We start from the raw sequence: 57,671 nt of genomic DNA, 5'->3' as shown, positions 1-57,671 counted from the left end.
GATTGGTCCAGGTTACAAATATTTTGAATTCCCTGAAGGCAGCGTTGATGAAGATGGCATTCCAAATGCAGGTGAGTCTGACAGTGAAATCATTGCGTTAGGTAAACTTGATTATAATTGGCAGATTTCTGATAACGCAAAGTTTACGCAACTAGTTGCAGTTGAGTACGGTGATACTAACACTAAAACTCGCTCTGAAACGGCATTACTTGCAAAAATCAACGGCTCATTACAAATGAAAGTTGCGTACAATATTACGCATAACTCAGATGTTGCTGATGACAAAGAAAATACAGATACTGCAACGTCATTGACATTGGTTTACAGTTTTTAACATATTTAATAACTATAATGACACTTAACTGTAATAAAGGGACTTTGGTCCCTTTTTTATTGGTACTGAAATAATGTAGAATAGCCAATCTTTTGGCTGTTGAACTCGGGATGCACCTACTTGTGATGTTTTTTAAACAACTTTTAATGACTTTGTTATTTTTTAGCACTGTAACTGCTTGGGCTTTCACGCCAAGTGCGGCGCAAATTGAGCAATTTAAAAAACTACCAAAAGCCCAACAAGAAGCTTTAGCAAAGCAGTATGGTGTCGACTTATCCACAATTACCGGATCTAGCGCTCAGCAAACCAGTACCGAAGAGCAACCTACAATTCAGCCTCGCGCCAAGGGTGAAGAAGAAATACTGACCGACGAAGAGCGCTTTAAACCAAAAACTGACACCGTTGAACCTTTCGGTTATCAGCTATTCGCAGGCGAGCCAACTTCATTCATGCCAAATGAGAACGCAGCAGTGCCAGACACCTATTTAGTAGGGCGAGGTGATCAGCTAAATATTAATTTTTATGGTAAAGAAAGTGAAGAGCATGTTGTAACGGTTGACCGTGAAGGGCGCATTAGCATACCAAATTTAAGCCCAGTACAAGTTGCTGGATTAACTTTTGCTGAAGTAAAAGAACTAATAAAAGCAAAAGTAGAGCAAGAAATAATAGGCATAAAAGCATTTGTCTCTGTTGGTCAGCTGCGTAGCATTCGTATATTAGTTTTGGGTGAAGCCTACAAGCCTGGTAGCTATAGCGTTTCATCTCTTACTACCGTTTCACACGCTTTGTTTGTAAGTGGCGGTGTATCAGATATCGCATCTTTGCGAAATATACAAGTTAAGCGTGCCGGTAAGGTTGTCGCTAATTTTGACCTCTATGATCTATTGATTAAAGGCGATAGCAGCAACGATATTATTTTAAAGCCGGGCGACGTGGTATTTGTTCCGTCGGTAGGAGCTCAAGTTGCGGTAGAAGGTCTTGTTAAACGCCCTGCTATTTTTGAACTCAAAGAGGGTGAAACCGCGGAAGACCTATTGAGCATGGCTGGCGGATTAAAACCTGAAGCCTATGCTAGTAAAGCTGTAGTCGAGCGCTATAGTGATTACAATACGAAGGAAATTCTTTCATTTGATTTTACCGCTAAAAATATAAATTATGTGCCAAAAGATGGCGATCGCCTTCGTTTTAACCCAATCAGCTTACAGTATCAAAACTCAATCAGTGTAATAGGCGCTGTTGCTCGTCCGGGTCACTACCAATGGCATCAAGGTAAGCGTATTTCTGATGTGTTTAAATCGGTACGTGGAGATTTACTCCCTCAAGCTGATTTAAGCTACGGTTTACTGATCCGAGAGATCAATATTGCAGGCGATATTGAGGTATATCAATTTGATGTAGCGCAGGCCATTGTTAAAGCCGCGAAACACGATTTAGCATTACAGGCCAACGACAAACTATTAGTATTTAGCCGCTTTGAAGAAAAAGAAGCAGAAGAGCTAGCTTTAAAAAATATGGCGCTAACTGAGCAGCAGCAACAACAGCAAATTAAAGCTCAACAATGGCATGCCTATCAAAAACAAGAATTCGAAAGATACATAGGGGTGCTAGAAGATGAAGACCCGTTCATAAAAGCACAAGAAGAAGCCAATCTCACAATTGCGCAATTAGCAAAACAGCGTAAAGCAGAGGAGCAAGGTGAAGACGAGCTTGCACCTGAAGATTACGCTATCTTTAGCCGCTATAATTTATTACATCCAATCAAAGCAAAGTTAAAACAGCAAGCTTCAGTGCAAAAAGCCATGCAGCTGGTTGAAGTTAACGGTCATGTAAACTACCCCGGTGTGTATCCGCTTACTGTTGGCGCTGAAGTAAACGAACTTATAATTGCGGCAGGTGGTTTACTTGAATCAGCCTACACGGAGCAAGCTGAAATTACACGTGTAGTAGCAGGTGACTCATCAAAAGTTGAACATTTTAAGTTTAACCTACAAAAAGCAATGTTAGGCGATAGCGCTAATAATCGAGCTTTGCGTAGTAAAGACAGTTTAAATGTTTTCTCAATTCCTAATTGGCAAGAAAATGTAAAAGTTGAGCTTAAAGGGGAGGTTAAGTTTCCAGGTGTTTATACTATACGTCGCGGTGAGACATTAACTAACTTGTTAGAGCGTGCTGGCGGCTTTTCAAAGTTTGCAGAAGAAAATGCAGCAATATTTACCCGAGAGTCGATTCGGGTTCAGGAGCAAAGGCAATTAGCTAAATTATCTGAAGAGTTACGCCGTGATATCGCACAAAAAAGTTTTGAAAACTCTGTAGGTGGTACATCGCTTTCCTACGATGAAATGAACAAACTGCTTATTGACTTGGCTGATGTCGAGGCTGTAGGGCGTTTAGTAATAGACTTACCTCTTATTGTAGCAAATAAGCAAAAGCTAGTTTTACAAGATGGTGACACCCTATATGTACCAAGTAAACGCGACTCTATAAGCGTGATCGGTGAGGTTAATTACTCAACATCACATTTATTTAAATCCGGTGTTGGGGTTGATGATTACATCGCTCTAAGTGGTGGCCTAAAAGTACGTGCTGATGATGCACGAATTTATATTATTAAAGCTAATGGTTCAGTCAAAATTCCAGACTCTGGTAGCTGGTTTGCCGTTAATGACTCAGAAATGCTTGAACCGGGCGACACAATTGTAGTACCGCTTGACTCAGGTTATATGGATAACTTAACTCTGTGGAGTACTGCAACGCAGATTGTTTATCAACTTGGTGTAGCAGTTGCTGCGATTAGTAGTATATGAGTAATGGTACTTTGGATATCCTTTAATGAGTAATTAGTAAGTCATGAATGAAAATATAAATAATCAAGAAGTATCTATATATGAGTTGGTTGTAGCTGTTCTTAAGGCCAAATGGGTTGTAGCAGTGAGTGCTATACTAAGTTGTACGATCTCTATAGCACTAGCAATCAACTTACCAAACTATTACCGTTCAGAAGTTTTGCTTTCTCCTGTACAAGAAAGCGAAACACCGGGTTTAGATGGACAGCTGGGTGGTCTAGCAAGCTTAGCCGGTTTTAACTTATCGCAGGGTAATGAGCGAACTAAGCTAGCATTAGAAATACTAAAATCTAAACAGTTTATTAACAAGCTAGTAACTGAGCATAACTTATTACCTCAACTTATGGCTGTCAAAGCTTGGGTTAGAGAAAGTGATTCATTCGTTTTTGATGAAGAAAAATATAATAGCCAAACAGGCAAATGGCATAGAAAAAGCAATGAATATCTAGGCCCTGAACCTACAGTAAGTGAAATCCATGAAGCTTTTATGTCGGAGTTGAATATCGATGAAGACAGTGATTCAGGCTTTATTAAAATAAGCTTTACTCATCAATCCCCTAATATTGCAAAAGCTTGGTTAGAGCTAATTGTTGTTGAGGTAAATAACACACTTAAGAGGCGTGATATTGCTGAAGCTAATCGCAGTATAGTTTTTTTAACACAGCAAATAAATCAGGCTCAAGTTGCAGAAATAAAAAGCATGTTATTTAATCTTGTCGAAGAACAAATGAAAAAAATAATGTTAGCAGAAAGTCGTGATGAATATGTACTTAAAGTCATCGACCCTGCGCTTGTTGCTGACGTGAAATTTAAACCAAAACGTTCATTAATTGTAGTGCTAGGGACTTTCACAGGAGGATTTCTTGCTGTGATAGCCATCGTCCTTAGGCGACTTTTTAGAAATAATAATCATGTTTAGTATTGTACGAGTCTAGGAATTTTGATGGATTATCTTTTGGTACCAATTACCTCTTTTCTTTTATGTTCGATTGCTATTTTTTTGGTTAAGCCAATAGCTGTGAAAGCAGGTTTGGTCGATCTGCCTACTAAGCGTAAGCTACATAATGGAGCAGTACCGCTTGTTGGTGGTGTCGCAATTTATATTGCGGTATTACTATCATCAATAATTTTTGTTGAAAGTAGCCAAACATTTAACTTTTATTTGCTTTCGAGTGGCTTTTTGCTTGTCATGGGTGTAATGGATGATAGGTATGATTTGTCCGTAAAAGTAAGGCTTTTCATTCAAGTATCTATTGCAGGAGTAATGATTTTTGGTGCAGGCTTTTACTTAGAAAATCTTGGTAATTTATTTAGTTTTGGTGATATTAAACTAGGCATTTTTGGTACTTTTATTACAATCATAGCAATTATTGGTGCGATTAATGCGTTTAATATGATTGATGGGATAGATGGCCTAGCTGGTGTTTTAAGTTTAATCGCATTTTTTTCTTTAGCTATCTTGTTTTTCGTAGTAAATAGCAATTGGTATGTTTTACCAGTACTGTTTGTTGCCGCAACACTAGCATTTTTAATGTTTAACCTGCGTTGGCCTTTTAGGTTTATCCATAAGATATTTATGGGGGACGCAGGAAGTATGCTAATTGGCTTTACAATAGTCTGCTTGCTGGTTATTGGAACAGATAAAAATGTACAGGCAATAAGACCAGTTACTGCACTTTACCTAATAGCAATTCCTCTTATGGATATGGTAGCAATTATGTACAGAAGGATAAAAAAAGGATCTTCACCTTTTAAAGCTGACCGTGAACATTTGCATCATATTTTTGAACGAGCAGGTTATTCAAGAAAGCGCGCATTAGTTTATATCTCGATAAGCGCATTATCGATTGCATTAGCTGGGTGTGTAATGCAATTTTTAAATGTGCCTGAATGGATAATGTTTTTATTGTTTATGATCTTATTTTTCTTCTACAACTATGGACTAATGCATGTATGGAAACTACTTAGTTGGTTAAGGAAAAATAAGTAACAGATCCTTAATTTTATTACCTATGGTTTTATAATACCTAAACCTAGAGCATGTGTTTTTAAAAGTGAGAAGCTATTATAAATACGGATCCCTTTTATGGAATTTATTGAGATTTTTTGTGAGTTTACTTAAAAGTCCATTGTTAGCGAAAGTACTTACTGTGCTAGCGGGTGGTATTTTAGCGCAGCTAATAGCATTTTTAGCAATTCCATTAGTGACACGTATTTATGATCCTTATGCATTCGGTCTCTTTGCTAATGTCACTCAAACGGCTGCTTTTTTGGTTCCTGTTATTTCACTGTGCTTACCTCTTATCATAGTGCTTTTACCTTTTGAAAAAGAAGTAAAGCCATTTATAAAGTCAGCAATTAGCACTAGCATGCTGTTAACTTTAATATTATTGTTAGCTAGTACCACACTTTTGTTTTTTCAATTTTTCGATGTATTCACAACAGTAGTATTATCGATACTTTTTGCTGGCTCAATAGCGATACAAGAATTGTATATGTATCAGTATATCCGAGAAAGCCACTTTTCACTTAGAGCAAAACTGCTGGTTGTTCAGGCTTTAATGATTGCAGTTATGAAACTTGGTTTTGGCTTATCAATTTCAAATGAGTATTACTCTTTGGTTTTTGCTTCCATAGCTGGTTATACTTTAGCAAATTGTTTTTGTTACTATAATTTAAGGCTTTATCTAGTAACAACGAGGTTTAATCGCTTTAAGCATAGAATTAAATGCCATAAAGATATTGTTAAGTACAGAGTCCCCTTAAATATTATTGATAACTTAAGCTTACTGCTGCCTATTCTATTTTTAACTTATTTTTCAACTCCTGTAGCTGCAGGCTTATTTGCGTTAGCCAGAACAGTTTTGGTCATGCCGGGAAATATTATCGGGAAATCTTTAGCCGACGTTTTATTACCAAAGTTTGTATCGTTGCATAAAGAAAAGCAACCTTTGAATAATGCTCTAATTAAATACACTTTATATTTGTTATTATTCGGGTTCATACCTGTTATAGCTTTTATTAACTTTTCAGGCTCTATTTTTTCACTTATTTTTAGTGAAAAGTGGTCTGACGCCTCATTGTTTGCTAATTGGCTAGTATTTTGGGTATATATAAATGTTGTTAACAAGCCTTACTCATCGGTTATACCGATATTTAAAGTTGAGAAGCTCTATTTATTCAATGGGTTACTAAATTTTGTTCTGACAATATCAGCTCTATTTATTGCATATGCTTTTGAACTTAATGCAGTTGATTCAATCATGATTTATGCAGTTGCAACTTTTATTCCACAACTCATTGTCATAATAATAGGCTGGCTAAAAGCACGCGCATACGATGACTCAATAATAGGAAAACACCAGCATGTATGATTGCGCTGTATTAGTTGTGCTGTATAACTGCAAACCAGTAGACTCTGTTACGATACAAAGCTTACTTGATAGCAGGCCTGCAGGCAGGAAAACTAAATTTATTTTTTGGAATAATGGTCCAACTCGGCAACACTTTGATTTGAATGAGGCGAGCGGATTAGATGTGGAGCTTGAAGAAACTCTACAAAATGAATCTTTAGCAAAGATATATAACCAATTTATAAATAAAGTTCAGTCTAAACTGTATGTAATTTTAGACCATGACTCAAGTGTCAGTTCCAATTATATTGCAGCAATAAACACAGTAAGTGAAGGGCAATGTGCATTTCCGATAATTTGGAACGAGAACAAGGCTACAGGCCCCTTAGTCAATGGCTCTATTGTCAATAAACCAGGGCCTTTAGTTTTTAGCGATACTCTACTAGCCATTGGCTCGGGGGTTATAATCGGATGCGATATTATTCAAGCTATAAAAGATGCATACGGTAATGTATTTGACGAGCGATTTTACCTCTACGGTATAGACTCAACATTTTGTTATAGGTTAGAGCGCCTAAAATTAAGTACAAGCTGTAAAATTATTCCTGGGTTTCAGCATTCACTTTCGAGGCTCGAGGATGAGAATACTAAAGTTACTGATTTCAGAAGAAAAGAAAGGGGTTATAGTTTTGGATTAACTTTACGCCATTACAAAAAGTTAAGCTACCTACGAGTTTTTTTCATCCTATTGTGCAAGCGTATTTTAAATAAATCCCCACTTTCAATTACGCACATAGTTAAGGCGCTAGTTAGTGGGCGTCATTACAGAGATACTAAATGAAAAAAAATATATTACTTCTAAGTAATGCCTATTATCCATCTATTGGAGGCATTGAGAACTCACTAAGGCATTTGGCTGAAGAGGCTAAATACAATAACGATAGCGTTAAGATTATTGTTAGTGACTTAAGTGTGCCAGCAGACTACCCAAACAAAGAGGTAGATGAAGTTGATGGTGTAATAGTCCAAAGGTATAAAATTGCACCAATTGAGAATATGTTCGGTAAGTTTTTGAATTTAATTGTATCTAATTACGCATTATATAAATTACTAAAAAAAGAGTTTGAGCAAAATAGCGATACAATTGTAATTGCTCGGTTTCACTTTGCTGCGGTTATCGCTAAAAAAGCAGGATTCAAAAATGTTAATTATGTAGTGCCATCAATAGTCCGAAATCAATTAAAAGCAGAGTCAAAAGATACGCTCATTGGAAGGTTAGCTTTAAAGGCTAGGGTATTTTTACACAATATTGTGCAACGCAAGGCTTTGCGTACATGTAAAAATTATGTATTTAGTCAAAGCATGCTTTCACAATGTAAAAATTTAGCCGGTAACCTAGATGATGACTATAACATTACAAAACCAGGTATTGATGCTAGACGCTTTTTTCCAATAGATACAACTAATAAATATGAAAAAATCAGCTCTTTTGGCTTAGATCCTAATAAGCCTATATTTCTTTTTATTGGTAGGTTTGTAAAAGCCAAAGGTGCCGATTTATTAATAAAGGCATTAGCTAGTATCCCTGATTCTCAGTTGGTTATGGTAGGTGAAGGGCAAGAGAAGCAAACTTACCTTGAACTAGTCTCGACTTTAGGTTTGGAAGGTAGAGTTAAAATTTTTCCTCCGACCAAACAGGTTGAGAAGTTTTATCAAATAGCCTCTGTTTTTGCGATGACCTCAAATTATGAACCGTTAGGGCAAACAATTCTTGAAGCTTTAGCGAGTGGGCTTTGTTTGGTGGCATTTAAAAAAGGCCCAGATGTTGATACTGCGACGCAAGAGTTAAATATAGATGAGTTTGTTTGTTATGCAGATAACTTATCCGTTGAGCACCTGTCTAGTGCTATGAAAGCTTCAATTACTCTACAAGCCTCACTAAATTCTCAAGAGGTACACCAAGTTGCAACGTATAAATTTAGTTGGGCTCAATTATATTCTAAGTTAGTGTGCTGAGCTTTTATCTAATAATTTAGGAATGCTATGATTAATCGTTCTTTTACAAAACTAGTTAGGTTATTAAAAAATAAAAACTTTCAGCTAGATCCAAATGTTGACAGTTTCTATTTAATTCAGCTTTCACTTTCAAAAATTTTAGAGTTATTAAGAGGAATCATAAAGTTACGTAAGGTTGTTTTTTTAGGGAAGGCTGTCGTTGTGTACTCTAACAGACAATTAGTTGTAGGTAAAAGTGTAATGATTGGTGCCTATTCTTTAGTCAATTGCACAGGTGAAAATGGAATAAAAATTGGTAGTTCTTCTTCCATTGGCCGATTTTCATCATTGAGTGTCAGTGGTTCAATATCTGATTTAGGGAAAGGGATTATTATAGGTAATAATGTAGGTATTGGTGATTTTGCACACATTGGAGGAGCCGGTGGTGTAGAGATAGGTAGTGATACAATTGTGGGTCATAATTTTAGTGTTCATCCTGAGAACCATAACATATCGGATCTTGATAAACCTATTCGCCTTCAAGGTGTTAATCGCAAAGGAATTGTAGTAGGAAGAAATTGCTGGATAGGGGCTAAAGTTACTTTGCTTGATGGTTGTAGTATTGGTGAAGGTTGTGTTGTTGCTGCCGGATCTGTTGTTCGTGGTAATTATCCTGATAACGTAATTATTGCCGGGGTGCCTGCGAAAATTATTAAAACTAGATCTTAAGCGAAGAATATATTAACTCTTAACCTTTAAAGGTGTTAATTCACAGTGGACGTTTTTATAGTGAAATTCATGAAGCAGAAAAATAGGTATGTTTAATAATAAGCAGGGTCACTCCTTGGAAAGGGTTTTAGGTAATTTTATACTATTGATTTTGTTATTACCTCAGTTGCCAGTAATATTTCAGCGTAGTGAATTACATATTAATATTTTTGCACTGTCTCTTTCAATATTAGCTTTGTTATTATACAGAACAAAAATAGAAAAAAAATCATATATAATTCCACTTCTTTACTTTATTTCAATGCAATTATTTTTGTTCTTTAGTAGTTGGTTTGGAACTGAAGGTTTTAGTAGTTTTGGAGAGATTCCTAGCTATTTTAGGCCAACAATGCTGCTTATTATTACGTTAGGTTTTTTATCAATGATAAAAGACCTGAATAGCTTATTTGCTAATTTAGTGCGTGTTGCAAAAATAATAACTGTTGCGATTTTTATATATAGTATCTGCGAAGTTTTTTTCTTTAGTTTATTTTCGAAAGTTATGTTTGTTTTTTATCGATTGGAAGATAAATCTAACATAGACGGTGTTGCAGTTAGTTTTTTTACTTTGCCTTACTACTCTGCTTACATAATGTGCACTCTTTTTCCGTTACTTTTATCTAACTATGAAAAAAATAAAGGTTATTCGTACCTATATTGTTTAATGTTAATCGCATCTGTATTTCTAACCCAATCAAAAATGGGGGTGTTCTTATTGATTGGAATAGTGTTTTTATATTGGTTTATATCAGTTAGTTTAAAGAAAAAGATATTTGTACTTATCTTTTTTAGCGTTTTCTTAGTTGCTCTGCTTTTATCTTTAAAAGCGTTTGTAGCTTATTTAAATGAAACCGTTGGTGGCAATTTTGCACGCACGCTTCATTTAATGTTATCGAATACGGATCAAGCGCATAATTTACTAGAAAGGCTTGATGATATTGTTGAAACTTATCAGGCTATTAGCCAACACAATTACCTAGTTGGCATAGGGTTGGGTAAGGGTGAAACAATAGAGATTTGGATCGCAATGGTAATGTATCGTTATGGTCTTATAGGTCTATTGTTTTTTATAGTTTTTTTCTTAATAGTGGGTTTTAAAACTATGTTTATGGCTATGAGAAAAGGCTTTTACAGTTTTGAAGAGCGATCACTATTTAAGTTTGTATGTATTTGGGCTTTAACAATATATATATCGCAATTAAGCGGACTCATGTTAGAAATGTCTAAAGGTGGAGTATTGTCATGCTTAATGTTCGCCGTAGCGTCCAAATGTATGATTAATAATGGTCAAACAAAAGTAGAGGGTTTTAAACATGCCTAAAAATGAATTGTATTTTATTCATCTTTTTAATGATTACAGTGGCAGCCCTAGAGTGTTGAGAGATGCTATTGACTGCGAACAGGAAAATGGCAATCAAAAATACTTATTCACTAGTGAGCATAAAGGGTTTTTAACGGGTGTTATGTGCAACGTAAAAACAGTACCTTATAAGCGTTCGACGAATAAGTTTGCAGTATTATGTTATTTTATGTTTGCTCAACTCTATACTTTTTTTGTACTTTCGTATTATTTAATTAAAGCAAAGGTTAACAACAGACAGACTCAAGTTGTTATTAACACTATTTTACCGTTTGGCGCAGGTTTAGCGGGTAAGCTGTTCGCAGGCAAAGTTGTTTGGTATGTGCATGAAGTTGCTATAGATCCCAGACCGTTAGATATATTATTAAAAGCTGTTCTACGTTTTGCTGCGGATGAAGCCTTGTTTGTAACGCAATATTTGCAATCTAAATATGCATTTTTAAGCTGTAAAAAAACAGTTATCTTTAACGGCTTACGAGGAGACTTTCCTAAAAACATTAAAATAGACCCTAACCAAAAATTTGATAATAAAACAGTTTTATTTGTAGGCTCTCTAAAAAGTTATAAAGGTATCCATAGTTTTTTGAGGTTGGCAGAGACGTTACCTGAGTTAAAATTTGTGGCAGCTTTAAATTGCACAAGCGATGAATTAACCCTATTAAAAGTAATACCAAAAAACTTAGAAATTCATATTAGGCCAAGTAATTTAGAAAAGCTTTATATGGATGCAATGTTACTTGTAAACCTATCTATACCCACACAGTGGGTTGAAACTTTCGGCTTAACAATAATTGAAGGTTTCAGCTTTGGCTGCCCTGCTATTATACCGCCGGTGGGCGGACCAACAGAATTCACAGATGAAAGTAATGCAGTACAAATCGATAGTCGTAGTTTTGAGCAGCTAGTAACCTGTGTTGAAAATATCAGTACTGATTACAATATATGGTTCAATATGTTTAAAAGTGCAAATAGTGTGGCTCAGGGGTTTACGACAGAGCAATTTCAACGTAGAGTTTCGCCCTATTTTTCTATCGAGAAACTAAGGACGTCTTCATGATCTCAGTTATTGGTACAGTTGGAGTGCCAGCATGCTATGGTGGCTTTGAGTCCTTAGTAGAGAACTTACTTCCTTCTAAAAAGATTGATTTAATTTATTGTACTCGCAAAGTCTATAAACATGAGCAAAAGGAATACAAAGGTAGTTGCCTAAAATATTGGTCGCTAGATGCGAATGGTGTGCAAAGTATTCCTTATGATGTGCTGTCTGTATTTCATTCACTTTTTTTTACAAAAAATGATTTATTGGTTCTTGGAGTATCAGGTGCAATCGCAATCCCATTTTTTAAGCTCTTTTCAAAAAGAAAAGTAGTCACAAATATAGATGGACTTGAGTGGAAGCGAGCAAAATGGGGCAAGGTTGCTAAATGGTTTCTAAAGTTTTCAGAAAAAATTGCTGTAAAATTTTCTGATACGGTGATAGCTGATAACGCTGCTATTGCAGAACATGTGTTAACTGCATATAACACTCAGGCTGAAGTTATTGCTTATGGAGGAGATCATGCGGTGAGAGGGGGGTTACCCTCAAGTAAAGAAAATTATTCATTAGCACTTTGTAGAATAGAGCCAGAAAATAATATAAAAATGATATTAGATGCATACAGCAATGCACCTGATCAGCATTTAAAATTTATTGGTAACTGGAATAACAGTGAGTTTGGTAAGGTGCTTAAAAGTGAGTATGGGTCTTACAATAATATAGAGTTAATTGACCCTATTTATGATTTAGATGAATTATTTAAACTACGCAGCAAAGCTGCTAGATATATCCATGGTCATTCTGCCGGAGGAACAAACCCATCACTGGTTGAAATGATGTTTTTTGACTTGCCTATCTATTGTTTTGACTGTAATTACAACCGTGCTTCTACGCAAAACTCAGCAATATACTTTGCTAGCAGTGAGCATTTAATACAACATTTAAGTGCTGCTAATAATGAAGATTTTACAATCGCTAAAAGCATGAAAAATATAGCTACCAAACGTTATACATGGTCGATAGTTAAGCAGCAATATGAGAGTTTATTCGATGACTAAAGGAATTATCCTCGCCGGAGGAAGTGGCACACGCTTATACCCACTGACAAAAGTAGTAAGTAAACAGTTGATGCCTGTGTATGACAAGCCAATGATTTACTACCCGATAGCCACATTAATGAATGCGGGTATTAAAGATATTTTAGTTATAACCACACCGGTAGAGCAAAGCAAGTTTCAAGAGCTGCTAGGCGATGGTAAAGACTGGGGTATCAACATTGAATACGTTGCTCAACCGTCACCTGATGGCTTGGCGCAAGCTTTTTTACTAGGTGAAGAGTTTATTGGTGGTGATAATGTGGCGCTAGTGCTTGGCGACAATTTGTTTTATGGCCACGATTTAGTTAAGTCGCTAAAAAGTGCTGCGGCACGTGAGCAAGGCGGCACTGTTTTTGGTTACCATGTTGCAAATCCAACGGCCTATGGTGTTGTTGAGTTTGATGTAAATGGTAAAGCCATTTCAGTTGAAGAAAAACCAACTCAGCCTAAATCTAATTATGCGGTACCTGGCCTATACTTTTTTGATAATAAAGTGGTTGAATACGCCAAAGCTGTTAAGCCTTCACCGCGTGGTGAACTTGAAATTACCGATGTGATAGAGCGATACCTAGAAGCTGGCACATTGAATGTTGAAATAATGGGACGAGGCACAGCTTGGTTGGACACTGGTACGCACGATAGTCTATTACAAGCTGCGCAGTTTATCGAAACCATTGAAAAGCGCCAAGGGCTTAAAGTTAATTGCCCAGAAGAAGTAGCGTACCGCATGGGGTATATCAACGAGCAACAACTGCGCGATTTAGCTCAGCCACTGCGTAAAAGTGGTTATGGCGAGTACTTGTTAAGTTTGCTTACTCATAAGGTGTTTTCATGAAGGTAATTGATACAACCATTGCAGATGTGAAAATTATTGAGCCTGCGGTGTTTGGTGATGAGCGTGGTTTTTTTATGGAAACCTTTCGTGATGATTGGTTTCGTGAACACGTTGCTGATGTGACCTTTGTGCAAGATAACCACAGTAAATCTGGCCAGGGTATATTACGCGGACTGCATTATCAAACCCAGCAAACACAAGGCAAGCTTGTACGTGTTACAGCCGGCGAAGTTTACGATGTTGCGGTTGATATGCGTAAAGATAGCGTAACCTTTGGTCAGCACGTAGGTGTGTTACTCAGTGGCGACAATAAACGTCAATTATGGGTGCCAGCAGGGTTTGCTCATGGTTTTTATGTAACCAGCGAAAGCGCAGAGTTTGTATATAAGTGTACAGATTATTATGCGCCGCAGTTTGAGCAAAGCGTATTGTGGAATGACCCAACATTGAATATTCAATGGCCGCTTGTTGATGGGAAAGCACCGTTATTATCAGCGAAAGATGAAGCTGGTTTACTACAGATCGATGCCCCCGCTTTTTAAGAGAATAAGATAATGACTAAAACAATATTTGTAACCGGCGGCGCGGGCTTTATTGGCTCAGCCTTAGTGCGTTTTTTAATTAATGAAACAGCGCATACCGTGGTTAACTTTGATAAGTTAACTTACGCAGGCAACCTTGAGTCTTTGCGCTCGGTTGAAGATTCAGACCGTTATCATTTTGTGCAAGGTGATATTTGCGACCGCGATACAGTATCAGCAGTATTTGCAAAGTATCAACCAGATTTTGTTATGCACTTAGCCGCAGAAAGTCATGTTGACCGTTCGATTGATGGCCCAGGTGAGTTTATTCAAACAAATATTGTAGGTACATACGAGCTGTTAGAGGCAGCGCGTAGCTACTATGTAACGCTTGCTGATGATAAAAAAGCCGGATTTCGTTTTCATCATATTTCGACTGATGAAGTATATGGTGACTTGGGCGAAACAGGTTTGTTCACTGAGGAAACCTCCTACGAGCCAAGCTCGCCTTACTCAGCGTCAAAAGCAGCATCAGACCACCTAGTACGTGCATGGCATCGTACCTATCAGTTACCTGTTGTGTTAACTAACTGCTCGAACAATTATGGCCCTTATCATTTCCCAGAAAAGTTAATCCCACTTATTATTTTAAATGCGCTGGAAGGTAAGCAACTTCCTGTGTATGGCGATGGTAAACAAGTTCGCGACTGGTTATTTGTAGAAGACCACGCACGTGCGCTTTATAAAGTGGTGAGTGAAGGCAAGCTTGGTGATACTTACAATATTGGTGGCTTTAACGAAAAACAAAATATTGAAGTTGTTACCACCATTTGTAATCACTTAAATGACTTAATTAAAGATAAGCCAGCTAACTTAACCGACTTTAACGAGCTGATTACATTTGTGGCAGACCGCCCAGGGCACGATGTACGTTATGCAATAGATGCCAGTAAAATCAATAAAGAATTAGGCTGGCACCCAGAAGAGACCTTTGAGTCAGGGATTTTAAAAACCATTCAATGGTATTTAGATAACCAAGCATGGTGTAAAAACGTGCAAGATGGCAGCTACCAACGTGAACGCTTAGGCAGTCATTAATATGAATGTATTAATCATTGGTAAAAATGGTCAGGTAGCGTGGGAATTACAGCAAACCTGCCCAAACCATATTACAGCACATGCTTACGGACGTAATGAAATAAACATTACGGACCCACAAAGTATTGAACACGTTATTGCACAGTTGAACCCTGCTGTGATTATTAACGCTTCAGCCTATACGGCAGTAGATAAAGCAGAGTCTGAGCAAGACGAAGCGTATTTAATTAATGCAACCGCGGTAGAGTATTTAGCTAAAGCGGCTACAAAGCACGGTATACGCTTATTGCATATATCAACAGACTTTGTGTTTGACGGTACAAACAACACCCCCTATAAAGTTGATGACCAAACTAACCCAATCAATGTGTACGGGGCGTCTAAATTAGCGGGTGAGTTGGCAATTAAAGCACATTGTGCAACTAACTCAGCGATAGTTAGAACGTCGTGGGTGTACTCTAGCCATGGTAATAACTTTGTTAAAACCATGCTGCGCTTAATGGCTGAAAAAGACGAGCTTAACGTAGTCAGTGACCAAATAGGTTGCCCAACCAATGCAAATGGGCTTGCAAAGTATTTATGGCAGTTAGCTGAGCAAGAGACACTTGAGCCAATCTATCACTACAGTGATTTAGGGGTGGCAAGTTGGTATGACTTTGCAGTGGGTATTCAGGATAGTGCATTAGAGCAAGGGTTGCTTGATAAGAAAATCCCAATCAAACCAATAGCAAGTTCAGCTTACCCTACGCCTGCTATTCGTCCTGTATATAGCTTGATGCAGCAAAGTGCGTGTGAATTAAAGTTTCATTGGCGGGCTGGGTTAAAAAAGCTATTCAGCAGCTCTCTTACATAAATATTTAGTTTAATAAACTCCATTAACCATTAAAACTTTTAATGGGGTTTTATATAGACAGTGACCTAATTAAATGCGTATAATCTCGACTCTCAAATTGCAGGTGTAAGCAATCGAAGTTAGAGAAGTCAGTATTTTAGGGATTGATATGGATAGTTGGTACTTATTATTTTGTAAACCTCGTCAGGAAGCACGAGCGAAAATTAATTTACAAAACCAAGGGATTGAGGCTTTTTTTCCTCTATTAAAAACCGAAAAACTCGTTAAAGGTCGTCGTACCGTTAAGGAGTCTGCGTTATTCCCAAACTATTTATTCGTTCGTTTAAATTCACAAAACTGTAACTTTTCTGCGGTAAAAAATACCCGTGGCATCAGTGGTTTTGTGTCGTATGGTGCGTCATATCAAATAGTACCTGAGCAGTTGATCAGCGAATTACAAAACTTTGAACCAAATTTAAATACCAACGACCTGCCAAATGCGGGTGATTTGGTGTACCTAAATAACGGTTCATTCAAAGATGTACAAGCAATATTTAAAGAGCCAGACGGCGACATGCGCAGTATATTACTAATTAATCTACTAAACCAAAAAACAGAAATAACAGTAGATAATAAAGATATAAGAAAGGTAGGTTAAAGGCGAAAGTGATATATTCACAAAGAGGTTAAGAGGCGCTGCGCTTAAGAGGTCAAGGTAAGGAACTAGGTTCTAGAAAAGAGACTAGGAGCTAGGGAAGTAAAATATATTTTTTCTTCTCATTTACCCTTATTGTTTACTCTTTGTGCAAAGGTAATTTTCGTAGGAGCAGGCTTTAGCCGCTAAAGTGTTAAGTGATATATTCAGAAAGAGGTTAAGAGACGCTGCGTTTAAGAGGTCAAGGTAAGGAACTAGGTTCTAGAAAAGAGACTAGGAGCTAGGGAAGTAAAATATATTTTTTCTTCTCATCTACCCTCATTGTTTACTCTTTGTGCACAGGTGATTTTCGTAGGAGCAGGCTTTAGCCACTAAAGTGTTAAGTGATATATTTACAAAGAGATTAAGAGACGCTGCGCTTCAGAGATGCACAGGAAGGCGTTAGAGAAGTAACATATTTATTTGTCTTCTCATTTTCTCTCATTCACTTCTCTTTGTGCAAAATTGGTGTTTTGTAAGGTATGGATTTTGGCCTTTAATCTTGCACCTTAAAACTTAAAGTTAATCAGTACGTAGGAACTGCAACCTAGGGGCGGAAGCGTGCCCGAAGAAGGGCTAGGCAAGCAAATAGTTTTGCTTTCAAATGATGGCTACGGGCTACGGGCTACGGGCTACGTTAGGATAGCTCAATAGCATAAACATCATAATCATCCGAAGGATTGGCAATGAGATATGAAAATTTAGAAGTATGGAAAAGGTCATTTAAACTAAGTTTATCAATATATAAAACATTTGAGTCTTTACGCGATTACGGTTTAAGAGATCAAATGCGACGATGTGCCGTCTCAGTCCCAAGTAATATCGCAGAGGGGATGGAAAGAGACTTTGAAAAAGAAAAAGCCCGCTTTTTAGGTATTGCTAAAGGCTCGATTGGTGAATTAAAAACACAGGTCATGATTTCATTTGAATTAGGTTATATACGTTATGAGCAATCTAAATTTATACTTGAAGAGTGTGAAATAATTGGAAATATGCTTGGCAAGTTAATAAAAACCATTAAAAATGCTTGATAAGCACGAAGCACGAAGCACGAAGCACGAAGCACGAAGCACGAAGCACGAAGCACGAAGCACGAAGCACGAAGCACGAAGCACGAAGCACGAAGCACGAAGCACGAAGCACGAAGCACGAAGCACGAACCTTTTAACTAAATTTACAAAAAGATTACTCGCTTGCCTGTTTACTGAGCAACCAACCTTGCAGAGTTAACAGAGCCATGCTTTAATTAGCCAGCGAAAATATAACAGCACATATCAATAACTAAGCTGAAAGTTTTAGAATTTTATAATATTTGGGAATATACAATGGCGCTAAGCTGTAAAACACTTGTGGCATCACTTACCTTGCTCACAATGACAGGTTGTACAATCATCCCCGGTAGCCATTTCGAAGGAATCGAATCGGGTGAACAAACAAAAAACCTTGAGCAAGACCTTGAAAAGGTCAATATCCAAATAATTGACTCCTCGTTGATTTATCAACAAAAACAAACCGCTAAAAAAGCTAAGCCACCTTCAAGCCTTGACGGCATTGATACCAGCGATTATCAATACAAACTAGGTGTGGGCGACGTACTTACCATTGGTGTATGGGATCACCCAGAGCTAACTATACCCGCTGCTGTACAACGAACTGCTGAGTTTGATGGTTTTCGCGTGCAAGCCGACGGCACTATTACTTATGCCTATGCACCCAAAATTCAAGCTGCTGGTAAAACCGTACAAGAGGTTCATACAGAACTTGTAAAACGCCTAAGCCGAGTGATAGAAGACCCACAAGTTGATGTTAAAATTGTGGGCTTTAGAAGCCAAAAAGCCTATGTAACGGGCGAAGTAACAAAACCAGGTGTTTACCCTGTTACTGAAATACCACTTACTTTAATTGATGCATTAAACCAAGCTGGCGGTTTAACTGAAGCAGCCGATTGGCGCACGGTTACCTTTACCCGTGGCGATAAAACAGAAGTCATCAAGCTTGATGATTTTTATGCACACGGTGATATCTCACAAAACCGTTTATTACAACATGGCGACATAGTGCACGTTAGCCGTAATGACCTACAAAACGTATTTGTATTAGGTGATGTAAAACGTGCAGGTTCTGTTGGTATTAACCGTTACGGTTTAAACCTCGCTGAAGCATTAAGTAACTCAGGTGGCTTAAATGAAAACACCGCCGATGCTAATGGAGTGTTTGTATTACGTAAACGCGACTTACAGCGCGATGGCGTAATAGCTGATGTATATCAATTGCACGCTAAAAATGTTGCAGCACTTGTACTAGCCGAGCAGTTTGAATTACAACCGCATGATATTGTGTATGTAACCACTGCACCGCTAGCGCGTTGGAACCGTGTGATAAGTTTATTACTACCGTCTATCGCAACAGTTGACTCTATCGACGACCTAGCAGCAACTAACTAAGGGAATAAGATGTTTGATTCTATCTTAGTGGTGTGTGCGGGTAATATTTGCCGCAGCCCAACCGCAGAGTATGTACTGAAAAGTAAGCTTGAAGGTAAAAATATTGTAGTTTCATCGGCAGGGTTAACCGCACTTGAAGGCAAATCAGCCGATGCTACCGCAAAACAAATAGCTGCCCCTTATGGTATAAATATGGATGCGCACCAAGGTAGGCAATTAAGCTCAAGCTTGGTAGCGAAAAATAGCGTAATACTAGTGATGGAACAACGCCATTTAACTGATTTGTGCAGCCGCTACCCTGAAGCCCGTGGCAAAACTTTTTTACTTGGCAAATGGTTAGGTGATAAAGAAATCCCCGATCCATACAAGCAAAGCCTTGAAGCATTTGAACACGTATATGAATTAATCGACAGCGCGTGTAGCGCTTGGCAAAAGTATTTATAAGGATAGGCTAGTTAATGAATGCTCAGCCCACTGCAATAGCAGCAAATAAGCAAAATCGCACAAACGAACAAAACCCAAGCCAAGAAATTGACTTAATGGCGCTATTAGGCGCATTACTTGATCGTAAGTTTTTTATCATTGCAATAACTGCTGTGTTTATGTTTGTCGGTGTAGTATATGCCGTATTCTCTACCCCAATATACCAAGCTACAGCGATGATCCAAGTTGAAGATAGTAGCGGCTCAGTCCCAGGGTTTGATGACATGGCTGGCATGTTTGAAAGCACCTCTGCCGCGGTGACCGAAATCGAACTACTAAAATCACGCTCTATCATAGGTGAAGCAGTTGATACCCTAAAGCTTGATATAATTGCCGAGCCTAAATTATTCCCATTTATAGGCGGCCGTGCATTTCGTAAATTTACCCCTATGAGTGAGGGCGAACTAGCTGAACCTAGCTTTGGTGCAACCTCCTATGCTTGGGGCGGTGAAAGCATTGATGTATTTAGGTTTGATGTACCAAAATCTGCGGTTGGTGCTGGTTTTACTCTACAAACGCAAGAGAATAATAGCCTTGTGTTATTAAATGATGAAGGTGAACAAATTTTAGCAGGTAAAATAGGGCAAGAGCTTACTAATGGTAAGTTTAACCTAACTGTACGTAGTTTAAATGCCCGCGCTGGCACTGAGTTTACACTTACTCGTAAAGATCGTTTAAATACCATTTTAGATTTACAAAAAGATATAGGCGCAAGTGAAAAAGGTAAAGACTCCGGCATAATTAATTTAAGCTTACAAAGTGCACAACCCAATTATGCTCAAAAAGTACTTGATAAAGTGGCAAGTATTTACGTGCGCCGTAATGTTGAGCGTAATAGCGCGGAAGCACAAAAATCTCTAGAGTTTTTAGAGGTACAATTACCTGAAATTAAAAAACAACTTGAGTACGCAGAAGAGCGCTTTAACGATTACCAAATAAAACGCCAGTCAATCAATATTACTCTTGAAACCCAAGGTGTATTAGAGCAAGTTGTAAAACTTGAAACTAAATTACAAGAGCTTGAGCTTAAGCGCCTTGAACTAAGCCGTAAATTTAAAAAAGACCACCCAACCTACCAGGGTTTGGTTGAACAAATTCGCGCTGTTAATGCACAAAAAGATGAGCTAGTTGGTGAGGTCGGTAACCTACCAGAAACCCAACAAGAGCTACTGCGTTTAAGGCGTGACGTTGAGGTTAGTAACCAAATTTACACATTGCTGCTGAGTAAAACTCAAGAGTTGGATATTGTACGTGCTGGCACGGTAGGTAACGTGCGTATAATTGATTACGCTGAGGTCAATACCTCAAAGCCAGTTAAGCCTAAAAAAGCCTTAATTGTTGTTATGGCAACCATGCTAGGGGGCATGTTGGCGGTAGCAATAGTGCTAGTACAAAAAGCTATGCATAAAGGGGTTGAAGACCCTAATGAAATTGAGGCTATCGGCTTACCTGTATACGCCAGTGTACCCTACTCAGATTACCAAGATAAACTCACAGGTTTTAGTAAAGCCCGTAAAAATAAAAATAAACCAAAATCAATTTTAGCGCTTGATAACCCAGCGGACCTTTCAATCGAGGCACTGCGTAGCCTACGTACCAGTTTACACTTTGCGATGATGGAGGCTAAAAATAATCTTATTGCGATATCTGGCCCAAGCCCAGGTGTGGGTAAGTCATTTATATCGGTGAATTTAGCTTCAGTACTCGCGCAAAGCGGTAAAAAAGTATTAATTATCGATGCCGATATGCGTAAAGGTTATTTGCAAACTCAATTCGGTATAGAATGGGATGACGGCTTAAGTGATTACTTATCAGGGCGTTTAAACCTTGCACAAGTGACTAAACCAACTCAAGTTGATGGTTTAAGTGTAATTACTCGTGGCCAAATACCGCCAAACCCATCTGAGTTACTAATGCACTCAAACTTTAGTAAATTAGTTGAAGAGGTAAGTGCAGAGTATGATTTAGTAATAATCGATACACCACCTATTTTGGCAGTAACGGACCCAGCAATTGTTAGTGCTCATGCTGGTACTACATTATTAGTTACTCGCTTTGGCCAAAACCATATTAAAGAAATAGAGCTAACTCGTAACCGTTTTGAACAAAACGGCATTGACGTTAAAGGCATTGTATTTAACGGTGTAGTTAAAAAAGCGAGTAATGTATATGGTTATTATGGCTATTATAGCTATGAGTATCAAAGTGATAAGAATTAAAGAAGCCCCAATTGGGCTCTGTAAATAAAAGCTTGTCATTTACGTGTTAAATGAGCATATTAGAAAATTTATGAAAATGGTATTATATTTTTTAGATTATCCAGCACGTAGTCTGAAGAGATTCACTCATTTTTAATTTTATAGGTGTGGGCAAACGTGTTTTCTTCTCAGTTGAATAGTATCTTTGGCACTATTTTAAAAAATAGTTCATTAGCACTTTTAGTTAAAGTTATCGGCTCGGCTATATCAATATCTTTAGCCGCTATAATTGCTAGGTATTACGGCCCAGATATAGCAGGTCAATACTTTTTATTGATGTCGATAGTTACTTATTTTGTAGTTGTTGGTAGTTTTGGTCAACAGAATGCTATGTTGCAAAAAGTATCAAGCACAGGCTCAGAAGAAAAGAAGTTTACCTTGTTAAATTCATCTATTTTTATTGTAATGATCTTCTCTATCATCCTGTCGTGTTTAATGTACTTTACATCTGGGTTTATATCATCTAACATTTTTAATAAACCAGAATTAAAAGAAACGCTAGAGAATATTGTATTCCTTATCCCTTTATTGTCTCTGTTAAATGTTTTTTCTGCTTATTATCAAGCAAATAATAGAATAATAGTTTCTATGAGTATTTTGGGCCCCATACCTAATACCATTGTATTGGCTTTATTAATACTTGTTAGTTTTAGTGGATTAGAATTGCAATTTAATAATTTTATTTTGTTTGTTATTATTTGCACATTTTTATCTTTGCTTTATTCTTCTTTTATGGTTCGGGGTTATGAGTTTGACTCCCTAGATCTCGGGGCTATAAAAAAAATGCTATTAATCGGATCTCCGATGCTAGTAGTTCAAGCATGTATGCAACTTAATTCACTAATAGGGCAATTTAGTTTAGGTGTTTGGGGTACTACCACTGATATAGCTTTTTTCGCAATTGCAAATAAGATTGCGATTCTCATAAGCTTAATTTTAACATCGGTAAATAAGATAGCGGCGCCTAAATTCAGTGAGCTTTACTCAACGGGAAATTATGAAGAACTAAAGGTTGTTGTTAAAAATTCTAGCAGATTGATGCTTTTATTTTCTTTTCCTTTTTTACTAATTTTGTTGATGTGCCCTAAGTGGGTATTGAGCTTTTTTGGTGAAGAGTTTGAAGCTGCAAGCCAAATTCTCAGAATACTTGCTGTAGCTCAGTTTATTAATGTTTCTACAGGATCTGTGGGATTTATTCTTTTAATGACAGGAAGGCAAAAGGTTGCTCGAAATAATATGCTTTTATCTCTTTTTATTGCTATATCTTTATCAATAATCATTGTTCCCGTATACGGGGCGATTGGCGCTGCAATAGTTACCCTCCTATCACTGAGTACGTCTAATTTGTTGTCGTGGTATACAGTGAAGAAAGAGCTAAAAATTAATACATTTAAGATACTTTGAAGTTAATATGATATATTTGAAATCTAAAAAAATTATTTTTATACATATTCCAAAAACAGGTGGAACAAGTATAAATCAATTGCTTACAGATACTGTTAAAAACTGCGATATTGTAACTTCGGAACAGTCTCGATTTCGGAAAGCTCTCAATAAAATTACCGGAAATAAGAATTTTAAGAAACATGAAAGTGCCCTGGAATTACTTAATAAATTGGGCGAAGACAATTTCAATAGTCTTTTTTCATTTGCTGTAGTGAGAAACCCATATGATTGGTTAGTTTCATATTACTTTTTCATTACAGAAACGAAAATAAGCCCTGATACGAATAAGCGTTGGAGTCATCATCTATACCCTCTTGTAAAAGATATGACTTTTAAAGATTTTGTATCGTGGGTTTGTGACCAGAATGGATTGTCTAATTTAGCATCTCGTAAATCTTTAGTATTTGACAATAGTAAAAAAGTTTTACAAAAAGACTGGGTTAGTAATTTAGATGGAAGCTTACTTGTTAAAAGGATTTTAAACGTTGAAGAGTTACAAACCCAAGTACCTTTATTATTAAATGAGTTAGGTCTCAATAATAGCAAATTGCCTCATATCAACTCATCTAAAAGAGGTATATATGTAGACTATTATGATGAAGTAACTAAAAATAAAGTTTACGAGTATTTTAAGGAGGATTTTGATGCTTTTGGATACGCAAGGGACTAAGGGTTATATGAAAAAAATTTTTATTGTCGGTCGGCATCGTTCAGGAACTACTTGGCTGGCAAATATATTAGCTAGTCATAAAGATGTTTACACGCCAGTACATCTTGAACATAAAGGGCAACATGAAAGCGCCTTTTTTTGTAATGTTGTACCGTATTGTACCGAAGGTAACGAGGTAAATATAAATAAGTTAATAGATGTGTTTACTAAATCAGATTTTTATAATTTGTTGTTGGAAACAGGTCAAATTAAAACGGATAAAATAATAAAAACTGAATATGATTATTTTTCGGGAGTAATGGATTGCGCCGCATCTAATGCTGAGTGTGGGGCTTGGGTTGAAAAGTCACCATCACATACATTAATTCTTAATGACCTAATTGATAATTACCCAGAAGCAGTGTTTGTTGCAATAAAGCGTAATTTTCTTGATACTGTAACTTCTAATATCTATGGCTTCAGTAACCCGCATAGTTTATTAGCGTGGATTAAGGTATCAATTTGGACTTGTATATTTGAAAAAATAATCGAAGCAAATAGAAAAAAAATTTTATTAATAACATACGAAGAGCTAGTAGAGGGTATTAGTCTTAAAAAAGTGCTAGATTATGCAGGCTTAGAGTCAACGGAAGATGTTTCTAGTAAGTGGACTCCCTCTTCTTCTTATAAGGGAACTTCAAAACCTAAAATCAAATTACGAGCGAAAGTACTAGCATACTCTGTAAAAGCTATATTTAAGCTGGTTCCTTCAGTATTATGTGTACACTATGGCAAATATTGGGTTTCTCATAATAAAAAATTACCATTGTGGTTTTATAAGGTGGGTGGGCTTGAATAATTTAATCATAGCATTTGTCATAAATTTACTAAACTCTCTACCTCGAGGGAGTTATTTTAATCTTCTTAGGCGTCATATATTAAATCTGTTTTTCTTTAAAAGAAATAGCCGGTTTAGTATATCTAATGGACTAATCGTTAGACCTTACACTGGAGTGAAAAATCTACAAATTGGTGATGGGGTATTTATTAATCATGGCTTTAGTTTTGGATGTCCTGAGGCAAAGATAGTAATAGGGAATTATTCTAAAATAGGGCCAAATTGTTTGATTGAAACAGTAAATCATCCTTATTTACAAGAAAAAAATAAGCATGTAGCAACAAGTGAAGATGTAACCATTGGTGCTGAAGTTTGGGTTGGTGCTCGCGTAACTATCTTGCCCGGTGTATCAATTGGAAATAATTCAGTAATTGCAGCGGGATCTGTTGTTACAAAGAATATACCTAGTAATGTATTAGCTGGGGGCGTCCCAGCAAGAGTAATAAAGAAATATGAAAAAAATATTGATTTTCTCTGATGAGTATTTAGGCAAAGGTGGTGGTGCAGGGGTCGTAGCAGATCAACTTTTTAATGATTTTAAGCGCCAAGGTGATGAGTGCTATTTATTGACATATAAAAGTATACCTTCTTGGATTCCGAGTTTCTTTTGGATTATATATTACCCTGTCTTATTAGTTATACAGTATTTTAAGGCTAGATATGATTTAATAGTCTGTAATGACCCTAAAGCTATTTACACATTAGGGCTTCTTAGTCGGTTAGGTTTTAAATTTAATTATAAGTGTATTATGCATGGCTCTGAATACCGAATATTTTCAGAGTCTATAAGTTTTATCAATAGGATTGCCTTATTTAAATATTTTTTTCAAATTTCAATAAACAAAGCAATGGAAGTTATATTTGTAAGTGAATGTGTTAAGAAAGAGTCGCAAAACTCATTTGATATAACTAACAAAAATTTGAAGGTGGTTTATGCTGGGATTGAATTGGCTATATTCATACCGCCTGAAAAGATTAACACACCAGAATCAAAAAATAAGATTATCTTAACAGTTGCTAGAGTTATTAAAGGGAAAGGGCATTTTGAGTTATTAGATGAGTTTAAAAAAGTACTTTCTAACGACTCTGCATTTCGATGGCATGTAGTTGGGGATGGTAAGGATCTAGATTTGTTAAAAAGTGCTGTTAAAACTGCTGGTCTTGAAGAGTTTGTAATTTTTCATGGCAAAATAAATAGAGTAGATATTATAAAATTATACCGAAACTCTTACGTTTTTGTACTGTTAACTAAGTTAAAAGAAGCTTTTGGATTGGTTTTTATTGAAGCAAACTCACAAGGCTGTGCTGTTATCGGTCCTAACAAGCATGGCGTCAAAGAAGCTATTGAAAATGGAGTAAATGGTTATCTAGTTGATAATTTTAGTTGTGTTTCTGGTTTAATACTTGATAAAAATAAAATTTCATCCATAACACCTGAGGCTTGCATAGAACACTCTCAAAGATTTTGCTCCTCTAAATTTGCTTTAGAAGTGAAAAAACTTTGATTTTTTTAGCTTCTGTTGTCTTTATATTTACGTTTCTACTTTGTTTATTACTAACTAAAAGTTATTATATTTCATTTATTGTTAGTGTGCTTAAAACTGTTTTTTTCTCCTTGTTTTTTTTACTTTATTTTCAGCACCACTTAACAGATGACTTGAAGTATTATGAAGAAGCGCTCTCATTAATCAATTCATATAACAACTACAATGATTTTTTTTCATTTTACTCTGATCTTAATGAGTTGCTAAAAACTAACCACACTCTTTTCTTTTTATATAGTGCTGCTTCTATTGCAATAATTAATGAAGGGTACTACTCAATCGTTATAATGAATATATTCCTATCATGTGTTTCAACTTATTTATATGCTAAGGTGTTTACTCACTTGTTTGAGACAGGAGATAAGGGATTTAAATTTTTCTTTTGTCTATTAGCTTTACACCCTACTTTAATAACCTGGTCTTCTGTTATTGCATTAAAGGAAGTTTTAGTTTTGCTTCTCTCAGGTGGATATTTTTATTTAACTATTATACTAATTAGATCTAAAGCTACTTGGGCACGATTGTTTTATCTTATTGTTATATTTTTTATACTTTATTTAATGCTAGATTTGAGGTTTTATCTTGTTTTTATATTTTTAGCTGCTACTTATTTTGGGTTTTCTAAATATAAACTAAGGGGATGGAATTCACTTTATTTACTATTAATAGCTGGAGTTGCTATTTTCATAAGCCTTTCATTTATACCTAGAGCAGAGTATGCTTTTTCAGTTTTTTTAAAAAATTTTTCAAATCCTATATTAGGTATTCCTAGATTTTTATTAACACCACTCCCATTTAGTATAGAGTTTGATTATTCTTTCATCTTATTTGATAGCATACTACATTGGTTAAGCTTCCCTTTTATATTAGTTGGGTTTACCCTTTTTCTATTAGATGCAAAGAGTAAGGAGGTACTCTTTTTTACAAGCTTCTTTTTTGCCCTCATATTGGTTTATAGTATGTTTGAAACGTTACAAGGTCCTAGACATAGAGTTCAAATTTATCCTCTTTTTTTATTTTTTCAGATTAAAGGGGTTGTTTGGATTACTAAAAGTTTAGGATTTGTCCGTGCTTTCAAATAAAAGGGTGTTTTATATTTTATTATATATTGGGTTTTTATGAGTAAAGTAATGCTAATAAATAGTTTAGGTTATGGGGGAGCTGAAAGAGTTTTTTCAAACCTTACTAATTATTTTAATGAAAATAATGTTGATTTTAATGTTGTCTCATTATTAAATGTAAATGATTATTATAATTGTAGTGATAATAAACCAACCTATTTAACAGAGTGTAAAGCTTTATCTTTCATAACACTTTTAAAGTGTTTGATAGTTTTTTTTATTTATTGTGTTAAAAATAAAGTAACTTTGGTTCAAAGTCATCTTTTTTGGTCAAATTATATAAATGTTATCACCTCTAAGATATTAAGTTATGATTGCCAGCTTGTGCACTGTGTAGCCTTTAATTCTAAATTTAAAAAAGGTAAAAAAAGATCTTTTCACTTTTTTGCCTGTAACTTTTTACTCAAATATGCATCTTTGAATGTTTTTAAAAGTTATGAAATGAGGGATGAATACATAGAGTTATTTAAACTTGATAAAAATAAAACAAAGGTAATATATAATCCAATAGACCTTGAAGTTTCCGCTGTTAAGTCTTATATACATAATAAGAATCCAAAAATTAATTCTAAACCTTTTTCTATAGGGTTAGTTGGTAGATTCCATCTTAGCAAAAGATATTTTGATGTCCTTAAGTTAGCAAATATAGTTTCAAATGACTTTGTTTTTTATTGCATAGGGACTGGGGATGAGCTAAGTGAGATAAATGAAAAACTTATCAATTTTAATTTGACGGATAAAGTACACTTACTTGGTTGGCAGAGTGAACCATTAAAGTTGCTTGCGAATATGGATGCTTACTTATGTTGTTCTGAGGCCGAGGGTTTTCCTAATTCATTAATAGAAGCAATGTCTGTTGGCCTTCCTTGTATACATTCAAATTGTATGACAGGACCAAAAGAAATTTTGGGTCATGTAGAATCATATGAGGGAGGGTTATCATATAGGAAGTTTGGCCTAACTTTTGAAATTGGTGATATAGAAGCTATTAAAAATGGTTTAAATAACCTCGTTAAGAATCCAGTTTTATATAGTAAATATAGTGAAGCAAGCTTAAATCGTGTTAAAGAGTTAAAAGAAACAGATTGTTTTAAAGAATATTTAACTGTATTTGATGAGGCAAGCAAATGAAAAATTTGCTAATTATTGTTAATGTTGATTGGTTTTTTATCTCGCATCGCTTACAGATTGCTAAAAGAGCACTTGAAAGTGGTTATGAAGTCACGGTTGCGTGTAGGTTTACTGAACATAAAGAAAAGTTAGTATCTATGGGCTTTAATGTTATAGATATTCCATTTAACCGTAGTGGTGGGGGGGTACTTTCTGAGCTAAATACTATAAAAATCATTAGAACAGTTATTGAAAATGTTAAACCTCGCATTATACATGCTATTACTATAAAACCAGTGCTATACACAGGTTTAGCTTTAAAAACGGTTACGAAAAATATTCCTTTCGTTGCCGCAATCTCTGGGCTAGGTTATGTATTTACTGCTAAAACTGCCAGAGCAAAGTTAACTAAGTTTATTGCGTCAGTTTTTTATAAAATAGCTCTGTCGCAAAAGTATAAAACAGTTATTTTTCAAAACACATCAGATGAAGAAATTTTGACTTTGATTACTAAGTTAAAAGCAACAGATAAAACATTGATAAAGGGTTCCGGCGCTGATCTGTCTGTTTATACCTATCAACCTGAAAGTACGAATACACCTGTTAAAATAGTTATGGCTTGTCGTCTGCTTAAAGAGAAAGGGGTATATCAGTATATTGATGCGGCAAAAATCATTAAAGAAAAGTACCCTAATACAGAGTTTTTGCTTGTTGGTACACCTGATTTAGAGAACCCTAATACTATAAGGCAATCAGAAATTAATAGGTGGGCAGAGAAGAGGGTTATTACTTATTTAGGTCATAGAAACGATATACCAGCAGTATTTGCAGATTCAAACATTGTTTGTCTACCCTCTTTTTATGGTGAGGGCGTTCCAAAAGTACTAATTGAAGCTGCTGCATGTGGTCGGTCTATTGTTACTACAGATAACCCTGGTTGTAGAGATGCAGTTATTGAAGGTGAAACCGGGTTTACAGTACCTATTCGTGATGCTATAGCGCTTGCTACAGCTATACTTAAACTTATAGAGAAGCCTGAGTTAAGAGTTACAATGGGCGCTAAAGCGAGAGTTTTTGCTGAAAAAGAATTTGATGTTAATAGTGTGGTCAATAAGCATTTTGAAATTTATAATAATTTATTAGGTCGTGTAAAAAAGTGATTGCTATAACAGGTTATACAGGGTTTGTCGGACAACATTTATTAGAGCTGCTAAATACCACAGATTGTTTGTTACTAGGGCGTAACCCCTTAGCTAATTACTCTCATTTTTACGAGTTTGATCTATCAAAAACCAACGATTTAGATTTAGTCAGTAAATTAAGTAACGTTGATGTTTTAGTGCATGTAGCCGCACGTGTTCATATTATGAACGATGACGCAACAGACCCTTTAGCTGAATTTAGAGCTGTTAATACTAAAGGTACACTTAACTTAGCTAAGCAAGCTGCGCAGGCCGGAGTTAAGCGCTTTATATTTATAAGCTCTATAAAGGTTAATGGTGAGAGTACAACTAATCAAACGCCCTTTACTGCAATCGATACACCTCATCCAGATGACCCATATGGGATATCTAAAGCGGAAGCTGAGCTGCAGTTATTAGCGTTGGGTAAAGATACAGGGATCGAAATTGTAATAATCCGCCCACCACTTGTTTACGGTGAAGGTGTAAAAGCAAACTTTGCTTCACTGATGCGGTTTGTGAGTAAAGGCTTACCATTGCCATTTAGAGCAATAAAAAATAATAAGCGCAGCTTAGTGTCTGTTTATAACTTAGTTGATTTAATCAAGGTATGTATAGAACACCCAAAAGCCGCTAATCAAGTGTTTTTAGCTTCTGACGACTATGATTTATCAACAGCTGAAATGGTGGCATTAATGGCTAAAGTACAGGGTAAAAAAAACTTGGCATTACCAGTGCCTGTTTGGTGCTTTAAATTAGCTGGTAAATTACTTAATAAAAATGATGTTATTGATAGGCTAACCGGTTCTCTCCAATTAGACATTACTCATACAAAAAATACCCTTGATTGGGCTCCGCCTTATTCAGTTGAACACGGTTTCAAACTAGCTGCTAAAACTTCAACAAAATAATTAATGGATTTATAAATGATACGTTTACTCGACCTTTTGTTTTCACTTTTTGGTTTGTTGTTTGCCTCACCATTTTTAGTGATTTTATACATTATTGGTTTGTTTGATACAGGCTCACCTATCTTTACTCAAGAGCGTGTTGGCCGTAATAAAAAACCATTTACTCTAGTAAAATTTAGAACAATGACAGTTGATACTGCATCGGTTGCGAGCCATTTAGCGAGTACTGCATCAATAACGTCTTTTGGTGGCTTTTTGCGTAAAACAAAGCTTGATGAACTCCCGCAACTTTGGAATGTACTAAAAGGTGAAATGAGCTTAGTTGGTCCTCGCCCTGGTTTATTTAACCAAGATGAATTAACTAAAGCACGTGAAGCTAAAAATGTATTTAACGTACGCCCTGGTATCACCGGACTTGCTCAAGTTAACGAAATTGATATGTCTACTCCTGAGTTACTTGCAAAAACGGATCGCGAGATGATAGATACCTTAACTATCGGAAACTACTTTAAATATATACTAATGACAGTAACTGGCAGCGGTAGTGGGGATAGGGTTAAGTAGATACGAGGTAAAAGTTTAAAGGTACAAGGTGAAAGGCAAAAGATTAAAGATAGAAGTGATCTAACCCCGATAAAGTAGACACGGGGCTCAGATTCTCAATGGAAAAGCTATAAGCAAAAATACAAGCTTTAAAGTTAAAGGACTTAAGTTAGGTATAAGGGATTTTATGCAATTTGAAGATTTAGATGTATGGCAGCGCTCTGCTGACTTGGCTTGTGGGATCTATATACATTTCAAATCAAGTAAAGAGTTTGGGCTAAAAGATCAAATTACTCGCTCAGCTTTATCTATTTCTTCCAATATTGCGGACAAAATTGCAGGAGCAAATTTTGAACGCGCTTGCGCGGCCTCGAAGAGGTGAGATAAACGGACTTATCGAATAACGTTATGAGAGGAAGACTCCCAAAGATTATGCGCGCTTTCTTTCATACTCCAAAGGTAGTTGTGGTGAATTACGCTCTCAAATTTATATTGCAGTTAAAATTGGCGAAATTGACATAAAAACATCTGAACTTTGAGTCGAAGAGACAAAGCAGCTCTCCAAAATGTTATCAGGTTTAATGAAATCGATTGAATCATGGGATTAGGTCGGTAAGCTACGTTTGACGTTTGACGTTTGACGTTTGACGTTTGACGTTTGACCTTGAATTTTCTATTCAAATCAACAACTAATGATTATGTGTTGGTTTGTGGTGATTTTGTTCATTTAGCGTTATAATTCAGTAAATATACATATTGTTAGAGCTAGTGTTTGCTCTTTAATTATCGAACCAACGGTACAAAAAAAGGAACTTGTTGTGGATAGTTTTATCCAGTCTATTTTAAATGCGCCGCGAGCTAAAAAGCGCGCTATTACCTTATTTATTGACTCCCTGTTTATTGCTGCAGCTTTTTGGTTGGCTCTAATTGTGCGCTTAGATAGCCTAGAGCCACTTAAAGAGTTAGATAACTGGCTGTTATTAGCAATTCTTATACCGACAGGTTTATACTCATTTATTAACTTAGGTTTGTACAGGGCGGTACTTAGGTATATGAACTCACAAGCTTTGTGGGCCATTGTACTGGGTACGTTTATTACCACAGTTGCTTTAGTATTGCTTTCGTTTTTTGTTGGTATAACGATTCCTCGAACAATGCCATTTATATTTGCTTGGTTATGTTTATTAACTGTGGGTGGCTCACGTATTTTAGTGCGTGCCATGATCGGTAGAATGGCTACGGTTAATAAAGAGTCGGTTATTATTTATGGTGCAGGCTCTGCAGGTCGCCAACTTGCTACAGCTTTAGGTGCAGGACCTGAGTATTATGTACGCGCATTTATAGATGATGACGAAACAAAGCAAGGCTCAATAGTACAAGGTGTACCAGTAATTAGTTTTAAAGGCATTTACGAGCTCATAAATAAAGGTAAAGCCACTAAGGTGCTGTTGGCATTACCTAGTGCCAGTCGCTCCCGTCGTAAAGAGGTGTTAGCCCAACTTGAACCGCTCAGCATTAAAGTACTCTCAATCCCCGGTATGGCAGATGTGGTTGAGGGTAAAGCCAAGCTATCTGAATTTAGAGATGTCGAAATTGAAGATTTACTAGGCCGTGACCCTGTTACGCCAAAGCCCGAGCTAATGAAAGCGAATATTGCTGATAAAATAGTAATGGTAACTGGCGCTGGCGGGTCTATAGGCTCAGAGCTTTGTAGGCAAATAGTTAAACAAAAGCCAAGTAAACTAGTGTTGTTTGAAATCTCAGAGTTTGGTTTATACTCAATCGAAAAAGAGCTCAACGAGTTTATTGTTAGTAATCAGCTTGATATAGAGTTGGTTCCTGTTATGGGGTCGGTTCAGCGTATAAACCGGATTGAAACTGTAATGATTGCCTTTGGTGTGCAAACCGTTTATCACGCCGCAGCATATAAACATGTGCCATTAGTTGAGCATAATGTGGTAGAGGGCGTGCGTAATAATGTGTTTGGTACATACTATGCTGCAAAAGCGGCGGTTAATGCCGGGGTTGAAACCTTTGTATTAATATCTACCGACAAAGCAGTTCGCCCAACTAATGTAATGGGGGCTACTAAGCGTATGGCTGAGCTTGTATTGCAAGGCCTTGCTCAAAATAAAGGTATTAAGCATCGAACCCGCTTCTGTATGGTACGTTTTGGTAATGTATTAGGCTCTTCAGGTTCGGTTGTGCCATTATTCAGAAGGCAAATACAAGAAGGCGGGCCAATAACGCTAACTCACCCAGACATCACCCGTTTTTTTATGACCATACCTGAAGCGGCACAGCTTGTTATTCAAGCTGGCTCAATGGGTAAAGGTGGCGATGTATTTGTGCTCGATATGGGTGAGTCGGTAAAAATAAAAGATTTAGCATCAAAAATGGTTCGCCTATCAGGTTTAGAGGTTAAGAGTGATACAAATCCTCATGGTGATATTGAAATCAAATGTACTGGCCTTCGCCCTGGAGAGAAGCTATTTGAAGAGCTATTAATTGGCGATAACGTTGGCGAAACTACTCATGAGCGTATAATGACTGCAAGCGAAGTAATGTTACCATTTGCCGAGCTGAATGTATTTTTAGAAGCATTGGATATTGCTTGCCATAATTTTGATCATGAAACAATTCGCCAGTTATTACTTGATGCACCAACAGGTTTTAACCCAACCGATGGTATTTGTGATTTAGTATGGAATGCTAAAAAACACCTTTCAACCCACAATACAAAAAAAGTAATTTATATCCGTAAATAAATATTTTGCTAAATCAGGCATTTTTATGTTTTTAATGAGTTATATAAGGTGTTTTCACTAAAGTATAGCTTAAAGAACAATTAATTTTGCTGAATCTAATTCGATTAAGTTTGATAGACTAACTCAAAGCCAATTATTAGTAATAACTGTTGTATATTTTTAGATAGGCTGGAACTTTGGTTACTCGAAATGTTACTTTGTAATTATATATTTAAATTTTAAATCATTAATATAAGTTGATACTATGACTGTAAAATTAACCCATCTCAAAGCCCTTGAGGCAGAGTCCATTCAAATTATGCGTGAAGTTGCTGCTGAGTTTGATAATCCAGTAATGCTTTATTCTGTAGGTAAAGACTCATCAGTATTATTGCACTTAGCACGTAAAGCTTTTTACCCAGGAAAAATACCTTTCCCGCTTATGCATGTTGATACTAACTGGAAATTTAAAGAAATGATCCAGTTTAGAGATGATATGGCCAAAAAATATGAGTTTGATTTAATTGTTCACCAAAACCCTGAAGGTATTGCAATGGGATGTAGCCCATTTGTTCATGGCAGCGCAAAACATACCGATATTATGAAAACTCAAGGTTTAAAGCAAGCGCTTGATATGCATGGGTTTGATGCTGCGTTTGGTGGTGCTCGTCGTGATGAAGAAAAGTCACGAGCTAAAGAACGTGTTTATTCATTTAGAGATAAAAATCATCGTTGGGATCCTAAAAGTCAACGCCCAGAACTCTGGAATGTTTATAACAGCAAAGTAGATAAAGGTGAAAGCATTCGTGTATTTCCACTTAGTAACTGGACAGAGCTTGATATTTGGCAGTATATCTACCTTGAAGGTATTGAAATTCCATCATTATATTTTGCAAAAGAGCGTCCTGTTGTTGAGCGTGATGGAACGTTGATCATGGTGGATGATGAGCGTATGGAACTTGAAGAAAATGAACAAGTTCAAAATAAAATGGTTCGTTTTAGAACGCTAGGTTGCTACCCACTAACAGGAGCTGTTGATTCTGTAGCGCAAACATTACCAGAAATTATTCAAGAAATGTTATTATGTACTACCTCTGAACGTCAGGGACGAGTGATTGATAATGACTCTGCGGGTTCAATGGAGAAAAAGAAAATGGAAGGTTATTTTTAGCCATATTATAAGTCTTAAAAATTTTTATAAAGTGCACAACATGCTTACTTTATATGTTGAATACACTTAATAACCATTAACTTATTGAACCAAATTGTAGAGAAAATTATGTCACAAGAAACGAACTTACTTGCTACTGATATAGAAGCATATTTAAAAGTGCATGAAAATAAAGACATGCTGCGCATATTAACCTGCGGTAGCGTCGATGATGGTAAATCAACTTTAATAGGTCGTTTGCTTTACGATAGCAAGATGATCTTTGAAGATCAGATGGCGGCAATAGAAAAAGACTCTAAACGTTTTAATACCACAGATAATGATTTTGATTTATCGCTGCTTGTTGATGGCTTGCAGTCTGAGCGCGAACAAGGCATTACTATTGATGTTGCATATCGTTACTTTGCAACCGAACAACGTAAATTTATAATTGCCGACACCCCAGGACATGAACAGTATACGCGGAATATGGCTACAGGAGCTTCTACGTGTGATTTAGCTATTATTTTGATTGATGCTCGTCATGGTGTTCAAGTACAAACACGCCGTCATAGTTATATATGTTCATTGCTTGGTATTAAAAATGTCGTAGTTGCGATTAATAAAATGGATGCTGTCGGTTATGAGCAATCTGTTTACCAAGATATCAAAAAAGATTACCGTGAATTTTCAAAAGACCTTTCATTTGATGACGTAAGATTTGTGCCTATCTCGGCATTGCGTGGTGATAATGTGGTTAATGAAAGTGAAGCTATGAGCTGGTATCCTGGCTCTACATTAATGAAGTTACTTAATACTGTGCAAGTTAAACGTGCACAAAATGATGCATTTAGGCTACAAGTACAATATGTAAACCGTCCTAATCTTGACTTTAGAGGCTTTAGCGGCACGATTGCTGCGGGTGATATTAGAGTGGGTGACACAATCTGTGCTTTGCCATCAGGAAAAGAAAGTAAAGTAAAAGAAATTGTTACTTTTGATGGTAATTTAGAAAAAGCATCGGCAGGAATGGCTATAACGCTTACGCTTGAAGATGAAATCGATATAAGTCGTGGCGATATGTTAGTACGCCCACACGAAAAGCCATTTTCAACTAGTAGCTTTGAAGCTGACATGGTGTGGATGACAGAAGAACCATTACATGTAGATCGTGAATACGAAATTAAAGTGGGTAGTAAATCGGTATTTGGTTATGCTGAAGCGATAAATTATAAAGTCGATGTCAATACGTTAGAACATCAACAGGCGACCCAGCTTAACTTAAATGAAATAGGCCGCTGCCAGCTTGCCCTAACTGCACCTGTTCAATTTGATGCCTATGATGTAAATAAGCATACAGGGGCATTTATTGTTATTGATCGTTTATCAAATGTGACTGTTGGAGCGGGTATGATTCGCAAACCTATTGAGTCACAACCAAAGCAACAGTCAAGCGATCACTCTGCATTTGAGGTTGAGTTTAATGCCTTGGTTCGTAAACACTTCCCGCATTGGGGAGCAAAAGTAATTAGATAAATTACTTTTATGGAATGCGGGCTTATTGGCCCGCACATTTTACTTTTACTAAGGATGGCTGGTGTATTTATGCCATTAGATGCTTTTTTAACGCTTGCTATTTTTGCCTGCACCATATTAGGTTTAGTGGTTTTACAAACTAAACCGGTTATTATTTTTGGTGGTACACTCCTGTCTTTAATTGCCTTTAGCTTGGTTTCTAAAGAGCAATTTCTTGGAAGTATTTCTAACCCTGGACTAGTAACGCTCATTTTGTTGGTTATTTGTTCTTTGGGAATAGAAAAAACACGATTATTAAGGTTATTAGCAGCTAAAATCATTGTTAGAAGCTATCGTTCTACGTGGTTTCGACTGTTTAGTGTAACGACCTTTTTTTCCTCTATTTTGAATAATACTGCCGTTGTTGCGACGTTACTTTCACCTATTAGAAATAACCCTCATCACTATGCTAGTAAGCTATTATTGCCATTATCATACGCCTCTATTTTTGGTGGTACTTTAACGTTAATAGGTACGTCTACAAACTTAATCGTAAACTCTATGTTTATGGAGTCAACAGGGGAGTCTTTATCTTTTTTCTCGTTTACTGCCATTGGCATGATCTTGGTTGTTTGTTGCGGCACCGTGTTATTTTTTTGTCAGCGATTTTTACCCGATATTGAACAAAGTAAAGCATCTTCAGAAGGGTATTTTATAGATGCAAAAGTAGCTCAAGGTTCAGAGCTTGTAGGTAAAACCGTTGAAGGGAATGGTTTAAGGCATTTAGAGTCGCTGTTTCTTGTTGAAATTGTGCGTAATAAACATTTAATTAGCCCTGTTTCACCGTCCGAAGTTATCCAACCGGGAGACCGGCTTATATTCTGTGGCGATATTAATAAAGTTCTTCAACTGAGTCAGTTCTCTGGATTGGAGATTTTTGCTGAAAAAAACGGTTCTCTACACAGTAATTTAACAGAAGTTGTTGTTAGGCAAGAAAGTATTATTGTAGGGAAAACATTAAAAACAACGGGATTTAGGGCTTTATTTGATGCCGCAGTTGTTGCTATTAGGCGTGATGGCGAGCAAGTTTCAGGAAAACTTGGAGATGTTGAGATCCGTTCTGGTGATTTTTTAGTTTTAGCGGTGGGTGATGACTATAAAACCAGAACGAATATTAATAAAAACTTTTTAGTTGTGTCAGGAGTTGAACCCGAAAGCCGAATAAATGGATGGCGTGCATGGCTGGCTGTAGGTGGGTTTATCACGACGATTGCATGCGCTGCTTTAGGCGTTGTGGATTTATTAGAAGGCTTGGTGTTATTGTTAGGCGGTTTGCTATTCGCTGGGTGTTTAACAACCAATGAAATTATTCGCCGATTTCCGATAGATATTTGGCTTATTGTTTCTTCAGCGATTCTGCTTTCAGCTGCATTGGTTAACTCCGGAGTCGTAATGATGTTGGGTAACTTTTTTAATCAGTTTAACGATCCAAGCTACATTTATTTATCGCTTATTTTGGTGTACGTGGCCACTTGGTTAATGACTGAGTTTGTTACTAATAATGCCGCCGCTGCACTGATGTTTCCGATAAGCTATACCATCGCGACGGGGTTTGGTGTTGATGTGCTTCCTTTTGTCATGGTTGTTGCTTTTGCAGCCAGTGGTAGCTTTATAAGTCCTTATGGTTATCAAACAAATTTAATGGTATTTAACGCGGGTAACTATAAAGTGAATGACTTTATTAAAGTGGGGCTTCCTGTGAGTATTGTTTATGCCGTCATCGTGCTGAGCTTTGTGCCGGTATTTTTTCCGTTTTAAAAACGTAACTTAATTATCTAACTTATTGAAAAGCGAATTTAACTTATCGCTAAATATCATATTTGGAACAATAATGACTGAAAACATAGTATGGCACGCACAAACTGTATCGCGTGAACAAAAAGAAAAGCACAAAGGGCATAAGCCCGTTTTACTTTGGTATACAGGTTTAAGTGGTTCTGGTAAATCAACAATTGCAAATGCCGTTGAAGCAAAGTTATTTGAGTTGGGTTGTCATACCTATTTGCTTGATGGCGACAATGTCAGAATGGGTTTAAATAAAGGGCTAACTTTTAGTGATGAAGACCGCGTTGAAAATATTAGGCGTATCAGCGAGGTTGCCAAACTATTTGTTGATGCAGGGCTAATTGTGTCTACAGCTTTTATATCCCCTTTCGCAAATGATCGTCAGTTAGCACGAAGCATTATGACACAAGGTGAGTTTATTGAAGTGTTTATCGATACACCTATCGCAATATGTGAAAGCCGCGATCCTAAAGGATTATATAAAAAAGCAAGGGCCGGAGAGATTCCTAATTTTACAGGAGTTAGCTCAGCGTTTGATATTCCTGAGTCTGCAGAAATACATGTGCAAACGGCTGATCAAAGCATTGAGCAAAGTGCAGAGCAAATAGTTAAATATTTACTAGACAAAAACATAGTGAAGTTATAGTTATTAGATATAATAACCTTTAGCTGTAAATAAAATGATATGTTTGAGAGATTATGAAATACGATATTTTTAATGGTGATGCAGATGGCATAATTGCGTTGCTTCAACTTCAATTAGCCAACCCTACTGATACAGTAAAAATAACGGGTGTCAAAAGAGATATTAATCTTTTACAAAAGATAACTCCAAAACAAGGTGATTGCATTCGTGTACTTGATATCTCAATGGAAAAAAACATGGCTGCGTTGCACGATGCACTAGGTGTCGGGGCACGAGTCATGTATGTAGATCACCATAAAGCAGGTACAATTCCTAATCATACAAATTTATTTGCACATATCGATCTTGATCCAGATATGTGTACTAGTTTAATTGTGAGTAATTTAATAGATAAAAAGTATCATTTATGGGCAATTACAGCGGCTTATGGTGATAACTTATTTGCAAAAGCGGATCGTGAAGCCGACGTATTAGGGCTCTCTGAAACTGAAAAATCGCAACTTAAAGCGTTTGGTACATATATTAATTATAATGGTTATGGTAGTGAAATTGCCGACCTTCACTTTGCTCCAGAAGCACTCTATGAAAAGCTACTAAGCTATCAATCGCCATTAGATGCAATTGCTGATAAAGGGTCTCCTTTTTATACTCTACAAAGTGCGTATTTAGCGGATATGGATCAAGCCGCTAATGCACAAGTGCTACATGATTGTGACGTTGCGAAAGTAATTCTACTTGAAGATGCAGCATGGGCACGCAGAGTCAGCGGAGTACTAGGAAATGACCTCGCAAATCAATCACCCAATAAGGCCCATGCAGTTGTCACCTATAATAATAAAGGCAGTTACACGATCAGTGTGAGAGCGCCTTTAAATAACAAATTTGGAGCCGTAGATGTATGTAGTCAATTTCCAACTGGTGGTGGTAGAGCAGCAGCTGCTGGCATTAATGAGTTACCTAAATTATCATTAGCGAGCTTGATTTTAGCACTTATCACTTATTATCGATGAGTTTTATGGAATTGCATATGTCAGGTTTAAATGGAGATAAGTCCAAACGTATGTAGATTTGAAATTTATAATCACTTATCTATATGCTCGTTAATATTCTTTGAACTTGAAGGAATTACTAACTTTTCAAACATGAAATAAACTTTTACATTAACAATTAAATAACATTAAAGGATTTACATGAAAATAGCAGTGGTTGGTACTGGCTATGTAGGCCTATCTAACGCTATGTTACTTGCGCAACATAATAAAGTTGTTGCGCTTGATATAGATGAGCAAAAAGTTACTCTTTTAAAAAGTAAGCAGTCTCCTATTGTAGATGTTGAAATTAGTGATTTTTTACAAAATAAACAGCTTAATTTTACCGCTACAACTAACAAAGAGTCAGCATTAGTTGGCGCTGATTTTGTAATTATAGCAACTCCTACAGATTACGACCCAGAAACAAACTATTTTAATACCAATAGTGTTGAGTCGGTTATTAAAGATGTAATAAAAATAAACCCTACGGCCACTATGGTGATTAAATCGACAGTGCCAGTAGGTTACACTCAATCGGTTAAAGAAAAGTTTGGCACTGACAATATCATATTTTCGCCAGAGTTTTTACGTGAAGGTAAAGCGTTGCATGATAATTTGTATCCATCTCGTATTATTGTAGGTGAGCAAAGTGAGCGTGCGCAAACGTTTGCCAATTTGCTTGCTCAAGGTGCAATAAAGCAAGATATTGAGATTTTGTTTACTGACTCAACCGAAGCTGAGGCCATTAAGTTATTCTCTAATACTTACTTGGCGATGCGCGTAGCCTATTTTAATGAGCTTGATAGCTACGCTGAAAGCCATGGCTTAAATGCAAAGCAAATAATACAAGGTGTTAGTTTAGACCCACGTATTGGCAATCATTATAATAATCCATCATTTGGTTATGGAGGTTATTGCTTACCTAAAGATACCAAGCAATTATTAGCTAACTATAAAGATGTACCTAATAATATGATTGGCGCAATAGTTGATGCTAATACTACTCGTAAAGACTTTATTGCTGATTCAATTATTAATCGCAACCCTAAAGTAGTGGGTGTATACCGTTTAGTGATGAAAACAGGATCTGATAATTTTAGAGCGTCGGCTATTCAGGGGATTATGAAGCGCATAAAAGCGAAAGGCATTGAAGTGGTTATTTATGAACCTGCGTTACAAGACGATGCATTTTTTAACTCTCGCGTAATGAAAGATCTTAATGAATTTAAACAGCTTGCTGATGTGATTGTATCAAACCGTATGGCTGAAGAGCTTAATGATGTTGCTGATAAAGTATATACACGCGATTTATTTGGTAGCGATTAGAGGCAAAGGTATTAGGTTCTAGGGAAGTGACTAGGTGCTAGGTGTCTAGTTTTTGTGGGAACAGGCTTCAGCCGTGATTGTTTTTTAGTTATGTGCTCCAAACCAATCGGCGCTAAAGCGCTCTCCTACGATAGTAAAGGTGCTAGGATTTAGATGTATTTTTAGCCTCGTGGCCCGTAGCTGTCATTGTGTCATATTTTATAATTTGTAGAACCTAGAACCTAGAACCTAGAACCTAGAACCTAGAACCTAGAACCTAGAACCTAGAACCTAAAATTTAAAAGGATTAACATGAAGTACTTAGTAACCGGTGCCGCTGGTTTTATTGGCGCAGCAACTTGCTTAAAACTATTAGCAGCAAACCATACTGTTGTGGGTATCGACAACCTAAATGACTATTATGATGTAAATTTAAAATTGGCTCGCTTAAATCAGTTTAAAGACCATCCTGAATTTACCTTTATTAAAATGGATATCGCTGAACGTCCAGCAATGACTGAGCTTTTTGCAAGTGAGCAATTTGATCGTGTTATCCATTTGGCTGCACAAGCGGGCGTACGTTACTCAATTGAGAACCCTGATGCTTACGCTGATTCTAATCTTGTAGGTCATTTAAATGTACTAGAGGGCTGCCGCCATAATAAAGTACAGCATTTAGTGTATGCCTCTTCAAGTTCTGTGTATGGTTTAAATGAAAAAACACCATTTGAAACAACGGATAGTGTTGATCACCCAGTATCATTTTATGCGGCAACTAAAAAAGCGAATGAATTAATGGCGCACAGCTATTCTCATTTATATAACTTACCAACAACTGGCTTACGCTTTTTTACTGTTTATGGCCCGTGGGGTCGCCCAGATATGGCACCGTATATTTTCACTAAAAAAATACTGGCTGGGGATACAATTGATATAAATAATAATGGCGATATGTGGCGTGATTTTACTTACATAGACGATATAGTTGAAGGTGTAGTACGTGCTGCTGAAGTAGTGCCTGAGCGTAATGATTCATGGAAAGTTGAAACAGGCTCACCAGCATCAAGCTCAGCGCCATTTAAAGTTTATAATATTGGCCATGGTAGCCCGATTAATTTAATGGAATTTATTTCGTCGATTGAGTCTGCTTTGAGCATAGAGGCTAAAAAGAACTTCCGTGAAATGCAAGCTGGTGATGTGTACAAAACCTATGCTGATACCCAAGATTTATTTAAAGCGACTGGATATACACCCGAAGTAGGGGTTGAACAGGGCGTGAAAGCACTAATTGAGTGGTATAAAGAGTTTTATAATAAATAAAAGCGCTTAGTAAAAAATATAAGTTGAATGGTTATAGGTTTAAGTATTATTAGGCCTGAGATGATAGTAAATTGTTTTTATTTACTTTTATTGGGTAAATAGTTTTCTAATTTGATTAGAACCTAGAACCTAGAACCTAGAACCTAGAACCTAGAACCTAGAACCTAGAACTCATTCACTTTCTATAAATCTTCATACTGATAATTTAAACTTAAATTGAATTAATAAAAACTTGAATAAAGGACTAATAATGAAAGCAGTAATCCCTGTAGCAGGACTTGGTACGCGCATGCTACCAATGACCAAAGCAATTCCAAAAGAAATGCTTCCACTGGTGGATAAACCACTTATTCAATATATCGTTAATGAATGTGTTGCTGCAGGCATTAAAGAAATCGTATTAGTGACGCACAACTCAAAAAATGCTATTGAAAACCATTTTGATACTAGTTACGAGCTAGAAGCAACACTTGAAAAGCGTGTTAAACGCACCTTACTTGAGGAAGTGCGCTCAATTTGCCCGGTTGATGTAACTATTATGAGCGTTCGCCAAGGCGAAGCTAAAGGGTTAGGCCATGCGATATTATGTGCTAAACCAATCGTTGGTGATGACGACTTTGTGGTTGTATTGCCTGATGTAATTTTAGATGCATACACAGCTGACCAAAAAACTGAAAATTTAGCGGCAATGATCAAACGTTTTAACGACGTTAAAGCAAGCCAAATTATGCTTGAGCCGGTTGCACAGCAAGATGTGAGCAAATATGGTATTGCTGATATTGATGGTGCTGTAATTGGTGCGGGCGAAAGTGCAAAAATCAAAACCATGGTTGAAAAGCCAAACACTGAAGATGCACCTTCAAACTTAGCGGTTGTTGGTCGCTATGTGCTATCTAAAGCTATTTGGCAATTACTGGCTAAAACCCCTGTGGGTGCAGGTGGTGAGGTTCAACTTACCGATGCTATTGATATGCTAATGGAAAAAGAAACGGTTGAGGCGTTTCACATGAGCGGGAGCTCTCACGATTGTGGTGATAAGCTAGGTTATTTAAAAGCGATTGTTGAATACAGCATGCGTGATGAAAACTTAGGAACTGACTTTACAAATTTTGTGTCTGAGTTGGTTAAGCCAAAAGAAAAGAGTCACTTAAAAGCGGTGTAAGTTTAGCTTTGACGCGGCTGTATGCCGCGTTGATTTTAAGTGATTTATTCACAAAGAGGTTAAGAGACGCTGCGCTGATGAGGTTAAAGGTTTTAGGGAAGCGAACGTTGCTAGGTTCTAGGTGTATTCATAGCCCGTGGCTTACCTCCCTTTGTGCAAGTAGATCTTTTAAAGTGATATATTCACAAAGAGGTAAAGAGACGCTGCGCTTATGAGGGATAGAAAAGGTTCTAGGGAAGTGACTAGGAGCTAGGTGTATCGGAGTTTTTCAAGTTAGTTGTCGCATCAAGTTAAATTTTATGCCGCCCGCACTTCTTCTTTTTTCTCTGGATTCAAATTTACTTCATTGATCATTGTCCAATTTCGAGACTTTCCTGACCAACGACTTGGATTCTGTAATTTCGCTATTTCATTAACCCGATGACGTTCCGCTAGGATCGCTTTATCTAAACCTAAATGACGCTGATTTGGCGTGACAAACTTAATACCGCTATGTAAATGTTCATCGTTGTACCAATCTACAAATCCGTTAACCCATTTCCTTGCGCTCGCGATATCTTCGAAGGCTTTTTCAGGGTATTCTGGGCGATACTTTAATGTTTTAAATAATGACTCAGAATACGGATTATCGTTACTCACAGAGGGTCGGCTAAATGAAGGCACAATCCCTAACTCCTGCAATGTCGCTAATAACGTTGCTCCTTTCATCGGACTGCCATTATCAGAGTGCAACGTGACTTGCTCAGGTTTTACCTGCTCTCGCCTGCAAATATCTACCATTAAATCAGCCGCCAGTGTGCTTAGTTGTGTGTCATGAACCTGCCAACCAACTATTTTTCGGCTATAAATATCCATCACTAAATATAAGTATAAAAACTGACCTTTAACTGCTGTCGGCAAATACGTGATATCCCATGTATAAATTTCGTTTGCACGTGTTGCCTTGAGCGCTTTTGGCTTTTTTATCTTTTTATTTGGTTTTACTTTTTCTCTGTGTGTTAGTAAGTTATGTGATTTCATAACGCGATAAAACGAACTTTCTGATGCTATCCACACACCTTTATCCAATAGTTTAGGGACTATCTTGCAGGGTGGTAAATGCCCGTACTCTATTGAATTAACCGTCTTAATTATACGCTGTTGCTCTAATTCAGTTAACTTATTAGGTGGTCGTTTTATCGTACTTGTCCGCTTATCTATCATATCTTCAGCTTCAATCCAGCGTTGGATTGTTCTTGTCGTTAAACCAAGTAACTCACATGCTTTTGCTTGCCTTGCTCCTGATTTCTGCGCGTCTGTAATGAGCTTTATCAATTCATGACGTTCAGCTGAGCTGGTTAATCGTCCTCGTTGAAACCCCAAAGCGCATCTGCTTTTTTTTTGAGTACAAGTAAAGCGGCTGTTTCTGCTAATGCTTTATCTTTACGATTAAGCTCTTTTTGAAGCTGCTTAATTTCTTGTTTGAGCTGCTTGCTGTCTGATTTTACAGGCTTCGTTGCTGGCCCTTTAGCAAAATCTTGCTTCCACTGTTGAATATGATGCGGGTAAAGTCCTTTGGCACGACAATATTCATTAAGAGCTGCTTCATCTAAACTCGCACATTCAATAATGGCGTTGAGCCTGTCTTCTAAGCTCCAGTCATGAGGGCGTTTTTCTGTTGTCATGTGACTACCGTTATTTTTAGTTTCAAGTTCATGGTTTTTAGCAAATGCTATCCATCGCTGTAGCGTTGAATAGCCGACGCCTAAATCATCAGCAATATCTTCTAGACGAACATCATCACATTGAGATAATGCTTTTTCAACAGCTTGAACTTTAAATTCTTGAGTAAATCGACGTCTCATTTTATCTGCCTCTATTAAAAGTTAGAGGCGACAACTATCCTGACACAGGGGGGAAGTGACTAGGAGCTAGGTGTATTCATAGCCCATGGCTTTCCTCATTTTGTTCTCATTCACTTCTCTTGTGCAAATTTTATTTATACTTTGTTGAAGCCCTAAGCCTTTTAACGAATCGTTGATATTTTAAATATCGGCACTTAAGCGTGCAGAACGGCTTCCATACATCTAATTGTTCAAAGTTCATAGCAGTTCCTCTTCTGCAATCTAATATCTAAAGCCTATTCCCCAATTTCAACTTCAACCTCTTTCCCTAAAACCTCACGATACTTTTGAGCTAATACCTGCTTTGCATTATCATCACCATGTACAAGTTTTATATGCCTTGGTTTTTTACGCATGCCGGTTACAAATTTTACTAATCCATTTTGGTCAGCATGGGCGCTATAGCCGCTGATGGTGTGAATTTGCGCCTTGATATGTACCTTTTCATTATTTATAAATACATAGCCGCCGCGAGGACCGTATTTTTGAATATCTCGTCCTAATGTACCTCTGCCTTGATAGCCAACAAAAATAACATCGGTGGTTTTATCTGGTAAAAAATTTTCAAGATAATTAACGATTCTACCACCTTGGCACATGCCGCTTGCTGCAAGTATGATTGCGGGTTTTTTTCGTTGGCTTAAATAATTGATCACTGCCATATGTTCTTTATGGCTGTTGATCGTGTGTAAGCTTTCAAAGTTAAGTGGATGGCGGCCTTTTGCTAAACGTTTTTTGGCCTCGGAATCCCACAGGTTTTTAAATTGACGGTATTGAACGGTAAAATTTGCAGCCATAGGAGAGTCAACAATGACTTCTATGGTTCGCCAAGGTGATTGCTTACTTGAGTTATGAATTAGCTGCTCGAGCTCATACAATAACTCTTGTGTTCTGCCAATGCTAAATGCAGGGATAAGCACGATACCGTTGTCAGCGACTGCTGTTTCAATTACTTTTTTGAGTGTTTTTGTGCGCTGTTTACGGCCTTGATGATTTTTATCGCCATAGGTTGATTCGATCACTAAAGTATCAGCTTTGTAGGGCGGTTTTGGAGCTGGTAATAATGGTGTGTATGGGGCGCCTAAATCACCAGAAAATACCACTCGGTGTTTATCGGCTGTGTCAATTTCCACATAGGCAGAGCCTAAAATGTGCCCAGCTCGTTGTAGGCGGGCTTTGAGCGGGGCTTGATCATTAGTAGGTAATTCAAACCAGCTATTAAACTCTACGGCAACTATCCGCTTATTAAGTAGATTTAAGCATGTGTTAATAATATTTTCGTCGCGGGTTACGCCCACTTTTAGTGCATCTTCAATAACTAAGGGTAACAAACTTGCAGATGCGATAGAGGTATAAATAGGCCCAGTAAAACCAGCCGCGAATAAGTATGGAATACGGCCAACATGGTCAATATGGCAGTGGGTCACAATGAGTGCCGTTATATTTGATACGTCAAACTGTATAGATAAATCAATACCTGCATCTTCCCCTTGAAATAGTCCACAATCGATTAATATTGAAGTATTTTTAGATGCCATAAGCTCGTGGCAAGAACCTGTTACGCCGTTTACTGCTCCGTGGTGCTTTATTTGCATAGTTAACTCCTTTTAGCTGCAAATGAAAAGTGTAGCAGTAAAAGGGAACTATTAAATTATGAATTGCCTTTCTGACCAATAAAGCTACTTTGCGCTTACTATTTAAGCAGTTAGCTTGTTGATTGTTAAAATAAAGCTTTTTGCTAGTGACAAGCCAGTAAAAACTTTTTATACTGCAATCCGCTTTAATCGCTTAGGTGGTTAAACGCTTCAAAAAATTTAGTTATGTATAATCATACTAATATATAGAATGGCCCCTTAGCTCAGTTGGTTAGAGCACACGACTCATAATCGTTAGGTCCGCAGTTCAAGTCTGCGAGGGGCCACCATTTTAAAGTTTTCGACTTCCAAATAAATCACCGTACCCAAGTCTCTGCGTTACTTCTGAAGTACTCAATTAATTTAACCTTTATCCTATGAAATTCGTAATCACCCCTTTGTGTGTTGTAATTTATCTTGTAGGAACAGGCTTCAGCCGTGATTGTGTTTGAGGTTCGGGGGGGCAAACCTCATCGGCGCTAAAGCGCTTTTCTACAGGTTTGGAGTGTGATTTTTGGGTGTTTATTTAAAGAAATCGTCGTCGTTTTTGGCGAGCATTTCTTCAATATCTTCAATCATATCTTGGCTTAGGTCTTCGGCAGATGTAATTGGTGCTGAGATCTTGTTATTCTCAAATGACCATTCACCTAAATCAATTAATTGACAGCGTTTTGAACAAAATGGGCGGTGAGGGCTTTGCTCAGACCATTCAACTTTGGTTTTACAAGTAGGGCAGTTTACAACTGTTGGCATAATATATTCTCATGAATAAAGCATTGAGGCTTATTTTACAAAGAGAAGTGGATGAGTGTAAATGATAAGAGATAAATAAAAGTAAATGTTTTGAATTGCGGGCTACGGAGGTAAATACTTATTTGCACAAAGAGAAGTGAATGAGGGTAAATGAGAAAACAAAAATATATATTTTACCCCTAACTCCTAGTGTCTTCTTTGTACCTACACTCTTAAGCGCAGCGTCTCATAACCTCTTTGTGAATAAATAACTTAAAACCTATTTGCACAAAGAGAAGTGAATGAGAGAAAATGAGAATACATAGTTACTCAATTTGTTTCAAACACTTAAATTAAGCCGCTTTACTCCATCAATAAGCTTTGTTGTATTAAAGTTAATCAATAGGCCAGCATCGATTTTTGACAACTTCATATACGTCAAAATTTGCGCTGAATGAACTGGTAATAACTTATCAACTGACTTTAACTCGATTATTAATTTGCCGGGTATTAACAAATCCAATCTATAACCTGCTTCGATCTCAAGCCCTTTATAGTGAATTGGTAGTGAAACTTGTGCTTCAACAATAAGGCCACTTTGTTCCAGCTCATACAAAAGGCAAGACTCATAACTAGACTCTAATAAGCCCGGGCCTAATTGTTTATGCACTTCAATTGCGCATCCAATAACTTTTTGCGTGAGGTGATCAGTATCCATACTTATCCTAAAACAATAAATGCTCTCTTCAGCGCAGCGCCTCATAACCTCTTTGTGAATATATCACTTTAATAGATTTACATGCTTAAAGGTAAGTGAGTTGCGGGCTATGAAACACCTTTCGCCTAGTACCTTTACTATCGTAGGAGGGTGCTTTAGCGCCGATTAGCTTTAAAAAATACCCCAAACCACAAACAATCACGGCTAAATCCTGTTCCCACAAGAGCCAAACACCTAGCACCTTTAACCTATCCCTTAAAAGCTTGTCACTCGGTTTATTTCAGCAAGTGATGTTACTCCATCAGCTGCTTTTTTGAGGCCGGATAAACGTAAATTATTAAACCCTGATTTTAACGACACTTCTGCAATTTCTAGGGAGTTACCGCCACGCATAATGATTTGTGCGATTTCAGGCGTGATTTGCATGACTTCGTATATACCAACGCGCCCTTTATAGCCTTCGGTGCAGCTATCACACCCTTTAGGTGCAAATAAAGTTAACTCAATTATTTGCTGCTCGCTAAACCCTTGGCGCTTAAGCTCTTCAGCTGGGAGTGTTTCGAGGGTTTTACATTTAGGGCATAAACGACGGGCTAGGCGCTGTGCGATAATTAACGTTATTGAGCTTGCTACGTTATACGCAGGTACACCCATATTTAATAAGCGGGTTAGGGTTTCTGGTGCTGAGTTGGTATGTAATGTAGACATAACCAAGTGACCTGTTTGCGCCGCTTTAATTGATATCTCGGCGGTTTCTAAGTCACGGATCTCACCGACCATGACTACATCGGGATCTTGACGTAAGAATGCCTTAAGTGCATTGGCAAAGGTCATATCTGCTTTTGGGTTTATTTGTACTTGGTTAATCCCTTCAAGGTTGATCTCAACCGGATCCTCGGCGGTACTAATATTACGTTCAGGCTGATTAAGAATATTTAAGCCCGTATAAAGTGATACTGTTTTACCAGAGCCGGTAGGCCCGGTAACTAAAATCATCCCCTGTGGTTGCTCTAGGGCATCCATATAGAGCTTTTTCTGCTCGGGTTCGTAACCTAGTACATCAATGCCGAGCATGGCACTTGATGAATCTAGGATACGCATTACGATTTTCTCTCCCCATAAAGTCGGCAGGGTGCTTACACGAAAATCGATGCTTTTACGCTCGGTAATTTTTAGTTTTATGCGGCCATCTTGTGGTTTACGTTTTTCAGCGATATCTAAGCGCGCCATTACTTTAATACGTGCTGACAACCGCGTAGCTAAGCTATTAGGTGGGCTTGCCATTTCGTGCAAAATACCATCAATACGAAAACGTACACGGTATTTATGTTCATACGGTTCAAAGTGTAAATCTGATGCGCCTTTTTTTATGGCGTCCATTAAAATTTTATTAATGTAGACAATGATCGGTGCGTCGTCTTTTTCGTCTTCGCTTGTGTTTTTTTGATCTTTAGAGCTGTCAGTATCTAAATCGGCAAACTCTTTGAACTCGTCATCACTTAAGTTCAAACTGCCAGACGCATCGAGTAATTGCTCAATTTTATTATCTAGTTGTTGATAATCAGCAACAACGACTTCGCAAGAAAGCCCTGTACTAAACTCAAAGTTTTCAAAGGCACCATAGTCTGTAGGATCAGAGGCGGCGATATAAAGTTTTCGGCCTTTTTTAACTAAAGGTAGAATATGGTGTTGCCTGATGAGTTTTTCTTTAACTAGTTCTTTAGGGATTAACTCAACATTAAAATCACGTAAGTCAAAATAAGGCACACGAAATAAATCAATACATTGCTCAGCTAGCTCGTGACCGTTAATTCCACTGCACTTAGCGATAAGCTCAGCGGTAGAGCTAAATTCACGTTGTTTTAATTTAACTGTTTCGGCGTCAACACGACCAAGAGTGATAAATTTTCGTAATAATGGTGAATTAATGTTCATTGCGCACCCGGTAAGATCCTTTCATGTTAGCAATTTATCAGAAAAAAGAATGGTATAACATTAGTCTTGTTGATTTAGCTTAATTTGCAAATAAAAAGATGAAAAGTTTTTGATTTTCTCATCATTTAGCGTTTACTTTTGCTTGTTTAGCTAAGGCTAAATAACGATAGTGCAATTGTTGTAGCTCAGTTTCTACAAGGGTCAAACAGCGGTTATTATCAATAATATCATCTGCTTTTTTTAGCTTATCTTGACGCGACATTTGTGCTGCAATAATACTTTTAGTTTGCTGCTCTGTTACACCGTCGCGCTTTGTAGTGCGGGCAAGCTGCACTTCTTCTGGTACATCTACTACAAGTGTACGCTGACAGTATTGATCTAGCTTGTTTTCAAACAATAATGGGGCAACTAATATAACGTATTCGCTGGTGGCATTAGCTAAATCGGTGAGTAGTTTTTCTCGAATCAAAGGATGGAGTAAATTATTCAGCCAGGTTTTTTGTTCGTTATGTGCAAAAATAATTTCGCGTAGGTGACTGCGATTTAAAGAGCCATCAGGGTTTAAAACATCAGTACCAAAGTGTGCTGTTATAGCATTTAAACCTTCACTTTGTGGCGCTACGACTTGGCGAGCAACTATATCGGCATCAACAACCGTTATATTGAGCTTTTCAAACATTTCACTTACGGCGCTTTTGCCTGAACCAATACCGCCCGTTAATCCTAACACCCAGTTATTAATTTTGTTTTTTTGGGCCATATTAGTAACCTAAAGAATTAAAATATAGGCTTTGAATTTGCTCACCCCAAAGTAAGGTAGCCCATCCGGCGATGGCTAAGTAGGGGCCAAAAGGTATAGGTGTCGCTTTATCTTTGCCTTGAATGCTCAATAGCGCGATGCCAATCACTGCACCTACTACGCTTGAAAGCAAAACAATAGTTAACAGCGCCTGCCAACCAAGTAGGGCACCAAATACGGCGAGTAATTTAAAATCGCCATAACCCATACCTTCTTTACCGGTTACCAGTTTAAACAACCAAAATATGCTCCATAAGCTTAAATAACCACATGCGGCACCGATTATTGCATCAGTAGGTGTGATCTCCGTTACTCCAAATACAGAGGCAATTAAAGCAAGCCAAACTAGAGGTAGAGTGAGTTGATCTGGTAGTAGCATGTGATCAATATCTATAAAAGTCAGAGCAATCAACGCCCAGGTTACAAAGACGTAAAGCAAGGCGATATCTGTTGCGCCAAAAGTGGCGGCGACAATTAGACTCAATATAGCTGTGAGCATTTCAACAATGGGGTAACGAATTGATATCGGGGTGTTACAACTTGCGCAGCGGCCTTTTAATAAGAGCCAACTAATAACAGGGATATTCTGCCAAGGCTTGATGGCTGTTTTACACTTAGGGCAAGTGGAGTTGGGTTTAATAAGGTTAAAAACCTCAGCTTTTGACTTTGCTTGCTCAGTTGGTTTTAGCTCATCAGCAAGCAATAATCGGCACTCACTATGCCATTCACGTTTCATCATTTCAGGTATGCGATAAATCACCACATTTAAAAAACTACCTACACATAGGCTAACAAGGCCTATGGTTAATAAGTAAAACCATAGTTGGTTTTGCATTACTGTAATTATATCAAGAAAAAAATCGTGCATTACATACCTAAAAAATGAAGTTAAAAAGCATTTTCACAAAGATAACTGAAAGAGGAAAGCTTCGGGTAAAGAGCTATGAATACAAGCTATTTATCATCGTAGGAGAGTGCTTTAGCGCCGATTGGTTTAATACATATCTCAACCCCAAACAATCACGGCTAAAGCCTGTTCCTACAAAGCCAAGGCACCTAGCACCTTCCAACTCTTTGTGAATAAATATATTACAGCGATTATATGACCGAGCCAAGTTGGAATATTGGTAAATACATGGCGATAATCAAACCACCAACGAGTACACCAAGTACCGCCATAATCAGAGGTTCTAACAGGCTTGATAAACCGTCTACTGCATCATCCACTTCTTGCTCATAAATAGTGGCTACTTTTGCAAGCATTCCATCAAGTGAGCCAGACTCTTCACCTATAGCGACCATTTGTACTACCATATCGGGGAATATTTTTGAATTACGCATCGCCCAGTTCATTTGGTTACCAGAGCTAACCTCTGCTTTAATATCTAATATCGCATAGCGGTAAACCGCATTACCTGAGGCACCAGCCGCAGAATCAAGCGCGTCAACTAGTGGTACACCGGCAGCAAACGTGGTCGATAAAGTTCGGGCATAACGTGCAACCGCAGCTTTGTTTAAAATCATGCCAATTACCGGTAGTTTTAATATCGCTCTATCGTTTGCGTCCCGTAGTTTTTTACTTTTAAGCAGAGCCTCTTTATAGGCATAACCAAAGCCGACAATTGCAATCAGCATCATCCACCAATATTCTTGCATAAATTCTGATATAGCGATAACCATTAGAGTGAATGCGGGTAGCTCTGCGCCAAAGCCAGCAAAAATATCTTGGAATTGCGGTACTACAAAAATCAGTAGGATAGAGGTAACGATTAAGGCGACTACTAAAACTGCGATAGGATAAAACATGGCCTTTTTAATTTTTGACTTTAATGCTTCTGACTTTTCTTTATAAAGCGCAACACGGTCAAATATTTTATCCAGCGCACCTGATTGCTCGCCAGAGGCAACTAAATCACAATATAAATCATCAAAATAACGAGGGTGCTTACGAAGAGCGTTTGATAACGTACCACCAGCTTTTACTTCATCACCAATGGTTTCCATAAGCTTAGCTACGCTTTTATTAGTCGAGCCGGTACCTATCATCTCAATCGCTTGGATGAGTGGCACACCTGCCATCAACATGGTGGCAATTTGCCGAGTAACGAGCGCTATGTCTTTGGGCGTAATTTTTTGCATTCGCGTGCCAAACAAAGGTTTGGCTTTGCGTTTAACTTTTGAAGGGGTAATACCTTGCTTTCGGAGCTGGGCCTTTACTAACGCAATACTAGCACCAGTCATTTCGCCTTCAAGACGTTTACCTCGAGCACTTACGCCGATCCACTCGAAGGTATCAAGTCCTTTTTTATCTGGTTGTTTTGCCATTACCTTTCCAAGTTTTGTTCAGAAATCAATTTATATTTATACTCTATATTAGCTAGGTTTAGCCTCTTAAACAATTGATTGGTTGAACTTTAGCTGATTTAATAGCAACTAAATTAATAACTAATATTTAATTAGGTAACGTGGAAAATGAGCGACGTATATATTAGAAAAATTAAATGGTCAGGTTTGCATTTTTTACTTGGATTATGTTTTTTATCTGTTGTTGGTTTTTATGTTTATTCTCAATGGTTTTATGCAGGCAGGCACTATTTAAATGACTTAATTGGGCTTGCAGGGATTATTTTATCAATTGATTTAATCCTAGGGCCAATGCTTTGTTTTTGGTTATTATCGCCACAAAAAACAAGAAAAGAAAATATCATTAATTTATTGCTGATTGTTTTTTTGCAATTAAGCTCTTTGGGTTATGGAGTTAAGCAAATTGATAGTCAGCGCTTAGCTTATATTGTGAAATGGCAAGCATCTTATTTTGCAATATCAAAAAGTGATGCGAGAGGTGAATATATACCTGAAGGTTTCTATTTATTTAACGAGCCAGCTGTTGGCGCTAAAAAACGGCCATTGTACGACAGGTTGATTAATCAATCGATTCCACCAATAGAAATGACTGAGTTTTTTGAATTAACAGATTTTGAAACGGAGTGCAAAACTATGTGCGGGGTAATTACAAAAAAAGGAGTTGTAAATGTAACTAAAGAAGGCGATTCGCTAGTGTTTAACAAGTCCCTTCACTAATGCATGTACTTGCGGAAGATAGTTCCCATTGGATTTGATTTGCATTTATACTCGCAACCATAATGTAAGTATCGCCAGCGCCTGATAATGAAGCCTCACTGCTTGCCGTTGAGGTTAATTTATAACTACCCGCTGTGTTAGAAATATCAATGTTAGCAATACGCTTTGGGGCGAGCAAATCCGATTTGCTAGCACCGATCTTACTGAATGTGTCACAATTATTAAGCGTTTCTTTAGTATAAAAACAAACTTCAACAGCGCGCTGCAGGGCATTAGTTGCAAGGATTACTTCGGTGAATTTAGCGCGTTTATAGTGATTGTTATAGGCAGGAAGAGCTAATGATAACAAAACCCCCATTATGGCGATGGTAATCATTAGCTCGATTAATGAGAATCCAAATGTTTTTCTCATTACTTCAACAATCTATTAGCAAAGACCTGCAGCAATACATGTGCTAGTACTGTCTTCAGCCCAAGTCAAAGTACCTAAAGTTGTAGCTGCGCCACCACCCGTTCCAGCAACACTAGCAACTGTTGGTGTTAGAATGTATGTTGCGCCGTCTACTGTCGTAGCGCCAGTACCAGTGATTTTTGCTGATGTAGTTGCAACTGCTACGCTTGCAACGTGAGTACCTGCAGCTGCGCCAGCTTCATTTAAACCAATTTCAGCAGCAGAGTCACAATTAGTTAAAACACCAGCTCCACGAGTTTGGAAGCATACGTCTACTAAACCTTTAGCTGAAGATGCCGCAAGTACAACTTCAGAAAAACGTGCTTTTTTAGTGTAAGTTTGGTACTGCGGTAATGCGATAGCAGCAAGAATACCGATGATTGCGATAACAATCATTAATTCGATTAGGGTAAAACCCTTTTGACTTTGTTGTGTCATTTTTTCCATGTTCCTCTCCTAAAGGATAGTATTGTTTGTAAGCTAACCAGTTTATTAGTGATGGTTTGTGCCTTAGCTAATATAACTTGCTTATCTTACGGTTTTTTTAAAATCGTTCTATCTAATCTAAGTGTACCTAACCTTTGTGAAGGAAAAAGTAGGCTATTAGAATTACTTTAGCACTAAAATTACGTTTTGAAAGCTAATTTAACAGCATTTAGCGCCATTTTATGAACTTTCCTAGCGTAAAAAACACAATTTAAGTTGTCGCTACTTTTAACCTAATTGAAAGCAAACAAATGTAAAAAACAAAAAATAATTATTTAGGATTAGTGCTTTTAGGCTTTTTTAGTTCTCTTGGCTTATCTTAACATCATTTTTTATTAAATGGGGCTCTAAAATTAACACCTTGTAACAAAATAAGCCTTTTGGCTTATTTAATGCTTTTTTGTACAAATTGTCAACGGATTAGGTAAATATTAAATTTGGAACTTTAAGAATAATTACTCAAATCGCATTGATAAGTCGATTGATTGTAAATTTTTTGTAAGTGCCCCGCTTGAAATAAAGTCTACCCCAGCTTGTGAGTAGGTTTTAAGGGTTTCTATGGTCATATTGCCCGACACCTCTAGTTTTGCCCGCTTATCGGTTAATTCGACTGCCTGTTTTATCTGCTCTGGAGTAAAGTTGTCTAGCATTATAATATCCGCACCGGCAACGATGGCTTGATCTAGCTCATTAAGTGATTCAACTTCTACTTCAACCGGTTTACTTGGGTGATTAAGCTTGGCTTGCGCAACCGCTTTATCAATACCACCACAGGCTGCTATGTGGTTTTCTTTTATTAAAAACGCATCAAACAACCCAATACGATGATTTGCCCCGCCACCACATTTTACTGCGTATTTTTGTAATGCACGTAAACCAGGAATTGTTTTACGGGTATCGAGTAATTGCGTTGTTGTGCCTGCAAGCTCTTTTACATAATGCGCAGTGGTTGTTGCTGTGCCTGATAGAGTTTGCACAAAGTTAAGTGCTGTACGCTCTGCTGTTAAAATAGCCCGTGCAGAACCCGTTGCAGTAAATAATGTATCGTTTGCTTTAACGCTATCACCATCATTTACTAGCACATTAACTAAAACGCTAGGATCTACTTGGTTGAATACTTCTAAAATAATGTCTTTGCCACAAAATACACAGTCTTCACGGGTAATTACTTTTGCGTTGGCTTGTTGTGTTTGCGGAATTAAGGCTGCGGTTATATCGCCTTGTTCTGCATTTTGGTGATCAAGGTCTTCATCAAGGGCGAGTTTAACTAGCTGGCTTAAAAGGCTGTGCGGAATTGACATTATAAAAGCTCATTATAATTAGGAAATTGGTAAAATTTTACTATGTTTGAAACTGAAAGTGAATGAGAACAAATAAATGCTTAGGGTGGGAGCTACGGGGTTAGGGTAAGGGAGTTAAATACTTATTTGCACAAAGAGAAGTGAATGAGGGTAAATGAGAATACATAACCCATATATATTTTCCTCTTAAGCGCAGCGCCTCATGTTGTGATTCAATGAAACCGGACACTAATTTAGGTGGTATTATTACCACTCAAACAGAGGTGTTCTATGACAAAACAACGTCGCTCTTTTTCTCAAGAGTTTAAATTTAATTCAGCAAAATTAGTTCTTGATGATGGATACTCATTTCCAGAAGCTGCTCGCTCACTAGAAGTCGGTGAAACAGCTCTTCGTCGTTGGGTTAAGCAATTGCAAGAAGAGCGTGGTGGCACAACACCAAACTCTAAAGCACTTACTCCTGAGCAGCTTAGAATTCAGGAGCTTGAAGCTAAAGTTAATCGGCTTGAAAGAGAAAAAACAATTTTAAAAAAGGCTACCGCTCTCTTAATGTCAGACGAGATGAACAATATTCGT

The 57,671-nt window shown here is 37.2% G+C and carries 53 protein-coding genes, 1 tRNA gene and 1 pseudogene (1 of these 55 running past the window's edge); 44 read left to right on the top strand and 11 right to left on the bottom strand.

Going from position 1 to position 57,671, the window contains the following annotated elements; all coding sequences use genetic code 11:
• The 41 genes and pseudogenes from AAEU30_RS10460 to galU form a co-directional block, all read left to right on the top strand.
• Nucleotides 1-334 carry the end of a DUF481 domain-containing protein gene (locus AAEU30_RS10460; RefSeq protein ID WP_421960461.1) on the top strand. It extends 437 nt beyond the left edge of the window, so 334 of the gene's 771 nt are visible here — the last part of the coding sequence; its start codon lies off the left edge, out of view; it ends in the stop codon at nt 332-334.
• A 146-nt stretch (nt 335-480) separates the two neighbouring features.
• On the top strand, nt 481-3,138 hold the full coding sequence (locus tag AAEU30_RS10455) for an SLBB domain-containing protein (RefSeq protein WP_421960460.1): 2,658 nt from the start codon (nt 481-483) through the stop codon (nt 3,136-3,138).
• A 43-nt stretch (nt 3,139-3,181) separates the two neighbouring features.
• Complete coding sequence (locus tag AAEU30_RS10450) at nt 3,182-4,096, top strand: Wzz/FepE/Etk N-terminal domain-containing protein (RefSeq protein ID WP_421960459.1); 915 nt, start codon at nt 3,182-3,184, stop codon at nt 4,094-4,096.
• Nucleotides 4,097-4,120: 24 nt separating this feature from the next.
• Nucleotides 4,121-5,167 (top strand): UDP-N-acetylglucosamine--undecaprenyl-phosphate N-acetylglucosaminephosphotransferase, encoded by a 1,047-nt coding sequence (gene wecA / locus AAEU30_RS10445; RefSeq protein WP_421960458.1) that lies wholly within the window; start codon nt 4,121-4,123, stop codon nt 5,165-5,167.
• A gap of 118 nt (nt 5,168-5,285) precedes the next feature.
• Nucleotides 5,286-6,551, top strand: a complete 1,266-nt coding sequence (locus AAEU30_RS10440) for an oligosaccharide flippase family protein (RefSeq protein WP_421960457.1) — start codon at nt 5,286-5,288, stop codon at nt 6,549-6,551.
• Nucleotides 6,544-7,371 carry a glycosyltransferase family protein gene (locus AAEU30_RS10435; RefSeq protein ID WP_421960456.1) on the top strand — a complete coding sequence of 276 codons (828 nt, stop codon included), beginning with the start codon at nt 6,544-6,546 and terminating at the stop codon, nt 7,369-7,371. Before AAEU30_RS10440 ends, AAEU30_RS10435 begins: the two co-directional genes overlap by 8 nt.
• Nucleotides 7,368-8,546: a glycosyltransferase family 4 protein gene (locus tag AAEU30_RS10430; protein WP_421960455.1), complete on the top strand. Its 1,179-nt coding sequence runs from the start codon at nt 7,368-7,370 to the stop codon at nt 8,544-8,546. Before AAEU30_RS10435 ends, AAEU30_RS10430 begins: the two co-directional genes overlap by 4 nt.
• 27 nt (nt 8,547-8,573) lie before the next feature.
• The gene (locus AAEU30_RS10425) at nt 8,574-9,254 is read left to right on the top strand and encodes an acyltransferase (protein WP_421960454.1); all 681 of its coding nucleotides are present in this window, start codon (nt 8,574-8,576) and stop codon (nt 9,252-9,254) included.
• An 88-nt stretch (nt 9,255-9,342) separates the two neighbouring features.
• A complete protein-coding gene (locus AAEU30_RS10420) occupies nt 9,343-10,614 on the top strand; it encodes a hypothetical protein (RefSeq protein WP_421960453.1) in 1,272 nt (423 codons plus the stop codon).
• Nucleotides 10,607-11,710 (top strand): glycosyltransferase, encoded by a 1,104-nt coding sequence (locus tag AAEU30_RS10415; protein WP_421960452.1) that lies wholly within the window; start codon nt 10,607-10,609, stop codon nt 11,708-11,710. Before AAEU30_RS10420 ends, AAEU30_RS10415 begins: the two co-directional genes overlap by 8 nt.
• On the top strand, nt 11,707-12,747 hold the full coding sequence (locus AAEU30_RS10410; protein WP_421960451.1) for a DUF1972 domain-containing protein: 1,041 nt from the start codon (nt 11,707-11,709) through the stop codon (nt 12,745-12,747). Before AAEU30_RS10415 ends, AAEU30_RS10410 begins: the two co-directional genes overlap by 4 nt.
• The gene (gene rfbA / locus AAEU30_RS10405) at nt 12,740-13,621 is read left to right on the top strand and encodes a glucose-1-phosphate thymidylyltransferase RfbA (RefSeq protein WP_421960450.1); all 882 of its coding nucleotides are present in this window, start codon (nt 12,740-12,742) and stop codon (nt 13,619-13,621) included. Before AAEU30_RS10410 ends, rfbA begins: the two co-directional genes overlap by 8 nt.
• Nucleotides 13,618-14,163: a dTDP-4-dehydrorhamnose 3,5-epimerase gene (rfbC, locus tag AAEU30_RS10400; protein WP_421960449.1), complete on the top strand. Its 546-nt coding sequence runs from the start codon at nt 13,618-13,620 to the stop codon at nt 14,161-14,163. The genes rfbA and rfbC overlap by 4 nt, the downstream gene beginning before the upstream one ends.
• A 12-nt stretch (nt 14,164-14,175) precedes the next feature.
• Complete coding sequence (rfbB, locus tag AAEU30_RS10395) at nt 14,176-15,240, top strand: dTDP-glucose 4,6-dehydratase (RefSeq protein WP_421960448.1); 1,065 nt, start codon at nt 14,176-14,178, stop codon at nt 15,238-15,240.
• A gap of 1 nt (nt 15,241) precedes the next feature.
• Nucleotides 15,242-16,093, top strand: a complete 852-nt coding sequence (gene rfbD, locus AAEU30_RS10390) for a dTDP-4-dehydrorhamnose reductase (RefSeq protein ID WP_421960447.1) — start codon at nt 15,242-15,244, stop codon at nt 16,091-16,093.
• A gap of 148 nt (nt 16,094-16,241) precedes the next feature.
• Nucleotides 16,242-16,730 carry a transcription/translation regulatory transformer protein RfaH gene (rfaH, locus tag AAEU30_RS10385; RefSeq protein WP_421960446.1) on the top strand — a complete coding sequence of 163 codons (489 nt, stop codon included), beginning with the start codon at nt 16,242-16,244 and terminating at the stop codon, nt 16,728-16,730.
• 722 nt (nt 16,731-17,452) lie between these two features.
• The gene (locus tag AAEU30_RS10380; RefSeq protein ID WP_290211342.1) at nt 17,453-17,797 is read left to right on the top strand and encodes a four helix bundle protein; all 345 of its coding nucleotides are present in this window, start codon (nt 17,453-17,455) and stop codon (nt 17,795-17,797) included.
• 294 nt (nt 17,798-18,091) lie between these two features.
• Complete coding sequence (locus AAEU30_RS10375) at nt 18,092-19,210, top strand: polysaccharide export protein (RefSeq protein ID WP_421960445.1); 1,119 nt, start codon at nt 18,092-18,094, stop codon at nt 19,208-19,210.
• A 9-nt stretch (nt 19,211-19,219) separates the two neighbouring features.
• Nucleotides 19,220-19,654, top strand: coding sequence for a low molecular weight protein-tyrosine-phosphatase (locus tag AAEU30_RS10370; RefSeq protein WP_421960444.1), 435 nt, complete (start codon nt 19,220-19,222; stop codon nt 19,652-19,654).
• Between the two features lie 14 nt (nt 19,655-19,668).
• Nucleotides 19,669-21,912: a polysaccharide biosynthesis tyrosine autokinase gene (locus tag AAEU30_RS10365; protein WP_421960443.1), complete on the top strand. Its 2,244-nt coding sequence runs from the start codon at nt 19,669-19,671 to the stop codon at nt 21,910-21,912.
• Between the two features lie 156 nt (nt 21,913-22,068).
• Nucleotides 22,069-23,355 (top strand): oligosaccharide flippase family protein, encoded by a 1,287-nt coding sequence (locus AAEU30_RS10360; protein WP_421960442.1) that lies wholly within the window; start codon nt 22,069-22,071, stop codon nt 23,353-23,355.
• Nucleotides 23,356-23,371: 16 nt separating this feature from the next.
• A complete protein-coding gene (locus AAEU30_RS10355) occupies nt 23,372-24,067 on the top strand; it encodes a sulfotransferase family 2 domain-containing protein (RefSeq protein WP_421960441.1) in 696 nt (231 codons plus the stop codon).
• A gap of 7 nt (nt 24,068-24,074) precedes the next feature.
• Nucleotides 24,075-24,905: a sulfotransferase family protein gene (locus tag AAEU30_RS10350; RefSeq protein WP_421960440.1), complete on the top strand. Its 831-nt coding sequence runs from the start codon at nt 24,075-24,077 to the stop codon at nt 24,903-24,905.
• Nucleotides 24,898-25,422, top strand: a complete 525-nt coding sequence (locus tag AAEU30_RS10345; RefSeq protein WP_421960439.1) for an acyltransferase — start codon at nt 24,898-24,900, stop codon at nt 25,420-25,422. The genes AAEU30_RS10350 and AAEU30_RS10345 overlap by 8 nt, the downstream gene beginning before the upstream one ends.
• Nucleotides 25,397-26,449: a glycosyltransferase family 4 protein gene (locus AAEU30_RS10340; protein ID WP_421960438.1), complete on the top strand. Its 1,053-nt coding sequence runs from the start codon at nt 25,397-25,399 to the stop codon at nt 26,447-26,449. The genes AAEU30_RS10345 and AAEU30_RS10340 overlap by 26 nt, the downstream gene beginning before the upstream one ends.
• A 383-nt stretch (nt 26,450-26,832) precedes the next feature.
• Nucleotides 26,833-27,570 (top strand): hypothetical protein, encoded by a 738-nt coding sequence (locus AAEU30_RS10335; protein WP_421960437.1) that lies wholly within the window; start codon nt 26,833-26,835, stop codon nt 27,568-27,570.
• Nucleotides 27,571-27,606: 36 nt separating this feature from the next.
• Entirely contained in the window at nt 27,607-28,740 is a 1,134-nt protein-coding gene (locus tag AAEU30_RS10330; protein WP_421960436.1) for a glycosyltransferase, read from the top strand.
• A complete protein-coding gene (locus AAEU30_RS10325; RefSeq protein ID WP_421960435.1) occupies nt 28,737-29,879 on the top strand; it encodes a glycosyltransferase family 4 protein in 1,143 nt (380 codons plus the stop codon). The genes AAEU30_RS10330 and AAEU30_RS10325 overlap by 4 nt, the downstream gene beginning before the upstream one ends.
• A complete protein-coding gene (locus AAEU30_RS10320; protein WP_421960434.1) occupies nt 29,876-30,811 on the top strand; it encodes a UDP-glucose 4-epimerase family protein in 936 nt (311 codons plus the stop codon). Before AAEU30_RS10325 ends, AAEU30_RS10320 begins: the two co-directional genes overlap by 4 nt.
• 15 nt (nt 30,812-30,826) lie before the next feature.
• Nucleotides 30,827-31,375 carry a sugar transferase gene (locus AAEU30_RS10315; RefSeq protein WP_421960433.1) on the top strand — a complete coding sequence of 183 codons (549 nt, stop codon included), beginning with the start codon at nt 30,827-30,829 and terminating at the stop codon, nt 31,373-31,375.
• 166 nt (nt 31,376-31,541) lie between these two features.
• Nucleotides 31,542-31,736, top strand: a complete 195-nt coding sequence (locus tag AAEU30_RS10310) for a four helix bundle protein (protein ID WP_421960432.1) — start codon at nt 31,542-31,544, stop codon at nt 31,734-31,736.
• Between the two features lie 37 nt (nt 31,737-31,773).
• Nucleotides 31,774-31,893, top strand: a pseudogene (locus AAEU30_RS10305) (four helix bundle protein); the annotation flags it as partial.
• 279 nt (nt 31,894-32,172) lie between these two features.
• Nucleotides 32,173-34,122 carry a polysaccharide biosynthesis protein gene (locus tag AAEU30_RS10300; RefSeq protein WP_421960431.1) on the top strand — a complete coding sequence of 650 codons (1,950 nt, stop codon included), beginning with the start codon at nt 32,173-32,175 and terminating at the stop codon, nt 34,120-34,122.
• Between the two features lie 244 nt (nt 34,123-34,366).
• Nucleotides 34,367-35,272 carry a sulfate adenylyltransferase subunit CysD gene (cysD, locus tag AAEU30_RS10295; protein WP_421960430.1) on the top strand — a complete coding sequence of 302 codons (906 nt, stop codon included), beginning with the start codon at nt 34,367-34,369 and terminating at the stop codon, nt 35,270-35,272.
• A gap of 108 nt (nt 35,273-35,380) precedes the next feature.
• On the top strand, nt 35,381-36,787 hold the full coding sequence (gene cysN / locus AAEU30_RS10290) for a sulfate adenylyltransferase subunit CysN (RefSeq protein ID WP_421960429.1): 1,407 nt from the start codon (nt 35,381-35,383) through the stop codon (nt 36,785-36,787).
• 69 nt (nt 36,788-36,856) lie between these two features.
• The gene (locus tag AAEU30_RS10285; protein ID WP_421960428.1) at nt 36,857-38,584 is read left to right on the top strand and encodes an SLC13 family permease; all 1,728 of its coding nucleotides are present in this window, start codon (nt 36,857-36,859) and stop codon (nt 38,582-38,584) included.
• A gap of 73 nt (nt 38,585-38,657) precedes the next feature.
• Nucleotides 38,658-39,257: an adenylyl-sulfate kinase gene (cysC, locus tag AAEU30_RS10280; RefSeq protein WP_421960427.1), complete on the top strand. Its 600-nt coding sequence runs from the start codon at nt 38,658-38,660 to the stop codon at nt 39,255-39,257.
• Between the two features lie 53 nt (nt 39,258-39,310).
• The gene (locus AAEU30_RS10275; RefSeq protein ID WP_421960426.1) at nt 39,311-40,267 is read left to right on the top strand and encodes a DHH family phosphoesterase; all 957 of its coding nucleotides are present in this window, start codon (nt 39,311-39,313) and stop codon (nt 40,265-40,267) included.
• Nucleotides 40,268-40,447: 180 nt separating this feature from the next.
• Complete coding sequence (locus AAEU30_RS10270; protein ID WP_421960425.1) at nt 40,448-41,614, top strand: nucleotide sugar dehydrogenase; 1,167 nt, start codon at nt 40,448-40,450, stop codon at nt 41,612-41,614.
• A gap of 291 nt (nt 41,615-41,905) precedes the next feature.
• The gene (locus AAEU30_RS10265) at nt 41,906-42,913 is read left to right on the top strand and encodes an NAD-dependent epimerase (protein ID WP_421960424.1); all 1,008 of its coding nucleotides are present in this window, start codon (nt 41,906-41,908) and stop codon (nt 42,911-42,913) included.
• 250 nt (nt 42,914-43,163) lie between these two features.
• Nucleotides 43,164-44,075 carry a UTP--glucose-1-phosphate uridylyltransferase GalU gene (gene galU, locus AAEU30_RS10260; protein ID WP_421960423.1) on the top strand — a complete coding sequence of 304 codons (912 nt, stop codon included), beginning with the start codon at nt 43,164-43,166 and terminating at the stop codon, nt 44,073-44,075.
• 297 nt (nt 44,076-44,372) lie between these two features.
• Here the strand turns inward: galU and AAEU30_RS10255 are convergent.
• Nucleotides 44,373-45,919 (bottom strand): IS3 family transposase gene (locus AAEU30_RS10255; protein WP_421960421.1). Its coding sequence is split into 2 segments (ribosomal slippage): nt 44,373-45,460 and nt 45,460-45,919, totalling 1,548 coding nucleotides; the frame shifts between segments, so codons are not numbered across the junction.
• A gap of 275 nt (nt 45,920-46,194) precedes the next feature.
• Nucleotides 46,195-47,553 (bottom strand): MBL fold metallo-hydrolase RNA specificity domain-containing protein, encoded by a 1,359-nt coding sequence (locus AAEU30_RS10250; RefSeq protein ID WP_421960420.1) that lies wholly within the window; start codon nt 47,551-47,553, stop codon nt 46,195-46,197.
• Nucleotides 47,554-47,805: 252 nt separating this feature from the next.
• Between AAEU30_RS10250 and AAEU30_RS10245 the strand changes: the two genes are divergently transcribed.
• A tRNA-Ile gene (locus AAEU30_RS10245) sits at nt 47,806-47,882 on the top strand.
• 232 nt (nt 47,883-48,114) lie between these two features.
• Here AAEU30_RS10245 and yacG read toward each other — a convergent pair.
• The 6 genes from yacG to AAEU30_RS10215 form a co-directional block, all read right to left on the bottom strand.
• Nucleotides 48,115-48,345, bottom strand: coding sequence for a DNA gyrase inhibitor YacG (gene yacG / locus AAEU30_RS10240; protein WP_087534398.1), 231 nt, complete (start codon nt 48,343-48,345; stop codon nt 48,115-48,117).
• A gap of 319 nt (nt 48,346-48,664) precedes the next feature.
• Nucleotides 48,665-49,042, bottom strand: a complete 378-nt coding sequence (locus AAEU30_RS10235; RefSeq protein WP_421960419.1) for a GxxExxY protein — start codon at nt 49,040-49,042, stop codon at nt 48,665-48,667.
• Nucleotides 49,043-49,297: 255 nt separating this feature from the next.
• Entirely contained in the window at nt 49,298-50,977 is a 1,680-nt protein-coding gene (gene pilB / locus AAEU30_RS10230) for a type IV-A pilus assembly ATPase PilB (protein ID WP_421960418.1), read from the bottom strand.
• A 121-nt stretch (nt 50,978-51,098) separates the two neighbouring features.
• Complete coding sequence (gene coaE, locus AAEU30_RS10225) at nt 51,099-51,737, bottom strand: dephospho-CoA kinase (RefSeq protein WP_421960417.1); 639 nt, start codon at nt 51,735-51,737, stop codon at nt 51,099-51,101.
• Nucleotide 51,738: 1 nt separating this feature from the next.
• On the bottom strand, nt 51,739-52,644 hold the full coding sequence (locus AAEU30_RS10220; RefSeq protein ID WP_421960416.1) for a prepilin peptidase: 906 nt from the start codon (nt 52,642-52,644) through the stop codon (nt 51,739-51,741).
• 230 nt (nt 52,645-52,874) lie between these two features.
• On the bottom strand, nt 52,875-54,101 hold the full coding sequence (locus AAEU30_RS10215) for a type II secretion system F family protein (protein WP_421960415.1): 1,227 nt from the start codon (nt 54,099-54,101) through the stop codon (nt 52,875-52,877).
• A gap of 147 nt (nt 54,102-54,248) precedes the next feature.
• On the opposite strand from AAEU30_RS10215, the gene AAEU30_RS10210 reads away from it, so the two are divergent.
• Complete coding sequence (locus AAEU30_RS10210) at nt 54,249-54,857, top strand: fimbrial assembly protein (RefSeq protein ID WP_421960414.1); 609 nt, start codon at nt 54,249-54,251, stop codon at nt 54,855-54,857.
• Here the strand turns inward: AAEU30_RS10210 and AAEU30_RS10205 are convergent.
• The 3 genes from AAEU30_RS10205 to nadC all read right to left on the bottom strand — a co-directional run bounded on the left by AAEU30_RS10205 (nt 54,838) and on the right by nadC (nt 57,095).
• Entirely contained in the window at nt 54,838-55,269 is a 432-nt protein-coding gene (locus tag AAEU30_RS10205; RefSeq protein WP_421960413.1) for a pilin, read from the bottom strand. The two genes, AAEU30_RS10210 and AAEU30_RS10205, sit on opposite strands and share 20 nt — an antisense overlap.
• A gap of 15 nt (nt 55,270-55,284) precedes the next feature.
• Entirely contained in the window at nt 55,285-55,755 is a 471-nt protein-coding gene (locus AAEU30_RS10200) for a pilin (protein ID WP_421960412.1), read from the bottom strand.
• A gap of 494 nt (nt 55,756-56,249) precedes the next feature.
• Nucleotides 56,250-57,095, bottom strand: coding sequence for a carboxylating nicotinate-nucleotide diphosphorylase (gene nadC / locus AAEU30_RS10195; RefSeq protein WP_290211306.1), 846 nt, complete (start codon nt 57,093-57,095; stop codon nt 56,250-56,252).
• 270 nt (nt 57,096-57,365) lie between these two features.
• On the opposite strand from nadC, the gene AAEU30_RS10190 reads away from it, so the two are divergent.
• On the top strand, nt 57,366-57,671 hold a 306-nt coding region (locus AAEU30_RS10190), incomplete at its 3' end, for a transposase (protein ID WP_086996763.1).

Origin of the sequence: Pseudoalteromonas mucoides, assembly GCF_049257175.1 — a bacterium.
In the GTDB taxonomy this organism is placed as follows: domain Bacteria; phylum Pseudomonadota; class Gammaproteobacteria; order Enterobacterales; family Alteromonadaceae; genus Pseudoalteromonas.
The sequence above is the reverse complement of the archived record's forward strand: the minus strand, read 5'-3'. Positions and strand labels throughout refer to the sequence as shown.

Excerpts from the sequence above, each read along its gene's own strand:
- AAEU30_RS10435 (WP_421960456.1), top strand. The coding sequence starts at position 6,544 with ATGTATGATTGCGCTGTATTAGTTGTGCTGTATAACTGCAAACCAGTA.
- AAEU30_RS10205 (WP_421960413.1), bottom strand. The coding sequence starts at position 55,269 with ATGAGAAAAACATTTGGATTCTCATTAATCGAGCTAATGATTACCATC.
- AAEU30_RS10250 (WP_421960420.1), bottom strand. The coding sequence starts at position 47,553 with ATGCAAATAAAGCACCACGGAGCAGTAAACGGCGTAACAGGTTCTTGC.
- nadC (WP_290211306.1), bottom strand. The coding sequence starts at position 57,095 with ATGTCAATTCCGCACAGCCTTTTAAGCCAGCTAGTTAAACTCGCCCTT.
- rfaH (WP_421960446.1), top strand. The coding sequence starts at position 16,242 with ATGGATAGTTGGTACTTATTATTTTGTAAACCTCGTCAGGAAGCACGA.
- AAEU30_RS10370 (WP_421960444.1), top strand. The coding sequence starts at position 19,220 with ATGTTTGATTCTATCTTAGTGGTGTGTGCGGGTAATATTTGCCGCAGC.
- AAEU30_RS10220 (WP_421960416.1), bottom strand. The coding sequence starts at position 52,644 with ATGCACGATTTTTTTCTTGATATAATTACAGTAATGCAAAACCAACTA.
- AAEU30_RS10430 (WP_421960455.1), top strand. The coding sequence starts at position 7,368 with ATGAAAAAAAATATATTACTTCTAAGTAATGCCTATTATCCATCTATT.
- cysD (WP_421960430.1), top strand. The coding sequence starts at position 34,367 with ATGACTGTAAAATTAACCCATCTCAAAGCCCTTGAGGCAGAGTCCATT.
- AAEU30_RS10275 (WP_421960426.1), top strand. The coding sequence starts at position 39,311 with ATGAAATACGATATTTTTAATGGTGATGCAGATGGCATAATTGCGTTG.
- AAEU30_RS10365 (WP_421960443.1), top strand. The coding sequence starts at position 19,669 with ATGAATGCTCAGCCCACTGCAATAGCAGCAAATAAGCAAAATCGCACA.
- AAEU30_RS10315 (WP_421960433.1), top strand. The coding sequence starts at position 30,827 with ATGATACGTTTACTCGACCTTTTGTTTTCACTTTTTGGTTTGTTGTTT.
- AAEU30_RS10325 (WP_421960435.1), top strand. The coding sequence starts at position 28,737 with ATGAAAAATTTGCTAATTATTGTTAATGTTGATTGGTTTTTTATCTCG.
- AAEU30_RS10340 (WP_421960438.1), top strand. The coding sequence starts at position 25,397 with ATGAAAAAAATATTGATTTTCTCTGATGAGTATTTAGGCAAAGGTGGT.
- AAEU30_RS10375 (WP_421960445.1), top strand. The coding sequence starts at position 18,092 with ATGGCGCTAAGCTGTAAAACACTTGTGGCATCACTTACCTTGCTCACA.
- galU (WP_421960423.1), top strand. The coding sequence starts at position 43,164 with ATGAAAGCAGTAATCCCTGTAGCAGGACTTGGTACGCGCATGCTACCA.
- wecA (WP_421960458.1), top strand. The coding sequence starts at position 4,121 with ATGGATTATCTTTTGGTACCAATTACCTCTTTTCTTTTATGTTCGATT.
- AAEU30_RS10215 (WP_421960415.1), bottom strand. The coding sequence starts at position 54,101 with ATGGCAAAACAACCAGATAAAAAAGGACTTGATACCTTCGAGTGGATC.
- AAEU30_RS10450 (WP_421960459.1), top strand. The coding sequence starts at position 3,182 with ATGAATGAAAATATAAATAATCAAGAAGTATCTATATATGAGTTGGTT.
- cysN (WP_421960429.1), top strand. The coding sequence starts at position 35,381 with ATGTCACAAGAAACGAACTTACTTGCTACTGATATAGAAGCATATTTA.
- AAEU30_RS10200 (WP_421960412.1), bottom strand. The coding sequence starts at position 55,755 with ATGGAAAAAATGACACAACAAAGTCAAAAGGGTTTTACCCTAATCGAA.
- rfbD (WP_421960447.1), top strand. The coding sequence starts at position 15,242 with ATGAATGTATTAATCATTGGTAAAAATGGTCAGGTAGCGTGGGAATTA.
- AAEU30_RS10380 (WP_290211342.1), top strand. The coding sequence starts at position 17,453 with ATGAGATATGAAAATTTAGAAGTATGGAAAAGGTCATTTAAACTAAGT.
- AAEU30_RS10210 (WP_421960414.1), top strand. The coding sequence starts at position 54,249 with ATGAGCGACGTATATATTAGAAAAATTAAATGGTCAGGTTTGCATTTT.
- AAEU30_RS10285 (WP_421960428.1), top strand. The coding sequence starts at position 36,857 with ATGCCATTAGATGCTTTTTTAACGCTTGCTATTTTTGCCTGCACCATA.
- AAEU30_RS10455 (WP_421960460.1), top strand. The coding sequence starts at position 481 with ATGACTTTGTTATTTTTTAGCACTGTAACTGCTTGGGCTTTCACGCCA.
- pilB (WP_421960418.1), bottom strand. The coding sequence starts at position 50,977 with ATGAACATTAATTCACCATTATTACGAAAATTTATCACTCTTGGTCGT.
- coaE (WP_421960417.1), bottom strand. The coding sequence starts at position 51,737 with ATGGCCCAAAAAAACAAAATTAATAACTGGGTGTTAGGATTAACGGGC.
- AAEU30_RS10350 (WP_421960440.1), top strand. The coding sequence starts at position 24,075 with ATGAAAAAAATTTTTATTGTCGGTCGGCATCGTTCAGGAACTACTTGG.
- rfbB (WP_421960448.1), top strand. The coding sequence starts at position 14,176 with ATGACTAAAACAATATTTGTAACCGGCGGCGCGGGCTTTATTGGCTCA.
- AAEU30_RS10265 (WP_421960424.1), top strand. The coding sequence starts at position 41,906 with ATGAAGTACTTAGTAACCGGTGCCGCTGGTTTTATTGGCGCAGCAACT.
- rfbA (WP_421960450.1), top strand. The coding sequence starts at position 12,740 with ATGACTAAAGGAATTATCCTCGCCGGAGGAAGTGGCACACGCTTATAC.
- AAEU30_RS10420 (WP_421960453.1), top strand. The coding sequence starts at position 9,343 with ATGTTTAATAATAAGCAGGGTCACTCCTTGGAAAGGGTTTTAGGTAAT.
- AAEU30_RS10410 (WP_421960451.1), top strand. The coding sequence starts at position 11,707 with ATGATCTCAGTTATTGGTACAGTTGGAGTGCCAGCATGCTATGGTGGC.
- AAEU30_RS10235 (WP_421960419.1), bottom strand. The coding sequence starts at position 49,042 with ATGGATACTGATCACCTCACGCAAAAAGTTATTGGATGCGCAATTGAA.
- rfbC (WP_421960449.1), top strand. The coding sequence starts at position 13,618 with ATGAAGGTAATTGATACAACCATTGCAGATGTGAAAATTATTGAGCCT.
- AAEU30_RS10425 (WP_421960454.1), top strand. The coding sequence starts at position 8,574 with ATGATTAATCGTTCTTTTACAAAACTAGTTAGGTTATTAAAAAATAAA.
- AAEU30_RS10270 (WP_421960425.1), top strand. The coding sequence starts at position 40,448 with ATGAAAATAGCAGTGGTTGGTACTGGCTATGTAGGCCTATCTAACGCT.
- AAEU30_RS10310 (WP_421960432.1), top strand. The coding sequence starts at position 31,542 with ATGCAATTTGAAGATTTAGATGTATGGCAGCGCTCTGCTGACTTGGCT.
- cysC (WP_421960427.1), top strand. The coding sequence starts at position 38,658 with ATGACTGAAAACATAGTATGGCACGCACAAACTGTATCGCGTGAACAA.
- AAEU30_RS10330 (WP_421960436.1), top strand. The coding sequence starts at position 27,607 with ATGAGTAAAGTAATGCTAATAAATAGTTTAGGTTATGGGGGAGCTGAA.
- yacG (WP_087534398.1), bottom strand. The coding sequence starts at position 48,345 with ATGCCAACAGTTGTAAACTGCCCTACTTGTAAAACCAAAGTTGAATGG.
- AAEU30_RS10415 (WP_421960452.1), top strand. The coding sequence starts at position 10,607 with ATGCCTAAAAATGAATTGTATTTTATTCATCTTTTTAATGATTACAGT.